Annotated in this window: 54 protein-coding genes (2 of these 54 cut by a window edge); 26 read left to right on the top strand and 28 right to left on the bottom strand. The window is 62.2% G+C overall.

All coding sequences use genetic code 11. From position 1 onward, the window contains the following. Positions 1 to 126: the 3' end of a single-stranded DNA-binding protein gene (locus ACK6BI_RS05860; RefSeq protein WP_065259516.1), read on the top strand. The gene continues 387 nt to the left of window position 1, outside the view; the window shows 126 of its 513 coding nt (coding positions 388-513); the start codon falls outside the window, past its left edge; the stop codon is at positions 124 to 126. Positions 127 to 201: 75 nt separating this feature from the next. Here ACK6BI_RS05860 and ACK6BI_RS05855 read toward each other — a convergent pair whose 3' ends face one another. The 7 genes from ACK6BI_RS05855 to ACK6BI_RS05825 form a co-directional block, all read right to left on the bottom strand. After that, complete coding sequence (locus ACK6BI_RS05855; protein WP_409316335.1) at positions 202 to 1,359, bottom strand: glutathionylspermidine synthase family protein; 1,158 nt, start codon at positions 1,357 to 1,359, stop codon at positions 202 to 204. After that, the gene (locus tag ACK6BI_RS05850) at positions 1,359 to 2,039 is read right to left on the bottom strand and encodes a DUF1190 domain-containing protein (RefSeq protein WP_409316334.1); all 681 of its coding nucleotides are present in this window, start codon (positions 2,037 to 2,039) and stop codon (positions 1,359 to 1,361) included. The genes ACK6BI_RS05855 and ACK6BI_RS05850 overlap by 1 nt, the downstream gene beginning before the upstream one ends. A 17-nt stretch (positions 2,040 to 2,056) precedes the next feature. Beyond that, on the bottom strand, positions 2,057 to 2,482 hold the full coding sequence (locus ACK6BI_RS05845) for a DUF350 domain-containing protein (RefSeq protein ID WP_409316333.1): 426 nt from the start codon (positions 2,480 to 2,482) through the stop codon (positions 2,057 to 2,059). A 13-nt stretch (positions 2,483 to 2,495) separates the two neighbouring features. Beyond that, a complete protein-coding gene (locus tag ACK6BI_RS05840) occupies positions 2,496 to 3,134 on the bottom strand; it encodes a DUF2491 family protein (RefSeq protein WP_409316332.1) in 639 nt (212 codons plus the stop codon). Positions 3,135 to 3,256: 122 nt separating this feature from the next. Next, positions 3,257 to 3,955, bottom strand: coding sequence for a PspA/IM30 family protein (locus tag ACK6BI_RS05835; protein WP_409316331.1), 699 nt, complete (start codon positions 3,953 to 3,955; stop codon positions 3,257 to 3,259). Between the two features lie 17 nt (positions 3,956 to 3,972). Beyond that, a complete protein-coding gene (locus ACK6BI_RS05830) occupies positions 3,973 to 4,641 on the bottom strand; it encodes a YjfI family protein (protein ID WP_409316330.1) in 669 nt (222 codons plus the stop codon). Between the two features lie 143 nt (positions 4,642 to 4,784). Next, positions 4,785 to 5,348, bottom strand: coding sequence for a cysteine hydrolase family protein (locus tag ACK6BI_RS05825; RefSeq protein ID WP_409316329.1), 564 nt, complete (start codon positions 5,346 to 5,348; stop codon positions 4,785 to 4,787). A 100-nt stretch (positions 5,349 to 5,448) separates the two neighbouring features. Between ACK6BI_RS05825 and ACK6BI_RS05820 the strand changes: the two genes are divergently transcribed. The 3 genes from ACK6BI_RS05820 to ACK6BI_RS05810 all read left to right on the top strand — a co-directional run bounded on the left by ACK6BI_RS05820 (position 5,449) and on the right by ACK6BI_RS05810 (position 8,477). Continuing rightward, the gene (locus ACK6BI_RS05820) at positions 5,449 to 6,444 is read left to right on the top strand and encodes a GlxA family transcriptional regulator (protein ID WP_409316328.1); all 996 of its coding nucleotides are present in this window, start codon (positions 5,449 to 5,451) and stop codon (positions 6,442 to 6,444) included. Between the two features lie 178 nt (positions 6,445 to 6,622). Next, positions 6,623 to 7,732 (top strand): DUF3182 family protein, encoded by a 1,110-nt coding sequence (locus tag ACK6BI_RS05815; protein ID WP_409316327.1) that lies wholly within the window; start codon positions 6,623 to 6,625, stop codon positions 7,730 to 7,732. After that, positions 7,722 to 8,477 (top strand): alpha/beta hydrolase family protein, encoded by a 756-nt coding sequence (locus tag ACK6BI_RS05810; RefSeq protein ID WP_409316326.1) that lies wholly within the window; start codon positions 7,722 to 7,724, stop codon positions 8,475 to 8,477. Before ACK6BI_RS05815 ends, ACK6BI_RS05810 begins: the two co-directional genes overlap by 11 nt. A 72-nt stretch (positions 8,478 to 8,549) precedes the next feature. Here ACK6BI_RS05810 and ACK6BI_RS05805 read toward each other — a convergent pair whose 3' ends face one another. From ACK6BI_RS05805 to ACK6BI_RS05785, 5 genes are all read right to left on the bottom strand, one after another. After that, the gene (locus tag ACK6BI_RS05805; RefSeq protein WP_409316325.1) at positions 8,550 to 9,536 is read right to left on the bottom strand and encodes a lysylphosphatidylglycerol synthase domain-containing protein; all 987 of its coding nucleotides are present in this window, start codon (positions 9,534 to 9,536) and stop codon (positions 8,550 to 8,552) included. Beyond that, positions 9,533 to 10,819 (bottom strand): cardiolipin synthase ClsB, encoded by a 1,287-nt coding sequence (gene clsB / locus ACK6BI_RS05800; protein ID WP_409316324.1) that lies wholly within the window; start codon positions 10,817 to 10,819, stop codon positions 9,533 to 9,535. The genes ACK6BI_RS05805 and clsB overlap by 4 nt, the downstream gene beginning before the upstream one ends. Continuing rightward, a complete protein-coding gene (locus tag ACK6BI_RS05795; RefSeq protein WP_409316323.1) occupies positions 10,816 to 11,613 on the bottom strand; it encodes an endonuclease/exonuclease/phosphatase family protein in 798 nt (265 codons plus the stop codon). Before ACK6BI_RS05795 ends, clsB begins: the two co-directional genes overlap by 4 nt. Next, positions 11,610 to 12,536, bottom strand: coding sequence for a DUF72 domain-containing protein (locus ACK6BI_RS05790; protein ID WP_409316322.1), 927 nt, complete (start codon positions 12,534 to 12,536; stop codon positions 11,610 to 11,612). Before ACK6BI_RS05790 ends, ACK6BI_RS05795 begins: the two co-directional genes overlap by 4 nt. A gap of 111 nt (positions 12,537 to 12,647) precedes the next feature. Continuing rightward, positions 12,648 to 13,859, bottom strand: coding sequence for an MFS transporter (locus ACK6BI_RS05785; protein ID WP_409316321.1), 1,212 nt, complete (start codon positions 13,857 to 13,859; stop codon positions 12,648 to 12,650). 190 nt (positions 13,860 to 14,049) lie between these two features. Between ACK6BI_RS05785 and ACK6BI_RS05780 the strand changes: the two genes are divergently transcribed. Continuing rightward, the gene (locus ACK6BI_RS05780; protein ID WP_409316320.1) at positions 14,050 to 16,152 is read left to right on the top strand and encodes a mechanosensitive ion channel domain-containing protein; all 2,103 of its coding nucleotides are present in this window, start codon (positions 14,050 to 14,052) and stop codon (positions 16,150 to 16,152) included. Here the strand turns inward: ACK6BI_RS05780 and ACK6BI_RS05775 are convergent. After that, positions 16,146 to 20,441 carry a DEAD/DEAH box helicase gene (locus ACK6BI_RS05775; protein ID WP_409316319.1) on the bottom strand — a complete coding sequence of 1,432 codons (4,296 nt, stop codon included), beginning with the start codon at positions 20,439 to 20,441 and terminating at the stop codon, positions 16,146 to 16,148. The two genes, ACK6BI_RS05780 and ACK6BI_RS05775, sit on opposite strands and share 7 nt — an antisense overlap. Positions 20,442 to 20,619: 178 nt before the next feature. On the opposite strand from ACK6BI_RS05775, the gene ACK6BI_RS05770 reads away from it, so the two are divergent. Both ACK6BI_RS05770 and ACK6BI_RS05765 read left to right on the top strand, forming a co-directional pair. Then, the gene (locus ACK6BI_RS05770) at positions 20,620 to 21,504 is read left to right on the top strand and encodes a sugar nucleotide-binding protein (protein ID WP_409316318.1); all 885 of its coding nucleotides are present in this window, start codon (positions 20,620 to 20,622) and stop codon (positions 21,502 to 21,504) included. Beyond that, the gene (locus tag ACK6BI_RS05765) at positions 21,497 to 22,426 is read left to right on the top strand and encodes an NAD-dependent epimerase/dehydratase family protein (RefSeq protein ID WP_409316317.1); all 930 of its coding nucleotides are present in this window, start codon (positions 21,497 to 21,499) and stop codon (positions 22,424 to 22,426) included. The genes ACK6BI_RS05770 and ACK6BI_RS05765 overlap by 8 nt, the downstream gene beginning before the upstream one ends. 183 nt (positions 22,427 to 22,609) lie before the next feature. Here the strand turns inward: ACK6BI_RS05765 and ACK6BI_RS05760 are convergent, their stop codons facing one another. The 8 genes from ACK6BI_RS05760 to ACK6BI_RS05725 all read right to left on the bottom strand — a co-directional run bounded on the left by ACK6BI_RS05760 (position 22,610) and on the right by ACK6BI_RS05725 (position 28,828). Next, the gene (locus ACK6BI_RS05760) at positions 22,610 to 23,308 is read right to left on the bottom strand and encodes an OmpW family protein (protein WP_065259536.1); all 699 of its coding nucleotides are present in this window, start codon (positions 23,306 to 23,308) and stop codon (positions 22,610 to 22,612) included. A gap of 158 nt (positions 23,309 to 23,466) precedes the next feature. Beyond that, positions 23,467 to 23,985 (bottom strand): DUF3299 domain-containing protein, encoded by a 519-nt coding sequence (locus ACK6BI_RS05755; protein ID WP_065259623.1) that lies wholly within the window; start codon positions 23,983 to 23,985, stop codon positions 23,467 to 23,469. 11 nt (positions 23,986 to 23,996) lie between these two features. Further along, positions 23,997 to 25,262: an ABC transporter permease gene (locus ACK6BI_RS05750; protein ID WP_409316316.1), complete on the bottom strand. Its 1,266-nt coding sequence runs from the start codon at positions 25,260 to 25,262 to the stop codon at positions 23,997 to 23,999. 1 nt (position 25,263) lies between these two features. Continuing rightward, a complete protein-coding gene (locus tag ACK6BI_RS05745; RefSeq protein WP_409316315.1) occupies positions 25,264 to 25,974 on the bottom strand; it encodes an ABC transporter ATP-binding protein in 711 nt (236 codons plus the stop codon). A 14-nt stretch (positions 25,975 to 25,988) separates the two neighbouring features. Continuing rightward, positions 25,989 to 26,582, bottom strand: coding sequence for a DUF2796 domain-containing protein (locus ACK6BI_RS05740; RefSeq protein WP_409316314.1), 594 nt, complete (start codon positions 26,580 to 26,582; stop codon positions 25,989 to 25,991). A 157-nt stretch (positions 26,583 to 26,739) separates the two neighbouring features. Next, positions 26,740 to 27,303: a hypothetical protein gene (locus tag ACK6BI_RS05735; RefSeq protein WP_409316313.1), complete on the bottom strand. Its 564-nt coding sequence runs from the start codon at positions 27,301 to 27,303 to the stop codon at positions 26,740 to 26,742. Continuing rightward, the gene (locus ACK6BI_RS05730; protein WP_409316312.1) at positions 27,300 to 28,250 is read right to left on the bottom strand and encodes a CHAP domain-containing protein; all 951 of its coding nucleotides are present in this window, start codon (positions 28,248 to 28,250) and stop codon (positions 27,300 to 27,302) included. The genes ACK6BI_RS05735 and ACK6BI_RS05730 overlap by 4 nt, the downstream gene beginning before the upstream one ends. Continuing rightward, positions 28,247 to 28,828: a PAAR domain-containing protein gene (locus ACK6BI_RS05725; RefSeq protein ID WP_409316311.1), complete on the bottom strand. Its 582-nt coding sequence runs from the start codon at positions 28,826 to 28,828 to the stop codon at positions 28,247 to 28,249. The genes ACK6BI_RS05730 and ACK6BI_RS05725 overlap by 4 nt, the downstream gene beginning before the upstream one ends. 125 nt (positions 28,829 to 28,953) lie before the next feature. Here ACK6BI_RS05725 and ACK6BI_RS05720 point away from each other — a divergent pair, with 125 nt between their 5' ends. Next, a complete protein-coding gene (locus ACK6BI_RS05720; protein WP_409316310.1) occupies positions 28,954 to 29,310 on the top strand; it encodes a hypothetical protein in 357 nt (118 codons plus the stop codon). Positions 29,311 to 29,314: 4 nt separating this feature from the next. On the opposite strand, the gene trxA is transcribed toward ACK6BI_RS05720, so the two are convergent. The 3 genes from trxA to ACK6BI_RS05705 are packed head-to-tail and all read right to left on the bottom strand — an operon-like array spanning position 29,315 to position 31,344. Then, positions 29,315 to 30,187, bottom strand: a complete 873-nt coding sequence (gene trxA / locus ACK6BI_RS05715; protein WP_065259542.1) for a thioredoxin — start codon at positions 30,185 to 30,187, stop codon at positions 29,315 to 29,317. 39 nt (positions 30,188 to 30,226) lie between these two features. Further along, complete coding sequence (locus ACK6BI_RS05710) at positions 30,227 to 30,883, bottom strand: methyltransferase (protein WP_085732990.1); 657 nt, start codon at positions 30,881 to 30,883, stop codon at positions 30,227 to 30,229. Further along, complete coding sequence (locus ACK6BI_RS05705; RefSeq protein ID WP_409316309.1) at positions 30,880 to 31,344, bottom strand: YbaY family lipoprotein; 465 nt, start codon at positions 31,342 to 31,344, stop codon at positions 30,880 to 30,882. The genes ACK6BI_RS05710 and ACK6BI_RS05705 overlap by 4 nt, the downstream gene beginning before the upstream one ends. Positions 31,345 to 31,472: 128 nt before the next feature. On the opposite strand from ACK6BI_RS05705, the gene nrdR reads away from it, so the two are divergent. The 12 genes from nrdR (at position 31,473) to ACK6BI_RS05645 (ending at position 40,165) form a co-directional block, all read left to right on the top strand. Continuing rightward, positions 31,473 to 31,937 (top strand): transcriptional regulator NrdR, encoded by a 465-nt coding sequence (gene nrdR / locus ACK6BI_RS05700; RefSeq protein ID WP_003228656.1) that lies wholly within the window; start codon positions 31,473 to 31,475, stop codon positions 31,935 to 31,937. Further along, complete coding sequence (gene ribD / locus ACK6BI_RS05695; RefSeq protein ID WP_409316308.1) at positions 31,934 to 33,067, top strand: bifunctional diaminohydroxyphosphoribosylaminopyrimidine deaminase/5-amino-6-(5-phosphoribosylamino)uracil reductase RibD; 1,134 nt, start codon at positions 31,934 to 31,936, stop codon at positions 33,065 to 33,067. Before nrdR ends, ribD begins: the two co-directional genes overlap by 4 nt. 47 nt (positions 33,068 to 33,114) lie before the next feature. Then, positions 33,115 to 33,780 (top strand): riboflavin synthase, encoded by a 666-nt coding sequence (locus tag ACK6BI_RS05690; protein WP_085633561.1) that lies wholly within the window; start codon positions 33,115 to 33,117, stop codon positions 33,778 to 33,780. 16 nt (positions 33,781 to 33,796) lie between these two features. Then, complete coding sequence (gene ribBA, locus ACK6BI_RS05685) at positions 33,797 to 34,888, top strand: bifunctional 3,4-dihydroxy-2-butanone-4-phosphate synthase/GTP cyclohydrolase II (protein ID WP_065259547.1); 1,092 nt, start codon at positions 33,797 to 33,799, stop codon at positions 34,886 to 34,888. Between the two features lie 91 nt (positions 34,889 to 34,979). Continuing rightward, on the top strand, positions 34,980 to 35,456 hold the full coding sequence (gene ribE, locus ACK6BI_RS05680; protein ID WP_003228649.1) for a 6,7-dimethyl-8-ribityllumazine synthase: 477 nt from the start codon (positions 34,980 to 34,982) through the stop codon (positions 35,454 to 35,456). Continuing rightward, positions 35,453 to 35,953 (top strand): transcription antitermination factor NusB, encoded by a 501-nt coding sequence (nusB, locus tag ACK6BI_RS05675; RefSeq protein ID WP_065259548.1) that lies wholly within the window; start codon positions 35,453 to 35,455, stop codon positions 35,951 to 35,953. The genes ribE and nusB overlap by 4 nt, the downstream gene beginning before the upstream one ends. 27 nt (positions 35,954 to 35,980) lie before the next feature. Next, entirely contained in the window at positions 35,981 to 36,946 is a 966-nt protein-coding gene (gene thiL, locus ACK6BI_RS05670) for a thiamine-phosphate kinase (RefSeq protein WP_409316307.1), read from the top strand. Further along, positions 36,943 to 37,446: a phosphatidylglycerophosphatase A gene (locus tag ACK6BI_RS05665; RefSeq protein ID WP_065259550.1), complete on the top strand. Its 504-nt coding sequence runs from the start codon at positions 36,943 to 36,945 to the stop codon at positions 37,444 to 37,446. Before thiL ends, ACK6BI_RS05665 begins: the two co-directional genes overlap by 4 nt. A 27-nt stretch (positions 37,447 to 37,473) precedes the next feature. Then, positions 37,474 to 38,208 (top strand): substrate-binding periplasmic protein, encoded by a 735-nt coding sequence (locus ACK6BI_RS05660; RefSeq protein ID WP_409316306.1) that lies wholly within the window; start codon positions 37,474 to 37,476, stop codon positions 38,206 to 38,208. A 123-nt stretch (positions 38,209 to 38,331) separates the two neighbouring features. Continuing rightward, on the top strand, positions 38,332 to 38,949 hold the full coding sequence (ribA, locus tag ACK6BI_RS05655; RefSeq protein ID WP_007968177.1) for a GTP cyclohydrolase II: 618 nt from the start codon (positions 38,332 to 38,334) through the stop codon (positions 38,947 to 38,949). After that, positions 38,946 to 39,365, top strand: coding sequence for an MFS transporter (locus tag ACK6BI_RS05650; protein ID WP_409316305.1), 420 nt, complete (start codon positions 38,946 to 38,948; stop codon positions 39,363 to 39,365). Before ribA ends, ACK6BI_RS05650 begins: the two co-directional genes overlap by 4 nt. Then, complete coding sequence (locus ACK6BI_RS05645) at positions 39,365 to 40,165, top strand: cobalamin-binding protein (RefSeq protein ID WP_409316304.1); 801 nt, start codon at positions 39,365 to 39,367, stop codon at positions 40,163 to 40,165. Before ACK6BI_RS05650 ends, ACK6BI_RS05645 begins: the two co-directional genes overlap by 1 nt. Positions 40,166 to 40,168: 3 nt before the next feature. Here the strand turns inward: ACK6BI_RS05645 and ACK6BI_RS05640 are convergent, their stop codons facing one another. From ACK6BI_RS05640 to ACK6BI_RS05625, 4 genes are all read right to left on the bottom strand, one after another. Beyond that, positions 40,169 to 42,052, bottom strand: a complete 1,884-nt coding sequence (locus ACK6BI_RS05640; RefSeq protein WP_409316303.1) for a TonB-dependent receptor domain-containing protein — start codon at positions 42,050 to 42,052, stop codon at positions 40,169 to 40,171. A gap of 139 nt (positions 42,053 to 42,191) precedes the next feature. Further along, entirely contained in the window at positions 42,192 to 44,090 is a 1,899-nt protein-coding gene (gene dxs / locus ACK6BI_RS05635) for a 1-deoxy-D-xylulose-5-phosphate synthase (RefSeq protein ID WP_409316302.1), read from the bottom strand. A gap of 91 nt (positions 44,091 to 44,181) precedes the next feature. Next, positions 44,182 to 45,069 (bottom strand): (2E,6E)-farnesyl diphosphate synthase, encoded by an 888-nt coding sequence (ispA, locus tag ACK6BI_RS05630; RefSeq protein ID WP_409316301.1) that lies wholly within the window; start codon positions 45,067 to 45,069, stop codon positions 44,182 to 44,184. Beyond that, the gene (locus ACK6BI_RS05625; RefSeq protein WP_065259558.1) at positions 45,066 to 45,308 is read right to left on the bottom strand and encodes an exodeoxyribonuclease VII small subunit; all 243 of its coding nucleotides are present in this window, start codon (positions 45,306 to 45,308) and stop codon (positions 45,066 to 45,068) included. The genes ispA and ACK6BI_RS05625 overlap by 4 nt, the downstream gene beginning before the upstream one ends. 364 nt (positions 45,309 to 45,672) lie before the next feature. Between ACK6BI_RS05625 and ACK6BI_RS05620 the strand changes: the two genes are divergently transcribed. The 6 genes in view from ACK6BI_RS05620 to ACK6BI_RS05595 are tightly spaced (at most 52 nt apart) and all read left to right on the top strand, a layout consistent with a single transcriptional unit that may run on beyond the window. After that, positions 45,673 to 46,464, top strand: coding sequence for a YfaP family protein (locus tag ACK6BI_RS05620; RefSeq protein ID WP_409316300.1), 792 nt, complete (start codon positions 45,673 to 45,675; stop codon positions 46,462 to 46,464). Between the two features lie 52 nt (positions 46,465 to 46,516). Continuing rightward, positions 46,517 to 48,229: a DUF2138 domain-containing protein gene (locus ACK6BI_RS05615; RefSeq protein ID WP_409316299.1), complete on the top strand. Its 1,713-nt coding sequence runs from the start codon at positions 46,517 to 46,519 to the stop codon at positions 48,227 to 48,229. After that, entirely contained in the window at positions 48,199 to 48,864 is a 666-nt protein-coding gene (locus ACK6BI_RS05610) for a DUF1175 domain-containing protein (RefSeq protein WP_065259561.1), read from the top strand. Before ACK6BI_RS05615 ends, ACK6BI_RS05610 begins: the two co-directional genes overlap by 31 nt. Continuing rightward, positions 48,861 to 53,426: an alpha-2-macroglobulin family protein gene (locus ACK6BI_RS05605; RefSeq protein ID WP_409316298.1), complete on the top strand. Its 4,566-nt coding sequence runs from the start codon at positions 48,861 to 48,863 to the stop codon at positions 53,424 to 53,426. The genes ACK6BI_RS05610 and ACK6BI_RS05605 overlap by 4 nt, the downstream gene beginning before the upstream one ends. 1 nt (position 53,427) lies before the next feature. Beyond that, complete coding sequence (locus tag ACK6BI_RS05600) at positions 53,428 to 55,047, top strand: DUF2300 domain-containing protein (RefSeq protein ID WP_409316297.1); 1,620 nt, start codon at positions 53,428 to 53,430, stop codon at positions 55,045 to 55,047. Positions 55,048 to 55,050: 3 nt separating this feature from the next. Continuing rightward, positions 55,051 to 55,339: the 5' portion of a YfaP family protein gene (locus tag ACK6BI_RS05595; protein WP_409316296.1), read on the top strand. Its footprint extends 524 nt past the window's final position; only the first 289 of its 813 coding nucleotides appear in the window; its start codon is at positions 55,051 to 55,053; its stop codon lies beyond the right edge, outside the window.

The following is a 55,339-nucleotide window of genomic DNA, read 5'->3' as shown; positions in this document are numbered from 1 at the left end:
CAGGCGCCACGCCAGCAGGCCCCGCGTCCGCAGCAGTCGGCACCGCAACAGCGTCCGGCTCCTCAGCAGGCCGCACCGCAACCGGCTCCGGATTTCGACAGCTTCGATGACGACATTCCGTTCTGATTCGCTGCTGCATCCGCTTTGAACAAAAAGGCCCGTCGCTGAACACGACGGGCCTTTTTCATGGGCGCAGGTTTTTCAGTCAAGAATCAGATGCGGCAGGAACCGGCTCGAATCCTTGGTGATCAGGCTGTTGTCCTCGCGCACGCCAATTCCCGCCGCTTGATCGCCGATGACCCATGACCCGATCAGTGTGTAGCTGTCATCGAACTTCGGCAGCGGCGCAAATTCCTGCAGGATGAAGGGCGCATCCGTGTAGGGACCATCCTCTTTGACGATCAGACCGTCGGCAGTTTGCAGCTCGATGTTGGCACCTTCCCGGGAGAAGTAGGGTTTGCGCACCCAGCCTCTGGGCACCGCGCTGGTCGGATTCGGATCGAGATGCGCCGCCAGCAGATTCGGATGCCCCTTGTGCAACTCCCAGAGCAGGGGCAGGGCGCCCTTGTTCGAGAGAATGGCTTTCCACGCCGGTTCGAAAAACTGCGTATCGCAGTCGGCAATGGCGGCACCGAACGGCTCGTGGAAGATGAATTCCCACGCGTGCAGCTTGAACAGGTGCGGGATCCAGCGATCCTCGAGGTCGACGAAACGCCCTTCACTCGTCAGGCCGATGTCTTCGATATCGATGTGCCGGGATTCGATGCCGACCTTCTCCGCGATCAGTCGCAGGTAGTCCGTGGTGCCCTTGTCTTCGACGGAGCCTTTCATCGAGGCAAAGTAGAAAGGACGCTTGAGCTTCAACGCGGCAAAGGCTTCATGCAATCGTGTGTCGATGCTGTTGAACTGGTCGGCATGGCGCGGCAGCATCCCGCGCTCGATGCATTGCTCCAGCCAGCCCCACTGGAATGCCGAGGCCTCGTAAAGACTGGTGGGCGTGTCGTAGTTGAGTTCCAGCAGTTTCGCCGGGCCGTTGCCGCTGTAGGAGAAGTCCATGCGCCCGTACAGATGCGGATGACCTTCCAGCCAGGACGTTCGGATCATGTCGTAGTACGGCGCGGGGATGCTCAGGCGATCGAGCAGTTCTTCGCTGTGCACGACCCGACCCACCAGATCCATGCACATCTCATGCAGTTCGGCAGTCGGATCCTCGAGATCGTTTTCGATCTGTGCGAGCGTGAACTGGTAGTACGCGCGCTCGTCCCAGTAGGGCTCGTCGTTGATGGTGTGGAACAGGAAGCCGAGGCTTTCGGCCGTCTGTTTCCAGTCGTGGCGCTCGGCGCAATGGATCTTCTTCATCAGCTGCTCGAACTGCCCCAGCCGCCCCAACCGCTGCGGGCGCTGGACTGGCTGCCGAAACCGCCACGGGACGTCGAAGACGCCACGTTGACCGGTTTGCTCCGGGAGCTGGTGTAGTCCGAACTGCTGCTGGTGCGCGTCGATTCGATACGCCGGTTCAGCGTCGAAGTGTCGTACGTCTGACGGGCAGGGCGGTCGCGATACACCGTCCGCGTGTTGTTGCTCATGGCATTGCCGATCAACCATCCGGTGAGCCAGCCGTTACTCGACCCGCCACCGCTGGAGACGTGCGTCGTACTCTGGGTCTGGACAGGTTCGGCATCGCCCGCCGGCATCTGCGCATTGGCAATCGCATCGAGGTTCTGTGCCGGTTCAGGATTTGGCGAAACCTTGAATCCACCGAGCTTCGGTACAAAACGCCCATCGGAATTTTTCTGACACCAACCGGCGGCAAAGTCCGCATCACACTTGCTTTTGTCGTCGTACGCCGGGGCGATGCGCCGGTGTTCGGCCAGCGCTGCGATGTAGGCATTCGAGCAGGCATCGGCTGCCACTTCGGCGTCGACGCACTGTTCCACGCTCTGGAAGGTGCGCTGTTGTGCCTCGGCGGCCGCTTCACCGGAAATCGCCAGGGCCACCGAGGCGGCCAGTGACAGTTGGACGTACTTGCTTCGTTTCATCTCAGGCTTCCTGCCGATCAGTAGGACGGGGTCATGCATGCGGCGTTGAGCATGCCGACGCTGATTGCCACCGCCGCCACGTAGATGCCGGCGGCGACTTCACCGTTGGCGATGCGTTGGGATGTGCCCTTGAGCACCAGCCCGGTGGCCAGGAAGGCCAGCAGTTGCACCACGGCAGCGATCACGGCCCAGAGAACGAAATCGAGGACGTTGATCGAGTGAGCGATGATGTTGCTCGCCGGAATCGCGAAACCGATGATCGCACCCGACAGGGCAATGGCCGCCGCGTTGTTGCCGGCGCGAATCAGTTCGAACTCCTTGTGCGGCGTGATGCGCGTGTAGACGAACTGAAACAGCATGAACAGCAGTACGGCGCCGATCAGATAGGCGGCGAAGCCCACCAGCGCGGCCTTGTTCAGGGAAACGGACAGCACTTCCAGCATGAGGAACTTCCTTTTAAATGGTGCTCAGATCGGTGGTGTACAGCGAGATGCCCAGCGATGTGCTCAGGCTGACGGTACCTTCTTCGTCCTGTTCGACGGAGAACAGCAGCAGTTCGCGACGGTCGGTCAGTCCGGTTTCCCGGGCGTACAGCATCGAATGGTGTTCGATGGTGTAGGACTCGTCGGGATTGACCACTTGCTCGGTGAGCGGGACCAGTTCGGTCTGGCCACGTTCGGTACCCCATTCGCGGGTAAAGGTAATGCCCTCATGGGTATAGGCCGGCAGACCGATCAGGCTGTTCGGGCCCGCCAGGCGCTGCAGCTCGGCATCACTGTTGACCGTGACGTAGCTGAGGTAATTGAACAACGTCACTGATTCGACCTGATCGTCGCCGGTGACGTGAACCTGCAGCCAGAAATCTTCGTTGTCCAGGTAGTAACGATGCAGCTTGTTCGACTGACCGAGGTCGATCCAGCCGGCGCTCCAGATGGCCTGGGCATCGGGAACCCTTACCGAGGTGCTGCCGTCGAGCAGCAGGCCGAGCGTCGAATCGAAGCGGATCGCCTTGCCCTGCGCCAGCCCCAGCGGGCCGCCGGCCGTGTCGCGTACGGGGGCCGAGCCGGCGCCGAGCAAGTTCTTTAACCATCCCATGGGTACATTCCTTGAAGCGGGTGGAGGTGTTCGTTGGCAAAACGCCGCTAGTGTACCGGCCTCGCGACGAACGAGCAGGCAAAAAAGAAGGGCACCGGGTGCCCTTCTTTTACCTGTCGCCCTTACTGGGCCGACTTCTGCTTCAGGCGCTCGAGAATCGCGTTGGCGCTGCCTTCGTTCGGCGTGATGCCGGCTTCGCGCAGCTTGCGTTCCAGGTCGTTGCCGGTCGTGGCATCGGCCAGTTCGTCCTGAGCGTTCAGCTCGGCGGCGCGTTGTTTTTGCTTTTCCTGCAAACGGTTCAGGGTGCCGACCGCGGTTTCCAGTTTGCCATTGGCGCCGCCGCTGGCGATGGATGCGCTGACCTGGGCCTTCTGCACGCTTTCACGGGCCTTGGCCATGTCCACTTGCTGGCGCAGGCTCTTGATCCGCGCTTCGGCCTTGTTGATGTCCTTGCGCATGTTGTCGGCGTAGGTGCCGAACTCGTCGCTCTGGGCTTTCTCGGTGTTCAGGTCGTTGGTCAGAGTCGAAATCGCTTCGGCCACTTCCATGGCCAGGTCTTCACGGCCGGCGTTCAGCGCGGAAACGGCCTTGGCTTCCAGATCCTTGATCTTGGCGTCGTACTCGCTCACGCGGTCGGCGGAGAGTTTGTGCTTGGCCATGATGGTGACCAGTTCGCGACGGGCATTGGACAGGGCGCTGTCGGCGTCACGAATTTCCTGATCGAGGATGCGCAGGGCCTGTTGATCGACGATCGCTTCGCCGACTTCACTGGCGCCGCCGCGCAGAGCGGTGAACAACTTGCTCCAGATGGACTGAGTCATTGGATTTTCCCTGTTGATTACTTGAAGAAGTGTTCGAAGGCTTCGCTGGCGCGCTGCACGTTATCGACCAGGGTTTTCACCTCGGTGACCACGTTGGTCAGGCTCGAATCCGCGCTCAGTGCGCCGAACATGTTGTAGACGGTCTGCCCGTTGGGCATGGTCTCGATGCCGATCGACGACAGCGGGAACATTTCCCGGCTGCGCAACACGGCGTCGTTGAAGGCGCGCACGTCGGTGATCGAATCGATGTCCACCAGCACGGTGTCGACGATGATTTGCTGGCCGGCGATGGCGATGTGAATCGGCAGGCCGCCGAATTCGTTCATTTCCAGTTTGAGGCTGGGTTCGGCGCTCTGGATCAGGGACAGCGTGATCTCGTGCGAAGCCACCTCGTCCAGCGCCTTGAAAGCGTTGTAGAGGCTATCGATGTTCCAGTTGTTGCCTGCGCTCATGTAATTCTCCGACATGAATGAGCCAGCCAGAATCGGTTGGCGTAGCTGTTGCTCCATTTGCTTGAGCAAGCTTCGGTTTTCGGGAAGCACCCAAGTTTCGTGTTTCACATAACCGGCGGCAGCCAGGCCCGCGCGCATCTGCTTCATGTAGAAGCTCGACGGTTTTTTCGCGGACGGTGTCGAGCTCACTCCCTTCGGGCTTTCCGATTTTGTTGCAGGGGAGGTGCTTTTCATGGCGATGACTCCGTTATGAACATCTCACGCGTGAGCCACACTACAGCCAATCCAAAGTGCCATCAATGGCTCACGCGTGAGATTTTTTCAGCGCACGAAAAAAGGCCCGCAACATGGCGGGCCCGTATTTTTATGAAGCTTCGTTACGAGGATTGGCGGCTGGCCGCGAGGAATTCGTCTGCCGAGACCACACTGGCGTAGGCAAATGCCAGCGAAGACATGAACGCCGCATGCACCTGGGCCGCCGGCACGGTCAGGCCATTGAATTCCAGATCGCGGGTGGCGCAGGCATCGTGGATCACCGTGACGGTGTAGCCCAGATCCGCCGCCGCACGGGCGACCCCATCGATGCACATATGGCTCATGCTGCCCACCACTACCAGCTCCTTGATCTCCTGTTCATCGAGGATCGATTGCAGTTCGGTTTCGCGGAATGCGTTGACGAAGTGTTTGAGCACCACCGGTTCGTCGGCGCGGTTGAGCACCTTGGGGTGAAGCTTTGCGCCCTCGGAGCCCGGAGCAAAAAACGCTGCGTCTGCAGAGGCGAACTCGTGACGGATATGTATCACCGCTTTACCCGCTTCACGGAAAGCGGCGATCAGCCGGGCCGCGTTGTCGGCGGCGGCCTCGACGCCTGACAGCGGCCACTTGCCCTGGGGGAAGTAGTCGTTCTGGATATCGACTACGATGAGTGCTTGCCTGGCCATGGGGGTGTCCTCGAAGTGTTGTTGAGAGTGGATTCAGTATTGGCGCGGAGCTCGGTTTCGAGGATTGGCCGCACCGACAATAAGCAGGGGAAAACTGACAATGGGTGTTGAACGGGCCGTTGCCGAGCTGGGCGTGCTGATTTATCCCGGTGCGCAGATGGCGGCGGTGCACGGTTTGACCGACCTGTTCGGCGTGGCCGAGCGGATCGCTGCCGAGCATCGGGCCGAGCAATTGCCGCGCCTGCGGGTGAGTCACTGGCAGGTCGAGAACGAGCAGGCACCGGTCAGGGTTTACGACAGTCATCCTGCTACCGAAACGGGGTTGCTGGCGGTGCTGATCCCACCTTCGATCGCCGGGTTCAGCGCAGAGCAGGCATCGCCGCAATTGCTGCAATGGCTGCGCGACCAACATGCTCGCGGTGCGACACTGGGCGGCGTCTGCGTGGGCTCGTGGTTGCTGGCCGAAAGCGGTCTGCTCAACGGTCGCAGCGCCACCACTCACTGGACCTCGGCCAAGGCATTTGCCGAGCGTTATCCGCAGATCAGGCTCAAGGCTGACACACCGATTGTCGACGACGGCGACCTGATCACTACGGCAGGGCTGATGGCTTGGTCGGAGCTGGGACTGCGACTGGTTGATCGTTTGTTGGGCCCAAGCATCGCCAGCGCCACCGCGCGGTTTCTGGTGATGGAACACAGCGACAGCGCCAGTGCCTGCGGCAGTAATTTCGCGCCGATCCTCGGCCATGGCGATGCAGCGATTCTCAAGGTCCAGCACTGGCTGCAAAGCACCGGCGCGACGGACGTTTCGCTGGCCTCGATGGCCGAGCGATCAGGACTGGAGGAGCGCACATTCCTGCGTCGTTTCCGGGCCGCCACCGGCCTGAAACCCACCGAATACTGTCAGCACCTGCGGGTTGGCAAGGCCCGGGAAATGCTCGAGTTCAGCAACGGCACCATCGATCACATTGCGTGGACGGTGGGGTATCAGGATCCGGGAGCCTTTCGCGCCATCTTCAAGAAAATCACCGGGCTGGCGCCGAGTGACTACCGCAATCGGTTCGGCGTTACCCCACCGACCGCGCTGGCGAGATAGCACCGCGCGGTCGTGCAAAATGCCGTGGCCGTGGCGGGCATCGTGCAGATTGAAACGGGCGCAACGCCAGTACGAAAAGGCTAATCGACTGATCCGCAAAGGTTTTGGCGTCGTCATCATTTGGCCTGATCTCTGCACCCTCTGACCTACATTCACCGAGCCGCTGGAAGGGGGACGCATGACCCCGACACCTCGCAAAAAATTAGTCGTCGCCCACTCCGTACGTCCCGACGCGCCGCAACACGAAGTGCAGACCAACAGGGCTCTGGCCCGTTGGCTGGCGCAGATTCTCGGACTGAAATTCGGTGGCAGCTACGACGCGCAACAACACCGTGGTCGCGATTTATATCTGCTGCCGACCCAAACCATCGTCGGCGCCGCCAGCGCCCATGAACTGGGCATAAAGGGCTCCGATGATCTGTGGGGTGGCTTCGTCGAGCACGATTTCATCTGCACCAAAGCCATCAGTCATGGTTTGCGCAGCCATCTGGCCCATGCGCCGCAAGGCTGGTCGCCGCTGTTTTCCGAACGCACGCGCAATGTCGTGCTCGACGGGCTCAGTGTGTTTGCGCTGGAAGATGCACGGCCCGCGGCTGAACATCTTTTGTACAGCGGCCCGATCCGTCTCAAACCGGTTCACGCCTGTGCCGGGCGCGGGCAGGAAGTGATCGAAAGTCTCGATGCTTTCGACGAAATCCTCGTCCGCCCTGATGCCGCAAAGCTCTTCGCTGAAGGCGTGGTGCTCGAACAGGACCTGAGCCGGGTCGTCACCCACAGCGTCGGCCAGTCGTTCATCGGCGACCGGGTGCTCAGTTACTGCGGTGATCAATACTTGACCGAAGATGCCCACGGTGCAGAGGTTTACGGCGGCTCGAACCTGCTGGTGGTGCAGGGCGGTTATGACGATTTGCTGAAACTGGATCTGCCGGACGATGTGCGGTTGGCGATTGAACAGGCGCAGGTGTTCGACAGTGCGGCGAATGAGGCCTATCCACGTTTCTACGCTTCGCGGCGCAACTACGACATCGCTCAGGGCCTGGACAGCAATGGCCGATCGCGCAGCGGCGTGCTCGAACAATCCTGGCGCATGGGTGGCGCCAGCAGTGCCGAAGTGGCGGCGTTGCAGAGTTTCGTCAACGACCCTGCGATGCGCGGGATCCGCGTCTCGTCAGTGGAAACCTATATTGACCGGGCACTGCCGGCGGATGCCATCGAGGTCTATCGCGGCCCGGCCGAGAACAGCGACTTTCTCCTCAAATACGTAACGGTCCAATCCTATGACGGCTAGAAGCGAAAGCATTCAGATCGACATTGATGGCGAACAGATGAGCGGGACCTTCCTCAGTCCCAGATCGAAAGTCCCCGGCGTGTTGTTCGTGCACGGTTGGGGCGGCAGCCAGGAGCGGGATCTGGAGCGGGCCAGAGGCATCGCCGGTCTGGGTTGCGTGTGCCTGACGTTCGACCTGCGCGGGCACACCGGCGGCACCGGCATCCCGTTGAGCCGGGTAACCCGTGAAGACAACCTGCGTGACTTGCTGGCGGCCTACGACCGGCTGCTCGCGCACCCGGCGCTGGACACTTCGGCTATCGCGGTGGTCGGCACCAGCTACGGCGGCTATCTCGCCTCGATCCTCACCTCGTTGCGCCCGGTGCGCTGGCTGGCGCTGCGGGTGCCGGCGCTGTATCGCGACGAACAATGGCACACGCCCAAGCGCGATCTGGACAAGGCCGACCTGCGCGATTATCGCGGTACCCTGGTGCGGGCCGACAGTAACCGGGCGCTGCACGCCTGCTCGCAATTCACCGGGGATGTGCTGCTGGTGCAATCGGAAACCGACGACTATGTACCTCACGCGACGATCATGAGCTATCGCGCCGCGTGCCAGCAGACCCACTCGCTGACTCACCGCATCATCGACGGCGCCGACCATGCCCTGAGCGATCCGACGTCGCAGCAGGCGTACACCTCGATCCTCGTCGACTGGATCACCGAGATGGTGGTGGGCGAACGATTGAGCATCATTCAGTCTTGATGATCTTGCCGATGGAATGCGTTCTCCTGGGCACGAGCCCGCTCGCGAAGGCGTTCTGTCAGGCGGCAAGGCTCATTTGGGTTTCTTCTCGATCCGCAACGCCTTGGCCTTGGCTTCCACCACCAGGTACATCACCACGGTGATCAACAGCGGCAGCAGAAAATAGATCGCCCGATAGGCCAGCAAACCGGCCACCAGGCTGCCGCGTGAAGCCTCGTGTTGCAGCAGGGCGACGAACACGGCTTCGAGCACCCCGAGCCCCGCCGGAATGTGGGTGATGACGCCGGCAATCGCGCTGATCAGCAGCACGCCGAGCACCAGCGGGTAGTCGAGTTTGCCCGGCAGCAAAGTGAAAATCACCGCTGCCATCAGCGACCAGTTCAGTGCGCCGAGCAGCAGTTGCAGAACGGCCATGCGCAGCGACGGCAGGTTGATTTCCACCCCGCGGATCGACCATTCGCGCCGTCGGGAAAACCGGCACGCAACCAGATAACCGGCACTCAGCAACAGCAACAGCACGCCGATGCCCTGTAACGCATCGCTGCTGACTTTCCAGCCCGGCGGCATGCTGACCAGTCCGCTGCTGAACACCGCACCGGCAATGGTCATGTAGCCGAACCAGTTGGTAGCCAGGCTCAACCCGAGGATCTTGGCGATGTTGCCTTTGCTCACCCCGAGCCGCGAATACAGGCGATAGCGCATGGCGATTCCACCGACCCACGCGCTCAGATTGAGGTTGAACGCATAACTGATGATGCCCACCGGCAGGATCTGTTTCCAGGTCAGGTCCTGGCGGATGTAGGTGCGGCCGATCAGGTCGAAACTGGCGTACACCAGAAAGCTCAGCAGCGTCAGGCTGGCGGCGATGAGCAGCGTGCGCACCTTGAAGTCGGCGAGGGTTTGCAGCACTTCAGCCCATTCGATGCGGGTGGCGAACAGCGTCAACAAGACGATCAGTGCAAGAAAAAACAGCAGCGTCAGCGGACGCTTCCAGCGGCTCCAGCGAGAGCTGGCCACGGTCGGCGAGTGCGTCGCGGCGTGTGCATCGGAACGGCTCATGATGGATCGCTCCCGCGCTTGCCAATGAAGGGTTTCAACCGGGGTTTATGCGCGGGCAGCCAACCGGCCATGGCCGGGAAATGGCGCAGGAAGTGAAACACCAGAAAACCCACGGTCATGTGCCAGATGCGTCCACGCGGAGCCTTGTCCGGGTCCATGGCCTTGCAGTGGTTCTGGCTGAGGTCTTCGAGACGCTCGAACAGCGCCTGATTGAAGGCCCGGTCGCGGATCAGCACGTTGGCCTCGAGGTTCAGCGACAGGCTCAGCGGATCAAGATTGCTCGAGCCGACGGTGCTCCATTCCTCATCCACCAAAGCGACTTTGCCGTGCAGCGGTCGCTGGCAATATTCGTGAATCTGCACCCCGGCCTTCAGCAGATAGTCGTAAGTCATGCGCGCAGCGAGCTTGGCCACCAGCATGTCCGGCTGGCCCTGCAGGATCAGTCGCACATCGACACCGCGCCGCGCCGCGTTACGCATCTCGCGCAGCAAGCGATAACCGGGAAAGAAATAGGCATTGGCGATCACCACCCGGCGTTTCGCCCGACGCAGCACCTGCAAGTAAACGTCTTCGATATCGGTGTGATGTTGGTCGTTGTCGCGAAACACCAGGCGCACCTGACCGTCATGCTCGGTGAACGCCATTTCCGCCCGTCGCTGGCGCCGGCGCTGCCACCAGAAGCGCGCCCGGCCGGGGCGACCGCTTTGCAGCAGGGCGAAATGGTGAATATCGGTCACCGCCGGGCCCTGGATTTCCACCGCGTAATCCTGCTTCGCCTCGGGGCCGAAATCGGCCAGGTGATCACCGGAAAAATTGATCCCGCCGATGAACGCGATCAGCCCGTCGACCACCACGATCTTGCGGTGCAGGCGACGGAACCAGTTGGTGCGAAAACCAAGGTGTTTCGGTGCCGGGTCGAAGATCTGCAAATGCACGCCAGCATCGCTCAGCGCCTCCAGATAACCGGTGCTCAGTTCACCGCAGCCGAAGCCGTCGAGACTGACCGTGGTGCGCACGCCACGTCGGGCGGCATCGATCAGGATCTGCTGCAGTTCCTTGCCGACCTTGTCTTCGAAAACGATGAAGGTTTCCAGCAGGATTTCGCTCTTTGCCGCACGCATCGCGTCGAAGACTCGCGGGAAGTATTGCTCACCGTTTTCCAGCAGTTCGACACGGTTGCTGCCCTGCCAGCCATAGTCGACCTCGACATGGCCTGGTTCTCGTATCGGCGGGTTGAGGGTGATCGTTTCGGCGGCGGTTTTTTCCAGCGGCGCGCTGCTCATAGTTCGATCTCCACGGACAGCGGCACATGATCGGACAGGTGTGACCAGGGCCGGTTGGCAAGGACCTTGGGCTGGCGGGCTTTGAGGTTGCGCACGTAGATGCGGTCCAGCCGCAGCGCCGGCCAGCGCGCCGGAAAACTGCGCGCCGGTTTGCCCTGATGTTCGGCAAACACTTCACGCAGACCGCAAGGCGCTAGCAGCGCATCGGCGCGCTGGCGCCAGTCGTTGAAGTCGCCGGCGACAATGACCGGCACGTCGTCGGGTAGCTCGGCCAGGCGTTTGCCCAGCAGCCTCAGCTGGGCGTTGCGATGGCTTTCCCGCAGGCCCAGGTGCACGCAGATCGCATGCAGTTCGCGATCGTCTCCCGGCAGACGCAAGACGCAGTGCAACAGGCCCCGGTTTTCGTGGCCGCTGATCGAGACGTCGAGGTTGTCGTGGCGCACGATCTGGAATTTCGACAACAGCGCATTGCCGTGATCGCCATCGGGGTACACCGCGTTGCGCCCATAGGCGAACTGTGGCCACAGGCTGTCGGCGAGGAACTCGTACTGCGGCATGGCCGGCCAGTTGTCATAGCGCTTGGGATGGTGTTCGTGGGTGCCGTGCACTTCCTGCAAAAACACCACGTCGGCGGACACGCTGCGTACAGCCTCGCGCAACTCCGGAAGAATGAAACGCCGGTTCAGTGCGGTGAAGCCTTTGTGGGTGTTGACCGTCAGCACCGTGAAGCGACGTACCGTGGTGATGACGGTGGCCTGTTCATCGGTGACGCCGACCGGCTCGGGAATGCTCATGCCAGCACTCCTTCGGCAACCGGTTCGCCGGGAGCCGTGACAAGGTCTTTGTCGAGGTCGAATCGATGCAGCAGGCTGCGCGCATCGAAAGGTGCGCGGACTTTGACGTCGTTGTCGAAGTAGCAGAAGACTTCCCGTGATTTGCGCGCCCGGGGCTTGAGGCGTGGGGCGATCAAGTGGGCGTCACGGGGTTGCCGGCCGTGCTGCCAGGCGTCGATGCGTTCGGCCCAGCGTTTGATGGCCGTCTCGGTGTAGCCGCTGGCATAGAGTTCTTCGGCACCGTGCAGGCGCAGGTAGACGAAATCGCTGGTGAGATCCTCGCGATACGGCCACTTGCCGGCGGTGTCGGCAATCACCAGCGCCGTGTTGTAGCGCTTGAGCAAGCGGACGAAGTCCGGATCGATGAAGCTGTCGTTACGGATTTCCACGGCGTGCCGCAGAGGTTTCTTGCCGTAGGCCTTCAGGCTGGCATGGCCGTGCAGATGAGCGTCGTGCTGGCGGGCGAGTGCAGCGGCCGCCTGGGTGTCGTGAGGGAGTTGCGTGAGGAAGTGTTCGAAAAGAGCCGGATCGAATTTGAAGCTGGGCGGAAACTGCCAGAGTATCGGCCCGAGCTTTTCCTTCAGTTCGAGCACCCCGGAAGCGAAGAAATTCGCCAAGGGCTTTTCGATATCGCGCAAGCGGCGGATGTGGGTAATGAAGCGCGGCGCCTTGACGCTGAACACAAAGTCGTCAGGCGTCTCGGCGTACCACTGGGCGTAGCGTTCCGGCCGTTGCAGGGCGTAGAACGATCCGTTGATTTCGATGCTGTTGACCGCCCGGGAGGCGAACTGCAGTTCGCGCTTCTGCGCCAGCCCCCGTGGGTAGAAGTCGCCACGCCAAGGGGCATAGCGCCAGCCCGAAATCCCGATATGAATCGCCGTCATGCCGTCCTCCCGTCGAAAGTCCTCGTGCAGCCTCTGTCTGGTGATGACTGTGGGCGGTTCGGGAAAGTTTCGACGGGACTACGGACGGTATCTTCTGGCGCAAGCGTCGGATCAGTGGCCGGCAACGATGCGTGTGGGGCCTGTGGCGGACTCGGCATGGACCGGGCCCAGACGATCGAGGCGACCGCTCAACGCTGTCAGCGCCCATGCCACCAGTACTACCAGCCCGCCGATCCACGCGGTATGGATCAGTCCGATATGCGCGACAATCAGCCCGCCACCCCAGGCACCACCGGCAATGCCGAGATTGAACGCGGCAATGTTCAGCCCCGAAGCCACATCCACCGCCTGCGGAGTGTGATGTTCAGCCTGACGCACCACGTAAACCTGCAAGCCCGGCACATTGCCGAAGGCGACGGCGCCCCAGACCAGCACGGTCGCCAGCGCCAGCCACGGATTGGCGGCGGTGAAGGTGAGGATGAACAGCACGGCGGCGAGCAGGGCGAAGATGATTTTCAGAGCGCTGATCGGCCCGCGTTTGTCCGCCAGTTTGCCGCCCCAGATATTGCCGACGGCCACCGACACGCCATACACCAGCAGCACCAGGCTGACCGCGCCGGCACTGAAGCCTGAGAGGTCCTGAAGAATCGGCGCCAGGAAAGTGAAGGCAATGAACGACCCGCCGTAACCGATAGCGGTCATGGCGTACACCAGCAGCAGGCGTGGCTGTTTGAGCACTTGCAGCTGTTGCAGCAACGACGCCGGTTTGCTGTGGGCGATGTTTTTCGGCACGTACAGCAAGCTGCCGATAAACGCGATGACACCCAGCGCCGACACGGCAAGGAAGGTTTCACGCCAGCCGAAATGCTGGCCGATGAAGGTGCCCAGCGGAACCCCGGTGACCAGCGCCACGGTCAGGCCGGTGAACATGATCGCAATCGCACTGGCGGCTTTTTCCTTGGGCACCAGGCTGGTGGCGATGGTCGAGCCGATGGAGAAGAACACGCCGTGGGCCAGACCGGTGACGATCCGCGCCAGTACCAGCGATTCATAACTCGGCGCCAGCCAGGCCAGCAGGTTGCCGAGGGTAAACAGCACCATCAGCGACAGCAGCAACAGTTTGCGCGGGACTTTGCCGGTGAGCGCGGTCAGCACCGGCGCACCGATGGCCACGCCGAGGGCGTAGAGGCTGACCAGCAGGCCGGCGGACGGCAGACTGACGCCGAGATCGGCGCCGATGGTGGGAAGCAGGCCAACGATGACGAACTCGGTCGTTCCGATGGCGAATGCGCTGAGGGTCAGCGCGAGCAAGGCAATGGGCATGACGGCACTCCGGTAGGGGGATTGAATGGAGCGCAGTGTCAGGGTTTGGCAGGGGGCGAAAAATACAGGGACGGGCATTTGATATTTGACCTCGGCGCAAAGATCAAAAGCCGCCGGCAACGCGTTCTTGAACTTTGCCGAGCAAAAAACGCTCAGTTCCTTACAGGTTCAACCAAGGGAGCTTTGCGTTTTGACCAGGTTCAGGATCGCGATTCTATTGGGGGCATTGCTGTTGTCCGGTGGCCATGCGGTGCAAGCCGCCAGTCTGCCGGGCGTCCCGGCAGCCACCGCAAAAACCGCCGAACCCGAGCCGTTGGTGCAGGGCGGACTGCTCGGCGCCATCAGTTCCAGCATTGATGATGTGCAGGACAAACTCGACCTCAACGAGCATCTGGTCGACGCGTGGCGCCTGCGTGCCGACCGGGCGGCGGATGAAGTCGACAGACTGGTCAATCAGCCGTCGGATCGCTCCGGGTGGAGCGTGGCCGGGGATTTCATGATGCTGTCCGGCGTGTGGCTCGGCACCTTCGCCGTGCTGACGGTGCTGGGCAGTGTCTTGGCCAGGCGGATGCGTGAGGGGCGCTGGTTGCGCACTCGCCAGCGCAGTCAGGATCTGATCGGTTATTGGTTGCCCTACACGCTGCCAGCACTGATCTGTCTGCCGTTGACCCTGTACGTCAGCCACTTCCTGTCGGCCTCGGTTGGCCGGGCGCTGGCGCTGTGTTTTGCCTATGCCACCAGCAGCGGCATTTTTTCCACCTCGATGCTGTTGTGTGTGGTGGTGATGTTCAACATCGGCCACAAGCGACGCGCGGTGCAGATCATCCGCGACTACTGCCCGAAACCGCTGTTCCTGATCGGCTTCCTTGCAGCGCTCAGCGATGCGTTGACCAGCCCGCAGATCGCCCGGCAGCTGGGCGGTAACATCACCAGCAGTGTCGCGGTGTTCACCGGGCTGCTGGCTTCCATCATCTTTGGCTTGCTGGTGATTCGCCTGCGTCGGCCGGTGGCGCACTTGATCCGCAACCGATCGCTGGCGCAGCGTCTGAAACAGCCGTCGTTGCAGGAGTCACTGCGTATTTTCTCTGGGCTCTGGTACTGGCCGATCGTGTTGATGGTGCTGGTTTCGGCGGTCAATCTGATCGGCATCGGCGAGGACAACCAGAAAGCCCTGCGCTGCGCGCTGTTCACCACAGTGCTGCTGATCGGTACGGTGTTTCTCAGCACGGTGCTGCAGCACCTGTTCAAGTCGCGCCGGGCCGAGGCGATCCAGCGCAGCAGTGCCTACAAGGAGCGGTTCCTCAGTCTTTTGCATGCGCTGCTGCGGATCGTCATCGCGATTGCATTCATCGATATTCTCGGGCGGATCTGGGGTGTTTCGCTGATCGACTTCGCGCAAAGCAGCACCGTCGGCCGGGCGATCAGCAATGCCTTGAGCAGCATCGGCCTGATTTTCCTCGTGACGTGGCTGCTGTGGGTGGTACTCGACACGGCGATTCAGGAAGCGCTGAAGCCACCGGTCAGCAAACGCTCGGCGCGCCAGCCCAGCACCCGGGTGAAAACCATCCTGCCGCTGCTGCGCAACGCGATCAAAATCATCCTGGTGGTGATCTGCGCGATCACCACCATGGCCAATCTCGGGATCAACGTCGCGCCACTGCTGGCCGGCGCCGGGGTGGTCGGTCTGGCTATCGGTTTCGGCTCGCAGCAACTGGTGCAGGACGTCATCACCGGGTTGTTCATCATCATCGAAGACACCCTGTCGATCGGCGATTGGGTGGTGCTCGATTCCGGGCACGCCGGCACGGTCGAAGGCCTGACCATTCGCACCCTGCGCCTGCGCGACGGCAAGGGCTTCGTGCATTCGGTGCCGTTCGGTCAGATCAAGGCGGTGACCAATCAATCGCGGCAGTTCGCGTTCGCGTTTTTCTCGGTGCAGTTCACCTACGACACGGATGTCGACAAGGCCATCGAGCTGATCCGCGAGGCGGGGGATTCGATCCGCGAAGACCCGTTCCTCAAGTACAACCTGCAAGGGCCGCTGGACGTATTCGGCGTGGACAAAATGGACCTGAACGGCGTGGTGCTGACGGCGCAGTTTCGTACCGTGTCCGGCGGGCAATACGCGGTGAGCCGGGCCTTCAACCAGCGTTTGAAAAAGCTTGTGGATAACAGCCCGTGGGTGCATTTCGCGCAGACTTATCCACAGCAGGTTCTGTTGCCCACGCGCCAGGAAAACGAGGGGGTGGCGCATTCGTCGGTGGTGCTGCCGGAGCAGGCGCGTACTCAGTGACGGGTCAGCCTGTCGCGGATTTCGCTCATGACGGATTGATCCAGCTCCACCCAGAACTGCTGCTTGCCGGCGACTTCGGCTGCCACCGGCAAGCCGTCGCGATACACCAGCCGATTGCTCGCCAGCGCCGGGACTTTCGCGCCGGGCAACAAGGTGCCGGCGAGGTTCAGCGGATCGACCCCGCATACGGCTATCAGGCTGCCGTCCTGGGGCCGGCGGCGCACTTCGCGCAGCAGCGGAATCGCTTCGGGCAGGGCGAATTGTTCGCCGGCCAGGCCACTGACAAATCGTCCGCCGCGAATCTCACCCCGGGCCTCCAGTCGATGGAACGTGCGCAAGAGTTCGCGCCAGCTCGGCAGCCAGTCGGCCTCGCGCTCCAGCAGGCGCCAGAACACCACGCCGTAACGACGCAACAAGGTCATGGCGATGTGTTCAAGGGTTTCGGGCGACGCGGTTTGACGGCTATCCACAACTGGCCCACGACGTAACAGCGCCCAGCGCCCGGCATCGTCCATGCCACCCACGAACGCCCCGCGCCCGCGTCGACTGCTGCGTTGCTGGCGCTTGCTCGCCGGCGTGATCAGCGCACGCAATCCGGCAAAGCTGTCGGCATTCACCAGACCGGCACCCACCAGTTCCTGCAAGGCGATTTCCAGTTCGCTGCGCAGCAGGTGCGCTTCGTGAATCAGTTCATCGAAAAACAGCGCCCCGTGCTGACTGAGGGCCTCGAAGACTTTCTGCGTCTTGGGCGACAGTTCGCTGACCGGCGTCTGTTCGGCCAGCGAACTCCACAAACCGACCTGACTGCGCGGCAGTAACACCACCGGCGTGTTGCGCAGCGCCGCGCCGCCGGTTTTCTGCCTGGCGCTGAGCCGCGTCCACACCAGTTTTCCGCTGCGGCAAAGATCATCCAGCCAACTCGGCGAATAGTCCTTGAGCCGCGCCGCAAGGAGGTCGCTGTCCCAGGCCGAGGCGGCTGCCGGAAAGCCTTCGAACTGAGCGACAATCGCCGGCAACATGGCGCTGCCCTGACCCCGGGTGGACGGGGACAGGTGCTGCCAGTCGAACAGGAATCGCATGAAGTCCTGCAACGCCACCGGTTCGATTTCCCGGCGCAGACGCTTGACGGTGTAGCGGTGGATTCGCGCCAGCAGATGCCGCTCGCACCATTCTTCAATCGTCAGCCCCGGCGTGAAGCGACCACGCAGCACATAACCTTCGCGCTCCAGTCGGGCCAGGGCTTGATGAACGTCTGCCGGTGGCAATGACAAGGGCTCGGCGATGGCCTCCAGACTCAGTGGGCCGAACGCGCTCAGTCGTGCGCGGATGACTTCCACCAGAGCATCGTCGGCAGTCCAGGCCTCATCGAAACCGGGCAACGCCGACAGTGTCGAGTGCGCCTGTGGATAAAGCGCTTGCAGACAGGTCAGGCGTTCCCGTGCCAGCCACAGCGGGTGATCGCGATCGATCTGCAATCGACAGGCTCGACCGGTGTCGGCCAGGACATTCAGCCAGTCGCGCCATGGCGGGTTGGCCTCGACTTCGCGGTCAGTGATGCACGCCAGAGTCATCAACGCTTCGTGCATTTCATCGGCATTGTTCGGCGTCGGCCACGCCACTTCGCGCACGGCTTCTATCGCATCGGCATCCAGCGCGCCCAGATCATCGGTGGATTGCGGATCGCTCCAGCGGCGGTTCAGCACCGCCTGGGTACGACGCTCTTCCAACGGCGCATCGTCGAGAAAGGTGTAGGGCCGGGCACTGAGGATTTCCGCGGCCAGCGGCGAGGGCGCCGGAAGGTCGCGGGCGATCAGCCGCACTTCACCACGCTCCATGCGCCGCAGGAGTTCGAGCCAGCCCTCGCTGTCCATCGCTTCGTGCAGGCAATCGTCGAGGGTCTGTTCCACCAGCGGATGCTCGGGGATCTCCCGTTCCCCGGCGAGGTTTTCCAGGCAGGCGATCTGATCGGGAAACACACTGGCTATCAGGTCTTCGCTTTTCATTCGCTGCAACTGCGGCGCGACTTTGCGCCCGCCCGTGTAGCGCGGCAGGGCCAGCGCCACCCCGGCGTTCCAGCGCCAGCGCACACCGAACAGCGGCGCATCCAGCACCGCCTGAATCAGGATGTGCTCGGCACTGTTGCTGTGCAGATAACGCCAGACGTCGTCGAGTTCGAAACTGTGGCTGGTGGACAGCGACAGGACGATGGCGTCTTCGCTCGCGGCAGCCTGCAATTCGAAGTTGAAGGTGCGACAGAAACGCTTGCGCAGCGCCAGACCCCAGGCCCGATTGATTCGACTGCCGAACGGCGAATGAATGATCAGTTGGGTGCCGCCGGACTCGTCGAAAAACCGTTCCATCAGCAACGTATCCCAGGACGGCAGGGCGCCGAGGGCGAGGCGGGCGCGGGCCAGATAATCCACAAGTTGCTCGGCGCTGGCCGGATCCAGGGCGAGGGTTGCAGTCAGCCAGTCGAGGGCTGGTTGCAGATTACCGGGGCTGGCGCTCAGCAATTCGTCGAGCTGTGCCTGCAGGCGTGCCACGGCCATCGACAATTCGGCGCTGCGACCGGGGGCCTCGCCGAGCCAGAACGGGATCGTCGGCGGCTGGCCCTGGGCATCCTCGACCCGCACCTTGCCGGTTTCCACCCGCAGGATCCGGTAGGAGGTATTGCCGAGCTGGAACACATCGCCGGCAATGCTTTCGACGGCAAAGTCTTCGTTGACGCTGCCGATGTTCAGGCTTTGGGGTTCCAGCAGCACGCTGTAGTCGGCGTTGTCGGGGATGGTGCCGCCGCTGGTGACGGCGGTCAGCCTTGCGCCGCGCCGCCCGCGCAGGGTCCGGCTCACCGCGTCGCGATGCAGATAGGCACTGCGAATGCCCTGGCGACCGGTGTAACCCTCGGCGAGCATGGTCAGCAGCGCCTGATAGTGTTTTTCATCGAGACGGGCGTAGGGTTCGGCGCGACGGAACAGTGCGAGCAAGTCGTCTTCGGCCCACTCCTGACAACTGACTTCGGCGATGATCTGTTGCGCCAGCACGTCCAGCGGTGCTTCGGGGATGTGCAGGGTGTCGAGTTCGCCTCGGCGCACGCAGTCGAGCAGCGCGGCGCATTCGATCAGGTCATCGCGGGTAGTGGCGAACAGCCGTCCCTTGGGCGTGCCACCGACCTGGTGTCCGGAACGGCCGACCCGTTGCAGAAAACCGGCAATCGAACGCGGCGAGGCAATCTGACACACGAGGTCGACTTCGCCGATGTCGATCCCCAGTTCCAGCGATGCGGTGGCAATCAGCACTTGCAGTTCGCCACGCTTGAGCCGCTGCTCGGCGTCGAGGCGAAACTCCTTGGCCAGACTGCCGTGGTGCGCCGCTACGGCGTGTTTGCCGAGGCGTTCGCTCAGGTGTCGGCTCAAGCGTTCGGCCAGGCGTCGGGTGTTGACGAAAATCAGCGTGGTGCGGTGTTCCCGGGCCAGTGTGGCGAGGCGGTCGTAGACCAGTTCCCAGACGTCATTGGCCATCACTGCCGATAACGGCACCGGGGGCACTTCGATGCCCAGATCCCGTGGGCGGGCGTGGCCGATGTCGATGATTTCACAGGGGCGCTCATGGCCCACCAGAAACCGCGCGACCGCATCGATCGGTTTTTGCGTGGCCGACAGACCGATGCGGGTCAGCGGTTCGGTACACAACGCCTGCAAGCGTTCGAGGCTCAGGGCCAGGTGGCTGCCGCGTTTGCCGGCGGCGATGGCATGGATTTCATCGACGATCACCGTGCGCGTGGTGCCGAGCATTTTGCGCCCGGATTCCGAGCCCAGCAGTACATAGAGCGATTCCGGGGTGGTCACCAGAATGTGCGGCGCGCTCTTGCGCATGGCGGCGCGGTCTTTCTGCGGGGTGTCGCCGGTGCGTACGGCGGTGGTGATTTCCAGTGGCGGCAGATCCATCTGACGTAACTGTTCGGTGATTCCCTCAAGTGGATTCTGCAGGTTGATACGGATGTCGTTGGACAGCGCCTTGAGCGGCGAGACGTAGACAACCAGGGTTTCGTCGGGCAGACCGCCCGGGGTTTCCAGGCCACGATGGACCAGTTCGTCGAGCACCGCCAGGAACGCGGTGAGGGTCTTGCCGGAACCGGTGGGCGCGGCGATCAGGGTCGAGCGACGCTGACGGATCAGCGGCCATGCGCGGGCCTGGGCGGCGGTGACCGTCGCGAAAGTGCGGTTGAACCAGGCGCTGACGGCGGGGTGAAAGCCTGCCAGGGCCGCGTCCTTGGGGAGGGGCAGATTCATGTCTGCAGTTATGCGGGTGGACGGGGGAAGTTGCAAGTACCGCCGGGGATCTACACTTTACGGGTGACGGTTGCGCACTAAACCCGCAAAATGCAACGATTCCGGCAATTATCGACGACGGTGCCCCCCGCATTGTCGCCAAAGCCATCGTTTCAATCAGACTGGGCCTGCTGACTCTATGCGAATGCGCCTTATGTTACTGGGCGGCGGAAATGCCCTTGGGCAGGCGCTGATTCGCCTCGGTGCAGAAGAAGACATCGGTTTTCTTGCTCCCCGCCCGCCCGAAGACGGCTGGGATGCCGCGAGCCTGACACAACTGCTCGACGACACCCGTCCCGATGCACTGATCAACCTTGCCTACTATTTCGACTGGTTCCAGGCGGAAACTGTCAGCGAAAGCCGTCTGTCGGGCCAGGAGCGCGCCATCGAACGGCTGGCCGAGCTGTGCCAGCATCACAATATCGTGCTGGTGCAGCCGTCCAGCTACCGGGTATTCGATGGCTCCCGTGCCACTGCCTACAGCGAAAAGGACGAGCCGGTGCCATTGGGCCTGCGGGGGCAAGCCCTGTGGCGAATCGAACAGAGCGTGCGAGCCACCTGTCCGCAACACGTATTGCTGCGCTTCGGCTGGCTGCTCGACGACAGCCCGGACGGCATCCTCGGGCGCTTTCTCGCCCGTGCCGAGCAACCGGACGAGTTGCTGCTGGCCGACGACCGTCGGGGCAATCCGACCCCGGTCGACGATGCAGCGCGGGTGATCATTTCGGTACTCAAGCAACTCGACTGCGCCGCGCCGCTGTGGGGCACTTATCACTACGCCGGCCATGAAGCGACCACGCCGCTGGCACTGGGGCAGGCGATTCTCACCGAGGCCCGCAGCCTGCATCCGCTGGCGATCGAAGAGCCGACCGCCCAGGCCCACGCCGCGCGCGAGGATGCCGCCGAAGAGCCACAACACGCGGTGCTGGCCTGCAAGAAAATTCTGCACACTTTCGGGATCAAGCCGCGCGCCTGGCGTGCCGCGCTCCCGGGCTTACTGGATAGGTTTTATCGTCATGGCTGAAGGCCCTGTTTTAATCACTGGCGGCGCCGGTTTCATCGGTTCGCACCTGACTGACGCGCTGCTCGCCAACGGCCATTCGGTACGGATCCTCGATGACCTGTCGACCGGCAAACGCAGCAACCTGCCGCTGGACAATCCCAGGGTCGAACTGATCGTCGGCGACGTCGCCGATGCCGCACTGGTCGCTCAAGCGATGCAAGGTTGCAGCGCCGTAGCACACCTGGCCGCCGTGGCCTCGGTGCAGGCGTCGGTGGACGATCCGGTGAAGACTCACCAGAGCAATTTCATCGGCACGCTCAATGTCTGCGAAGCCATGCGTCAGGCGGGCGTCAAGCGTGTGCTGTTTGCCTCCAGCGCAGCGGTCTATGGCAACAATGGCGAAGGCCAGTCGATCGACGAAGACACGCCCAAGGCACCACTGACACCGTACGCCTCGGACAAACTGGCGGGCGAACACTACTTCGATTTTTACCGTCGTCAGCACGGTCTGGAACCGGCGATCTTCCGTTTCTTCAACATTTTCGGCCCGCGCCAGGATCCGTCCTCGCCGTACTCCGGCGTGATCAGCATCTTCAGCGAGCGCGCACAGAAAGGTTTGCCGATCACCGTGTTCGGCGACGGCGAGCAGACCCGGGATTTCATGTACGTCGAAGACCTGGTCGATGTGCTGGTGCAGGCCCTGGAACAACCTGAAGTGCAATTCGGTGCGGTGAACGTCGGCTGGAATCAGGCGACCAACCTCAAGCAGATGCTGACCGCACTGGAGGCCGTTGTCGGAGAGCTGCCGCCGGTCAGCTACGGCCCGGCGCGCTCCGGCGATATTCGTCATTCGCGGGCGAACAACAGTCGCTTGCTCGAGCGCTTCAAGTGCCCGGCGCAAACGCCGATGAGCGTCGGCCTGGCGCGTCTGCTCGGCCGCTGAGCTTCTCGCAGACGTGAAAAAGGCGCCTTTTGACAGGCGCCTTTTTCACGGCCGGAATTCAACACATTTCCTGTAGCGAGGGAGCTTTGCTCCCCGGTCGATGGCGTAACATCGCCGTCAGTTCTGAGCCTGCCCGCCACCAAGCCTCATTCACCACCACGTGAACGTTCTTTGAGTGCTTGCTTAGAACTTGTAGCCCAGACCGACCATGTACACAAATGGATCGACGTCCACATTCACTTTTGCGCGGGTACCCGGGGCCACAGCGTTGTTCTCGACGGTGGCGCGGGTGTCGATGTCGATATAACGCACCTGGGCGTTGAGCATGATGTTGTCGGTGAGCATGTAGTCGGCACCGACCTGCCAGGCCAGGCCCCAGGAATTTTTCGCCTTGAAGTTGCTGAAGCCGTTGGACTGGGCTTCGCTGCCCACGTGCTCGTCGTAGATCCAGGTGTAGTTGATGCCGCCGCCGATGTACGGCTGGAACGCCGACTTCGAATCCAGCGGGTAGTAGACGACGCTCAGGGTCGGCGGCAGGTGTTTCAGGGTGCCGAGTTTGCCGTTGGCCGCCGGCAGGGCAGTGCCCTTGAGCTTCACATCATGTTCGAACGGCGTGGCGGCCAACAGCTCGATACCGATGTTGTTGGTCAGCATGTAAGCGAAGTTCAGGCCCAGTTGGGTGTCGCTGCTCATGGTCGCCTTGCCGCCCAGGTTGGTGCCGCTCAGCGGACCCTGATCGACCTTGACGCTGGAGCTGTCAGCCTTCGGGTTGACGGTGATCGCACCGGCACGAACGATGATGTCGCCGGCTTCGTGGGCGTGGGCGAGCGGGGCTGCGAGCGCGAGGGCAAACAGCGAAGCGCTGAGCAAGGACTTGTTCATGGAAGCTCCCAAAGGACGTTAAAAATGTTTGATGTCCTATGGTACGAATCCGTCTGATACGGTCTTTTGACTCAGCTCAATGAAACAGTGATGGACGGTTTTTTTGTGGAACCTTTGCTCGCGAAGCCGATTTGGCGGGCTATAACTGATTGCCGGAATTACTCCGGCAGCTCATAGACGTAAATCTTGTCCGCCTCCATCTGATACCCGGCATCGGCCAGTTCGCTGGTGGACGGTTTGACCTGCAACGGTCCTTCGACCCAGTACGGCTGATACAGCTCGTCGAGCTTCACGCCGACGGCGCTTTTCACATGCACGATCTGGTTCGAGGGTGGCGGTGGCACATGGATGCACGCGCCGAAATACGGCACCAGCAGGAAGTCCGTGGTGCGACCTTCCTCGCTGACTTCCAGCGGCACGATATAGCCCGGCAGGCGAATGTTCTGGCCGTCGAGGCTTTGCACCACCGGGGCGTTGGGCATGTCCTGTTTTGCGGCGGGCGCCGATTCGGCGGACAACGCGTCGCCCATCTTCGACAGGTCGTGCAGCGGTGTCATGTTCGGCACCTCGGGCGCCGCGTCCGGCGGGATCATCTCCGACCAGGTCAGGTCTTTCGGTGCCGCCGCCCACACGGGCAGGGCGACCAGCAACAGCAGCGCAAGCACGGCGCGGGGCATGGTGAACATCCTCATAAACGGATCGACAGGCCATCGGCCAGGGATTGGCGATACGCGCGCCAGGCCGGCACGCTGCCCATCAGCAGCGCGGCAGCCAGAATGCCACCGAGCAGCGTCCATTCATACTCGCTCGGCCAGGCCAGCGGCAGATACAACCCGTAATTGGCCTGCACATAACCCTGAGCTGCGGCAATGCCGATGTACAGCAACGCGAGCCCGGCGACCACCCCGGTCAACGCCAGGGCAAAGGCTTCCAGCACCAGCAGACTCGCGATGTGCCACGGTCGCGCACCCACCGAGCGCAGGATCGCCATTTCGCGGCGACGCTCGTTGAGGCTGGTGAGGATCGCCGTGAGCATGCCGATCAACCCGGTCAGCACCACAAACAGCGAGACCACGAACAGCGCTTTTTCGGCGGTGCTCATCAGGCTCCACAACTCTTGCAAGGCCACCCCCGGCAGGATTGCCAGCATCGGCTCGCCCCGGAATTCGTTGATTTCCCGTTGCAGGGCGAAGGTGGAAATCTTGCTGTTGAGACCGAGCATGAATGCGGTAATCGCTTGGGGCGTCAGGTCCATGTTGCGCGCCTGCTCGGCGCTGATGCGCCCGTTGCCACGGGCCGGCACACCGTTGTGCCAGTCGATGTGGATCGCCTCCATGCCGCCGAGGCTGATGTGCAACGTGCGATCCACCGGCGTGCCGGTGCGCTTGAGAATGCCGACCACGGTGAACGGTTTGTCGTCGTGCTTGACCAGACTGATCGCCGCCACGCCGTGGGCCAGCACCAGTTTGTCGCCGAGTTTGTAATGCAGCGCCTCGGCCACTTCGGCTCCGAGCACCACTTCGAACGGATCGTTCGCAAAGGCGCGGCCGTCAGCCAGTTCCAGATGTTGCTGGCGACCGTACTGGTAATGCTCGAAATAGGCTTCGGTGGTGCCCATCACCCGGTAGCCGCGATGGGAATCGCCGAGGGACATCGGGATCGCCCACTTCACCTTCGGGTCACTGGCGAAGTGTTCGTAGCTGTCCCAGCGAATGTTGTTGGTGGCGTTGCCGATGCGGAACACCGAATACAGCAACAGGTTCACCGAGCCGGAACGGGCGCCGACGATCAGATCGGTGCCGCTGATGGTGCTGGCGAAACTGGCCTTGGCTTCGGTGCGCACCCGTTCCACCGCCAGCAGCAGGCACACGGAGAGGGCAATGGCGAACGCGGTAAGCAGGGCGGTGAAGCGGCGGTTGGCGAGGCTGGCCATGGCCAGACGGAACAGATACATCTCAGACCTCGGCAGACGTGGCGGCGCGATTGAGTTCGGCCAGGGACAGGTGACGGTCAAACAGCGGTGCCAGGCTCTGGTCGTGGCTGACGAACAACAGGCTCGAACCCGCCTCACGGCACTCGGCGAACAACAGGCGAATGAAGTTCTCCCGGGCGTCGTAATCCAGCGCCGAGGTCGGCTCGTCGGCGATCACCAGTTCCGGTTGACCGATCAATGCTCTCGCGGCAGCGACCCGTTGCTGCTGACCGATCGACAGCGAGTCGGCGCGTCGGCCAAGGATGCTTTCATCCTTCAGACCCAAGTGGGCGAGCAGGGTCGCGGCCGCCTGATCGACACTGCCGTGGCGCTGTTTCGCGCGTTCTGCACGCAGCTTCGAAAAGTGGCACGGCAGCTCGACGTTCTCGCGCACCGAGAGAAACGGCAGCAGGTTGAACTGCTGGAAAATGTAGCCGGTGTGATCGACGCGAAAGCGGTCGCGGGCGCCGGCACCCAGTTCGGTCAGTTCCTGGCCGAGCAGGCGAATGCTGCCGCGACCAGGTTTCTGTACCCCGCCGAGCAGACCGAGCAGGGTGGTCTTGCCACTGCCGCTGGGCCCCTTGAGAAACAGGGTTTCACCCCGCTCCAGACGAAACGCCGGGATGTCCAGCAGCGGCGGGTGACCGGGCCAGTTGAAGCCCAGGTCGGACAGTTCGATGAGTGCTTGGGTCATGGCGCCGTTCGTGATCAGAATTTCAGGGCGGCGGCTTTGGCCGTCACTTCCGTGCCTTGCTGGCCGCTCGGGCCGATCAGTTGTACCTGGATTTTCTGGGTGGCCGGGAAGGTATTGAAAATGTTTGCCAGATCCAGGGTGTTCAAGGCGCCAGGCGCGGCGCAACTGAGCTGGTAGTGAGCGTGGATCTCGCTGTGGTTGTGATGGTGTTCGTGACCCTTTTTGGCAGGTTCGTCGTGATCGGGCTCATCGGCTTGCGGCTCGTCGCCGAACAGCGGACTTTCCAGCTCCATGTTTGAAATTTTGCAGCCGGCAGCGGCAGGAAGACTGAACAGCACGACCGGTTTCTCCAGTTGCGCACGAGCGGCGGCCACCTTGGCTTTGTCCGCGTCGCTGGTGGCGGCGTGTTCGAAACCGACCAGATTCATCGCCGGGCTTTCGAGCTCCAGCTCCAGGGTCTGGCCATCGAGCGCGGCGTTCAGGCGACCCACGCCATGTTCGTGGGTACCGAGGCTGCCATGCTCGTGGTCATGATCGTGTTCGTCGGCAGCCTGGGCGATGGCCAGCGGCAACAGGGCAAACGGCAAAGCGAGCAGCAGACGACGCATGGCGGACTCCGGGAAGTAAAGTGAAGAGTTTGTTATGTAATCTTGTAACAAAAGTCCGCAGAGTTTGCCCGCCTGAAACGCTTTGCGCAAGGCATGACTGAGCACCGTCCGGGATGTTCCCGGAGCGGTACGTAGATTGAACGTCTCGATTTTTGAATCAGAATCCGGCGCCGGGATAGTCGAACCAGTAGCCTCCTGTCAGCACATGGCGGATCAGACTTTCGTCGAGCAGATCCGGAGCATCGCGAGCGAAGCGCTGGCGCCAGGCTGGAAGCCACCAGTAGTTGATCGCCGTGCCGCGCGGAAGTACCACCACCTTCATGACCTCCGCACCTATTCTGTGCTCTGAGTAGAGTTGATGGCTGCGATCCATGAAGCCCATGTACTGGCTGATAGGCAACTGGAACATCAATGCCGTAGTGAAGATTTTTTCACTTTCACTGAACGCGGGATTTTGCAGTATCTGTAACGCTTCACAGGCGTACGGCTTTGGTTGGCCGGCAACTTTTTGGCCTTCGGGAGTAGAAAGTATGTCGAAGCGGTCATCCATATCCCGCCATCCGATACGTCTATTACTTTCAAAGTAATTGTGAACGATGGCGGTCAACGGCCCTGGCGCTGCGCCCTCGGAGGTGCAGGCTGAAAGGTCGGCAGGTGACCAAAAGCGCCATGCCACAACCAGCAGGAGTGAGGCAGCCAGGATTATCCAGAGTCGTTTCATTGTGGTTTGCTGTACTTGTAACGTCGGAAGATGGTGAAGTCGTGGTCACCGCGAGCAGCATTACCCGATGCGTTTCGAAAGCCTACGTCGTTGACTTCGATTTTGTCCCAGCTTGCTGAAATGCAGACACCCTGAGTCAGAACAAATCCGACGTGACCGCTGGCATCTAAGTAATTGACAGCATACGCACCAACGTCTCCGGGCAGGGGTGATTTTTCTGCGCTCCAACTATTGAGCAGCCGATTCTCATCTGCCCATTCCCCTGCGGTTGGCGGGCTCACTTTGGAATAGCCCGGGATGTATTTCGAAGAGCCATGTTCAATCATTGCCACGTTGACACCGATGGCAGTCAATACGTCATAGACGAACACATTACACTTGTTTGTTTCCGCCCTGAACTCCACGCTTTTCTTAAGCGTTGGATGCGGTAAAGAATGTTTGACTTTGTTGCCGGCCCATTCAGTCGAGCCTCGGTGTGATAGCGCCTCCATCAGTATGCGGCGCGGCATGTCTTGGATGATCACCTTTACGGTGCGGGTTTCATTCCTCCGTTTGACGCCATACTCGACCTCGTAGAATGTGTCATTAGAGACTTTGCCGCTGGTGGACAGGGGCACTTTTACCCAAGGTGATACAGCAACTATCGACAGCGATTTACCTGAATTCAGCGTGGCTGTATGCATTGCCTTTTTTGCGCCGGAGCTACCAACAATTTGAACGGTGACTTCGTAGCTGTCTCGGCTTTTTATCGAAGGTAATTTCTGGGCGTCCGAGCGAGTAATAGTGGTTTGAGTCTTGTCCGAAACAAGCGAGTAGATGCGGGGTTTGTCATCGTTTTGAACGATGTTGTCATCAATGACAAGTCCGTCGATCAACAACTGAAACTTCACGCCTTTTGGCGGCTGCATCAGAAAGTCTTTAAAGACGAGTTTGATTTCCGACTTCATGGCACGTCCTGATTCAGGGGTTCTTCATATGCGTAAAACGCCCACTCGGACTCTTCACCGACCAACAGAGTGTCGTAATCCGAGTGGCTTTCTACAGGGTGTTCGCAGCCTTCGCCTGTTGCATTACAGGTGATGTCTTGCAGGACGGCAGTTTTTTTCTTGTCTTTGAGTCTGTAGGCCAGCCCTGGTTTCTGGGTGTCGTCCAGGCGTTCGATGATCACTTGCAGATAACGAGGTGAAGCCAGGGCCGCAATCGGCGGGCCCATATCGATGGGAGCGGGCCGGCCGATCCCGGCGAACCCGCTGTGTTGCTGGGTCAGCAGTTTGTTGGACATCGGCGGGCAGCCGCAGGCGACATAGTCACCTTCCAGTGCCGCCGGACCGGCAGGCAACATCAACGTTCGTTCGCCAACCGCCACGATCGGGCCCTTGCCAGGTCCGCAGGCAGGGCAACTGGCAAGCTGGCCGATGGATGCGATGATCTTTCCTTCGATCCGGAGGTTTTCGTTGCCTTCGAGAATCACGCCACCCGTTGAGGTCGGGCCTCCCTTCGACGCCAGTTTTCGTCCTGAAGACATGGGCATCCTTTCCCTGAGAAAAAAGAAAAATGTAGTAGACGATCCGTGATCCGTGCGCCGTGGACACTTGGTGTTACACAAGACTCATGGGAGCATGCGGATCAGAAATGTGCGGGAGCGAAGTCATGTTGCGAATACGCGGAACCGTCGGCGACTTGCCGGTGGATTTGACCCTGGAACTGGATGAAAGCGACTGGGCCCGGCTCGGTTCGCAGTTTGGCGTGCAGGTGCAAACGGCCCAGCCGCAGGCTGCAACGGTGCCTGTAGCGAAACCGGTCAATCAGGATGACGCGTTGTGGCAGGTCGCCAGGGATTTGTTGCGCAAGGCCGGGCAACTGAGTGGGCCGGAGTTGCTGGATCAGCTCGAAGGACTGACCGGCAGCGCGGCGGCGGGCAAGCGCCTGCTGGTGCGTCTGCGGCATTCGTCGGACGTGAAAGTGGCGAGCGGCGGGGATACGCCGCTCTACAGCTGGATCGAGTAAGCGCTTAGTACAGCGCGGCGAACACCTTGCGCCGGTAGGCGGTCACCAGCGGGTGATCGTTGCCCAGCAGTTCGAACACTTGCAGCAAGGTCTTGTGCGGCAGGCCTTCGCCGTAGCTGCGGTTGCGGATGAACAGCTTGAGCAAGGCATCCAGCGCTGCTTCGTATTGCTGACGGGCCAGTTGCTGGATCGCCAGTTGATACACCGCTTCATCGTCCTGCGGGTTCTGCGCCAGACGGCTTTTCAGGTCGGCGGCATCCGGCAGGTCGCGGGCCAGGCCGAGGAACTTGATCTGCGCCTTGGCTCCGGCCAGCGCAGCCTTGTGTTCATCGCTCTTGACCGCGTCGAGCACGGTTTGCGCTTCGCCCAGTTCTCCGCGCTCGGTCAGGCAGCGGGCATACAGGATCAGCGCTTTGGCGTTGGTGTTGTCTTCGTTGAGCATCACCACCAGGGCCGCCTCGGCATCGGCGTAACGACCGTCATCGAACAGCGCCTGGGCTTGTTCGAACGGATCGGCGGCGGCCGGCGGTGGCATTTTTACGTGAGGCTCGAGCAAGGCGCGCACGGCGGACTCCGGCTGGGCTCCGGCAAAACCGTCCACCGGTTGACCGTCCTTGAACAGCACCACGGTCGGCAGGCTGCGAATGCCGAAGCGGGCGACGATGTCCTGCTCGATGTCGCAGTTGACCTTGGCCAGCAGCAACTCGCCCTGATAACTCTCGGCGATGCCTTGCAGCATCGGCATCAGCGCCTTGCACGGCGCACACCATTCGGCCCAGAAATCCACCAGCACCGGTTTTTGGAAGGAAGCCTCGATCACCGACTGGTCGAAGTCGGCTGTCGTGGCGTCGAAGATGTACGGCGTTTGCTGACTCATGGGGTCTCTCGTGAAAGCGTGAATGGGGCAACTATACGGTCAGGCGCGGGCCGCGTGGTAGAGGCTGACATGGCGGAACTCTTCGGGTTCGGCCAGATCCGGCAGGGTCATGGCTTCGAGCATTTCGATCCGCCGGTACAGCGGATGGCGGAAATCCCTGACCCGTGAATCCGCCACCAGCGCTTCGCGGCCGCGGCTGAGAAAAGCATCGAGCAGCGGCAGATTCTCGCGGTCGTACAGGACGTCCGCCACCAGAATCAGATCGAAGCGATCCGCCTCGGCGAAGAAGTCCGTGGAGTAGCTCATCTGCACGTCATTGAGTTCGGCGTTGGCCCGGCACGCGGCAATCGCCAGCGGGTCGAGGTCGCAGGCCACCACTTCCAGCGCACCGGCCTTCACGGCGGCAATGCCGGCGATCCCGGAACCGGCACCGAAATCCAGTACGCGTTTGCCACGCACCCATTCGGGAAATTCCGCCAGATAACGCGCCACCGCCAGACCACTGGCCCAGCAGAAACTCCAGTACGGCGGTTCGTGCAGGATCCGCCGGGTTTCCTCCGGGCTGAATTCCCGGGCCATGTTGTCGCCGTCGATCAGCCACAGTTTCAGGTCAGTGTCCGGCAGCGGGCAGGCCACCAGTCGGGCGTCGCCGAGCAGCTCGCCCAGCGCCTGTTGCAGGTCAAGCGGTGCATTCATGGGGCTTTGACAAATTGCAGCTGGCCCAGGGCCTGGGTGGTCGGCTGGCTGATGGTCTGCGACGGCAGGTGCAGGATCAACTGGCCGGACTGTGTGGCGCGGCCACGCAGTTCAACCCGCGCGCCGGCGGGGAAGGCATCAGGATTGAAGCGCAGGCGGAACGGCAGGACCTGGTTGTTGCCGATCAGGCTGGAGCTGGCGAGCAACTGTTGCGGGCGACTTTTCTCGTCGATCACCAGCAGCGCCAGTTCGACTTCGGCGCCTGCCGGTACGCCCTGCAACGTACCGCTCAATTCCCGTTGATACGCGGGCAGCGGACCAAGGTCGGCGGCTTCTTTAGCCTTTTTCTGCGCCTGTTGCGGTGCCGGGCCCGGCGTTGGCGGCTGCGGCTTGGGCGCGTCGCTGCCACAGGCCACCAGCAGGCTGAAAACACTGAGCAAAACGAGCGGTCGTAGCGACATGGGTGGCTCCGTCAAAATGAAATCCATGGATCAAACGATCATGGCAGTCTGTATACCGCAAAGCCTATGGCTTGTCTTGCCACCGGGATGCGCTACCATGGCCCTCCCTTTTTTTGTTGCCAGCCACCATGCACTGTCCCTTCTGCGGTGCCAACGACACCAAGGTCATCGACTCGCGTCTGGTCGCCGAGGGCGAACAGGTGCGCCGCCGGCGTGAATGCCTGGCCTGCGGCGAACGTTTCACGACGTTCGAGACGGCCGAACTGGTGTTGCCGCGCCTGATCAAAACCGACGGCAGCCGCCAGCCGTTCGACGAAGAAAAACTCCGCGCCGGCATGCAGCGCGCCCTGGAGAAACGTCCGGTGAGCGTCGAGCGTCTCGAGTCCTCGCTGGTTCATATCAAACACAAGCTGCGTGCCACCGGCGAGCGCGAGGTCAAATCCCTCGTGGTCGGCGAACTGGTGATGGCCGAGCTGCAAAAGCTCGATGAAGTCGCCTACATCCGTTTCGCGTCGGTGTACCGCCGCTTCCAGGACCTCAACGAGTTCCGCGAAGAGATCGACCGTCTCGCCCGTGAACCGGTGAAAGAATGACCACCGCCGCCGAGCAGGCCATCCTCGACGCCCGCTTCATGGCTCGGGCCCTGGAGCTGGCGCGCAAAGGGCATTACACGACTCATCCCAACCCACGGGTCGGCTGCGTGATCGTGCGCGACGGGCAGATTGTCGGCGAAGGCTGGCATGAACGCGCCGGCGAGCCCCACGCCGAAGTCCACGCCCTGCGCGCTGCGGGCGAACTGGCCCGGGGCGCCACCGCTTATGTCACCCTCGAACCCTGCAGCCATCACGGCCGCACGCCGCCCTGCGCCGATGCGCTGGTGAATGCCGGGGTCGGTCGGGTGGTCGCGGCGATGCGCGATCCGAATCCGCAAGTTGCCGGGCGCGGTCTGCAGCGTCTGGCCGATGCCGGCATCACCACTGAAAGCGGTGTGCTGGAAAGCGAAGCCCGCCAGCTCAACCAAGGTTTTCTCAAACGCATGGAACACGGCTTGCCGTTCGTGCGGGTCAAGTTGGCCATGAGCCTCGACGGGCGCACGGCGATGGAGAGCGGCGAAAGTCAGTGGATTACCGGCCCGGCGGCACGTTCTGCGGTGCAGCGCTTGCGCGCCCAGGCCAGCGTGGTGCTGACCGGCGCCGACACGGTGCTGGCCGATGGCGCACGCTTGACCGTGCGTGGGGATGAACTGGGGCTGGATGCCGGGCAGACCGCGCTGGCCCTGAGCCGTCCGCCATTGCGGGTGCTGATCGACGGACGTCTGCGGGTGCCCCTGGAGGCGCCGTTCTTCAAGGCCGGCCCGGCGCTGGTCGCCACATGTGTGGCCATCGAAGAACAGTATGCCCACGGCCCGGAGTGCCTGATCGTGCCGGGTGACGACGGTCAGGTCGATCTCCATCGACTGCTGATCGAACTGGCCAATCGCGGCGTCAACGAAGTGCTGGTCGAGGCCGGCCCGCGACTGGCCGGCGCATTTGCCCGGCTCGGTCTGGTCGATGAGTTCGTGATCTTCATCGCCGGCAAATTCCTCGGCTCCACGGCGCGTCCGTTGCTGGACTGGCCGCTGGCCTTTATGAAGGATGCGCCGGAGCTGAAAATCACTGAAATTCGCGCGGTTGGCGATGACTGGCGAGTCACTGCAATCCCTGTCCCGTCGGCGAGCGTATAATTCCCGGCCATCGTTTTAGCGCTGGCTTCGTTCTCAAGGAGAACCCCATGTTTACCGGCATCATCGAATCCATCGGCAGTATCCGCGCACTGACCCCAAAGGGCGGTGATGTGCGGGTGCATGTCGAAACCGGCAAGCTCGACCTGAGCGACGTCAAACTCGGCGACAGCATTGCGGTCAACGGCGTGTGCCTGACCGCCGTGGAACTGCCGGGCAACGGCTTTGCCGCCGACGTCAGTCGCGAAACCCTCGACTGCACGGCCATGAATGACCTGAAAAGCGGCAGCCCGGTCAACCTGGAAAAAGCCCTGACCCCGACCACCCGTCTCGGCGGGCATCTGGTCAGCGGTCACGTCGATGGTGTCGGCGAAGTGGTCTCGCGCAGCGACAATGCCCGCGCCGTGGAATTTCGCATCCGCGCGCCGAAAGAGCTGGCCAAATACATCGCCCACAAAGGCTCGATCACCGTCGACGGCACCAGCCTGACCGTGAACGCCGTCGATGGCGCCGAATTCCTGCTGACGATCATTCCGCACACCCTGAGCGAAACCATCATGGCGTCCTACAAGCCGGGTCGCCGGGTGAACCTGGAAGTCGACCTGCTGGCGCGTTATCTCGAACGCCTGCTGTTGGGCGACAAGGCTGCAGAGCCGAGCGCCGGCGGTACGATCACCGAAAGCTTTCTGGCCGCCAACGGCTACCTCAAATCCTGACTGAAGGGGGTGCCTTGTGGCGCTCAATAGCATCGAAGAACTGGTTGAAGACATCCGCCAAGGCAAGATGGTCATCCTCATGGATGACGAAGACCGCGAGAACGAAGGCGACCTGATCATGGCCGCCGAATGCTGCAAGGCCGAGCACATCAACTTCATGGCCAAGCACGCCCGTGGCCTGATCTGCATGCCGATGAGCCGTGAGCGCTGCGAAACCCTGAAGCTGCCGCTGATGGCGCCGCGCAACGGTTCCGGTTTCGGTACCAAATTCACCGTTTCGATCGAGGCGGCCGAAGGCGTGACCACCGGCATTTCTGCCGCTGACCGTGCGCGCACCGTGCAGGCGGCCGCGGCGAAAGACGCGAAAGCCGAAGACATCGTCAGCCCTGGCCACATCTTCCCGCTGATGGCCCAGGCCGGCGGCACCCTGGCCCGCGCCGGTCACACCGAAGCCGCCTGCGACCTGGCGCGCATGGCCGGCTTCGAGCCGAGCGGGGTGATCTGCGAAGTGATGAACGACGACGGCACCATGTCCCGTCGCGCCGAACTGGAAGCTTTTGCCGCGGAGCACAACATCAAGATCGGCACCATCGCCGACCTGATCCACTATCGGATGATCCACGAACGTACCGTTCAGCGGATTGCCGAGCAGCCGCTGGACAGCGAGCTGGGCCAATTCAACCTGGTGACCTATCGTGATTCCGTGGAAGGCGACGTGCACATGGCACTGACCCTGGGCACCGTTTGCGCCGAAGAGCCGACCCTGGTTCGCGTGCACAACATGGACCCGCTGCGCGACCTGCTGATGGTCAAGCAGCCGGGCCGCTGGAGCCTGCGCGCCGCCATGGCCGCTGTTGCCGAGGCCGGCAGCGGTGTGGTGCTGCTGCTCGGTCACCCGCTCGATGGCGACGTGCTGCTGGCGCACATCCGCGAAACCGGCGATCAGGCGGCGGTGAAAAAGCCGACCACCTACAGCATCGTCGGTGCCGGTTCGCAGATCCTGCGTGACCTCGGCGTGCGCAAAATGCGCCTGATGTCTGCGCCAATGAAATTTAATGCGATATCCGGTTTCGATCTGGAAGTTGTAGAATACGTGCCCTCCGAATAATGCCCGGTTGTTTCCGGACCCGAATTCGCGGCAAATAAATCACTGAGGGACGCCAAACAGACGCGTCCCGGCTCTTTAAGAGATCTGACGAATGACCCTGAAGACCATCGAAGGTACCTTCATCGCCCCTAAAGGCCGCTACGCTCTGGTAGTGGGCCGTTTCAACAGCTTCGTGGTTGAAAGCCTGGTCAGCGGTGCAGTCGATGCCCTGGTTCGCCACGGCGTGAGCGAAAGCGACATCACCATCATCCGCGCGCCTGGCGCCTTCGAAATCCCGCTGGTTGCGCAAAAAGTCGCCCAGAAAGGCGAGTTCGCAGCAATCATCGCCCTGGGCGCGGTCATTCGTGGCGGCACTCCGCACTTTGAATACGTGGCGGGCGAATGCACCAAGGGCCTGGCCCAGGTGTCCATGGAGTTCGGCGTACCGGTCGCTTTCGGCGTCCTGACCGTCGATTCCATCGAGCAAGCCATCGAACGTTCCGGCACCAAGGCCGGCAACAAAGGTGCTGAAGCTGCCCTGTCCGCTCTGGAAATGGTCAGCCTGCTGGCGCAGTTGGAGGCCAAGTGATTAGCGACGAAAGCGATCGTTTCAACCCGCGCGATCCGAAACCTGCGGATGCCGGCAAGCCATCGAAAAGCGCCAAGCGCCGCGAAGCCCGTCAGCTCGCGACTCAGGCCCTGTATCAGTGGCACATGGCTCGGCAGTCGTTGAACGAGATCGAAGCGCAGTTCCGGGTCGACAACGATTTCACCGATGTCGATGGCGCGTATTTCCGCGAGATCCTGCACGGGGTTCCGGCCAATCGTACCGAAATCGACAACGCGCTCACCCCTTGCCTGGATCTGGCGATCGAAGAGCTGGATCCGGTCGAACTGGCGGTTCTGCGCCTGTCCACCTGGGAGCTGCTCAAGCGCGTCGACGTGCCGTACCGCGTTGTGATCAACGAAGGTATCGAGCTGGCCAAAGTGTTCGGTTCCACCGACGGCCACAAGTTCGTCAACGGCGTGCTCGACAAGCTGGCTCCGCGCCTGCGTGAAGCTGAAGTGAAGGCGTTCAAGCGCTGATCCGCGCTTGAACACTTTTTCTCGGCCATGGGCGAGTTTGAGCTGATCCGCAATTTCTTCGCCGCCGCGCCCTGTGCGCAGGGCGGTGAGGGCGTTGCACTGGGGATCGGTGACGACTGCGCCTTGCTGGCGGTTCCTTGCGGGGAACAGCTGGCGATTTCCACCGATACGCTGGTGGCCGGCGTGCATTTCGCCGATCCCTGCGATCCGTTTCTGCTCGGTCAGCGTTCGCTGGCCGTGGCGGTCAGCGACCTCGCCGCCATGGGCGCCACGCCTGTTGCCTTTACCCTTGCCCTGACCTTGCCGACGGTGACTGCCGATTGGCTGCAAGCCTACGCCCGTGGTTTGAACCGCATGGCGCAAAGCTGTGGCGTGGCGTTGGTCGGCGGCGACACCACTCGTGGGCCGTTGAGCCTCACCGTCACGGTGTTCGGTCGCGTCCCGACCGGCCAGGCCCTGACCCGCAGTGGCGCGCAGCCTGGCGATCTGCTGTGCGTCGGCGGTGAGCTGGGCAATGCCGCCGGCGCCTTGCCGCTGGTGTTGGGGCAGCGTGAGGCCGACCCGCATATCGCCCGGCCGCTGCTCGATCATTACTGGTCGCCGCAACCGCAACTCGCCCTCGGGCAGGCCCTGCGGGGCAAGGCCACTTCGGCGCTGGATATCTCCGATGGCCTGCTCGCCGATTGCGGCCATATCGCCCAGGCCTCGAGAGTTCGCCTCGAAATCGAGCGCGAGCGCGTGCCGCTGTCGGATGCGCTGGTGGCTTTTCTCGGCCAGGGTGGCGCCGAACGGGCGGCCTTGAGCGGTGGCGATGATTACGTGCTGGCCTTCACGCTGCCATCCATCGAGTTGCCGGCGCTGCTCGCCGATGGTTGGCCGATCCATGTGATCGGACGTGTGGCCGAAGGGCAGGGCGTCGTGTTGCTGGACCGCGAAGGACACGACATCACTCCGCAAATCCGGGGTTATCAACATTTTCAGGAGTCACCGTGACAGATCACCCGAAACAGGTTCCCGGCGAATTCGTTCCGCCGTCGGTCTGGCGCAATCCCTGGCATTTCATTGCGTTCGGCTTCGGCTCGGGCACCTTGCCCAAGGCACCGGGCACCTGGGGTTCGCTGGTTGCGCTACCCTTTATACCGTTGTGGCAGATGTTGCCCGACTGGGGCTACTGGCTGATGCTCGGTATCACCATGCTGTTCGGCTTCTGGCTGTGCGGCAAGGTCGCCGACGATCTGCGGGTACACGACCACGAAGGCATCGTCTGGGACGAGATGGTCGGGATGTGGATCACCCTGTGGCTGGTGCCGGAAGGCTGGTACTGGTTGCTCGCCGGGTTCCTGATGTTCCGCTTTTTCGACATTCTCAAGCCGTGGCCGATCCGCTGGATCGACCGGCATGTGCATGGCGGCGTCGGCATCATGCTCGATGACGTGCTGGCGGGGGTGTTCGCCTGGCTGGCCATGCAGGGTCTGGTGTGGATTTTCGCCTGATTTCAAGGCGTGGATGAGGACACAGGGATGGCTCGACGCGGGTTGGCGATACTGTTTTTTATCCTGCTGGGTGCTGTTGCCCAGGCACAGGATGCACCGCCGTCGGTCATTCACCTGGCCAGCGAAGAGTGGGAAGACTACACCGCCGCCGACGGTCATGGTCTGGGCTGGGACGTATTGCGCAAGGTGTTCGAACCCGCCGGCGTGACCCTGGATATCCGCACCGTGCCGTACACCCGTTCGGTGGGTCTGGTGCAATTGAAGGAAGTCGATGCCCTGGTCGGTTCCTATCGGGGCGAGGCGGATCAGGTGCTGTACCCGAAGTGGAATTTCGATTCCGATCACATCTACGCGCTGGGCCTTGCCAGCAACCCGGCCCCGACCGAAGCCACTCTCGGCAAATACCGGTTGGCCTGGGTGCGCGGTTATCGTTATGAGACCTACCTGCCGAACATCAAGCGCTACAACCAGATCGAACGCCGCACCGGGATCCTGTCGATGCTCAAGCAGGGGCGGGCGGATTACTACATCGACGCGCTGACGGAAATCGAGGCGGTGCTGAGAAATACCGCCGATGCTTCGCAATTTCGCTATACGCACCTCGCGGAGTTGCCCCTGTACCTCGGTTTTGCCGATACCCCGCAGGCTCGCGCACTGATGTCGATCTATGACCAGCGCATGGAGCATCTGGTGAAAAGCGGCGAGTTGAAGCCGATCTTCGAACGCTGGAAGCAACCGTATCCGTTCGACCGAGGGCAATGAAGGCAGGCCGGTCATCAAACTTTTTGATCGTTATGGCCGATAATTCAGCCTAAGCGTCTGCAGGAACCTGCTGTTACAATGCCGCCCAGCGAATCTCGGACTTTTTAGATCAGGAGCACACCGGTGCCTGTCGTTTTTGTCGCCGCTTCCAAGCTGCCAACGCCTTTTGCGCAATTCACCATGCACGGTTTTCTCGATGAAGCCACCGGCCGCGAACACGTCGTGCTGAGCCTGGGTGAGATTGACGACGGTGCCCCGGTACTCGGCCGGTTGCACTCCGAGTGCCTGACCGGCGACGCCTTGTTCAGTCAGCGTTGCGACTGCGGCTCGCAACTGGAGGCCGCGCTCAAGGCGATTGCCCGTGAAGGTCGTGGCGTGTTGCTGTACCTGCGTCAGGAAGGTCGTGGCATCGGCCTGCTGAACAAGATCCGTGCCTACGAATTGCAGGACGGCGGCGCCGACACCGTTGAAGCCAACGAGCGTCTGGGCTTTGCCGCCGACCAGCGTGACTATGCCATGTGCCTGCCGATGCTGGAGCACCTGGGCGTGAAATCCCTGCGCCTGATGACCAACAACCCGCGCAAGGTCAAAGCCCTGACCGACATGAACATCGTCGTCGCCGAGCGCGTGCCGCTGCACACCGGCCACAACCCGCACAACAAACTCTATCTGGCGACCAAGGCCAGCAAGCTCGACCACATGATGGGCAACGAACATCAGGGCGAGGTAGACCGGGCGTGACCCGCGGTCAGGTGCGCCGCCGCCTGTCGGTCGCCTGGTGGAAATACCTGGCGCTGGCACTGGTGCCGCTGTTCGTGCTCAACGCCGTGTTCGGCGAGAGCGAAGCGATCATGCCGGTGCTGGCGATGCCGTTGTTCATCGCCGGCGTGGCCTCGATGTTTGTCAGCCTGAAGTTTTTCGGTCGCTACAAACACGCATTGATCGCCACACAAAAAGCCCTCGATACCCCTGAAGAACCGGCCGCCTGGATCGCCCTCGCGGCTCGTCGTCGCACGGCGTTTCTGGCGGCGGGATTGCCGGCTTGGATCGGTGCACTGGCGGTGTTCGTCGGCTTGGAAGCAGTGCCGCTGATGCTGCTGGCGATGTCCACGGCGGTGCTGTTCTACCTCTACCGTATCCCGCGTCAGCTCGGTTGATGCGTCGTATGTGGCTGGCGGTTCTGCTGCTGGCCGTCAGCAGCGAAACCCTGGCCGCTCTGCGGGTGGTCAGTCTCGCGCCATCTTTGTCTGAAATCGTCGTTGAACTGGATTCGGCCGATCTGCTGGTGGGCGCTCTGGACGCCGGTGACCGGCCATCGGCGATCAAGGATGTGCCTTCGGTAGGCCGTTATGGTCAGCTCGACCTGGAGCGGCTGCTCAGCCTCAAACCTGACTTGTTGCTGTTGTGGCCCGGCAGTGTCGGCCCGGCTCAGCGCGATCAGCTCAAGCGTCTGAATATCCCGACCTTTGTTGCCGAACCCCACGATTTCGAGCAGTTGATCCTGCAGATCGAAGCCATCGCTGCGCAGCTCGGTCGTCCTGAGCGCGGTGTCGAGCTGGCGACCGGATTGCGGCACAAGCTCGACGAGCTGCGCCAGCGCTATCGACGGGAAACACCGCTGCGGGTGTTCTATCAAGTCTGGGACAAGCCGCTGTACACCATCGGCGGCGGGCAGATCATCAGTGATGCGCTTGAAGTGTGCGGCGCACGCAACGTGTTCGCCGACCTGATGCTGCCGGCGCCGCAGGTGAGCATCGAGGCCGTTTTACAGCGTGATCCCGAAGTGATTCTGGCCGGCGATCAGCCGCAACTGGAAGTGTGGAATGCCTGGCCGCAGCTGGCGGCGGTCAAGCACCGGCAGTTGCTGCTGGTCATCGACAAAGGCCTGGAGCGTCCGAGCGGGCAAATGGTCGAGGCGACTGCCAGGCTCTGCCAACAGATTGCGCCAGATCGCTGACCGCTAGAGCTGCGGCGTCCAGGTCACCCCGAACATGAACGCCCGGCCTTCCTCGCGATAGCCATACTGACCGCCATCATGGCTGTACAGCGTCCGGCTGTAACCCTTGTCCAGCAGGTTATCCACCTTGAAATCCAGCTTGATCTCGCGGTCCAGCGCCCAGCTGCTGCGCAGTCCGAGCAGCGCATAACCGCCAAGCTGCTGCTGATTTTTCAGGTCGTCATAACTGCTGCTGACGGCCTGCCAACTGGCGCCGAGGCCGAGGCGGTCGAATTGTCGATCCAGATCCCAGCTCCAGGTGCGACGGGCGCGCCGCGCCAGGGTGTGCCCGGTGTCGCGGTCCCGGGGATCGATGATTGCCACGCCGAGGTTGCTTTGCCAGCCGAGCAGTTCCTGTTTCAGCGCCGCTTCAAAGCCGTTGATCCGCGCCGAGGCGACGTTCTGCGGGCGTGAGTTGCTGCCGAAGATGATCGCGTCTTGCAGATCGGTCCGATATAGCGATGCTTCCAGGCGACTGCTGTCGCTCAACTGGCTGCGCCATTGCAGCTCGTAGCTTTTCGAGGTTTCCGGTTTCAGGTTCGGGTTGCTGAAGTCCGGGTAGTACAGGTCGTTGAAGGTCGGTGCGCGGAAGCCTTCGCTGTAGCTGAGCAACAGATCGTTGTCCGGGTATACCGGCAATGTCAGCGTGCCGCTCCAGCTGTTCTGGCCGCCGAACTGCTGGTTGTCGTCACGGCGCAGGCCCAGCTCGGTGGAAAAACTGTCGGCCTGGAAGTGATGCTGGATGAACGCGGCACGGTTCCAGCGGCTGTCCTCGTCGAACGCGGTGCTGCTGTTGACTCGATCTTCGTACCAGTCGCCGCCGAGGATCAGGCTGTTGCGTGCATCCAGAGTCAAATCATTCTGCCAGGTCACCGAGTCGCGATAGGTGTTGAACACTGTGCGCTCGTCGCTGAGCTTGTCGAGGGACCTGTCGCGGTTTTCGCTGTGGCCGAGTTCCAGACGGGTTTTCCAGCGTTCATTGATCCGCGCGTCGATGTAGCTGCTGAAACTGCTGACGGCGAAATCGCTGTAAGGCTGTTGCTGGACGGAGTCGAAGGTGACCGGGTCAAAGCGCCCGAACGGGTTGTCGAACTCGCTTTTGCCACGGTTATCCAGCAGGTTGGCGCCGACTTCGATGTCATCGGTCAGCGCATGGCTGAGGCTCAGGCTGATGGATTTGTTGCGGTAGGCGTCGTGATCGCTGTCGCTGGGATACGACTCGTGGGTGCGGTCGATCCCGGCGGTTTCATCGAGGCTGGCGCCGAGGTTGAAGCGGGTTTTCTCGTCGCCACCGGACAGGCCGACACTGCGCTCCCAAGTCTGGTTGCTGCCGAAGCCGACATGCATCCGTGGCTGCAAGCCTTGCTCGGCGCCGCGACGGGTGAAGATCTGAATTACCCCGCCAATCGCATCGCTGCCATAGATCACCGAGCGCGAACCGCGCAGCACTTCGACGCGTTCGATCTGCTCGATGTTCAGGTGTTGCAGGTTGCTGTCGCCGGAGGTGGCGTTGCCGATGCGCTGGCCGTCGACCAGCACCAGGCTCTGCGCCGACTGCGTGCCGCGAATATAGATCCCCGGCAGACTGCCGCGCCCGCCGGTTTGTGCCACTTGCACGCCGGGCACCCGTTGCAGCAGATCGGTGACGCTGCGCGGTTGCAGACGTTCGATGTCTTCGCGGGTGAATACGGTGTTGGCGGCGCTGCTGTCGTTGCGGGCCTCAACCTGGCGGTTGGCGCTGATCAGCACGTCCGGCAATTTCAGGGCCTGATCACGTTCGAAGGTGTCGGCGAGGGCGTTGGTGGTTGGCAGCAGGAGGAGGGGCAGGGCCAGGCGCGAGAGGTTCATCGGTATTCCGTTGGTATTTCCGGTGTGCGCAAATCAATGTGGGAGCGAGCCTGCTCGCGATTGCGGCGTATCAGTCGGCATTGAAGTGACTGACAGTGCGCTATCGCGAGCAGGCCCGCTCCCACAGGGGCATTGCGTATTACTTGTTAAGCAGCTCCAGACGCTCACGCACCGCCGCTTCGATCCCGGCCTCGTCCAGTCCGCACTCGGCCAGCATCTGCGCCGGTTTGGCGTGTTCGACGTAAATGTCCGGCAAGCCCAGGTGCAGCACCGACTTGAGGATATTCTCGCGAGCGAGGAATTCGCTGACCGCGCCACCGGCGCCGCCCATGATCGCGTTCTCTTCGATCGTCACCAGCAGGTCGTGGCTGTTGGCGATTTCACGTACCAGTGCTTCGTCCATCGGTTTGACGAAGCGCATGTCGACCACGGTGGCGTCCAGGGTTTCGGCGACGTTCAGCGCTTCGGCCAGTTGCACGCCGAACACCAGCAGGGCGACCTTGCTGCCCTGACGACGAATCACGCCCTTGCCGATCTCGATCGGCTCGAGGTTCTTCTCGATGGTCGCGTTCGGGCCGGTGCCGCGTGGGTAACGCACCGCTGCCGGGCCGTTGTACAGGTGGCCGGTGGTGAGCATCTTGCGCAGTTCGTTTTCATCGCTCGGGGTCATGATGACCATGCCCGGGATGCAACGCAGGTAGGACAGATCGAAACTGCCGGCGTGGGTCGGGCCGTCTTCGCCCACCAGACCGGCGCGGTCGATGGCGAACAGCACGTCGAGGTTCTGTACCGCGACGTCATGCACCAGCTGGTCGTAACCGCGCTGCAGGAACGTCGAGTAAATCGCCACCACCGGTTTGGCGCCTTCGCAGGCCATGCCGGCCGCGAGGGTCACGGCGTGCTGTTCGGCAATCGCCACGTCGAAATAGCGCAGCGGGAAGCGTTCGCTGAACGCCACCAGATCCGAGCCTTCCTTCATCGCCGGAGTGATGCCCACCAGGCGCGGGTCGGCAGCGGCCATGTCGCACAGCCACTCACCGAATACGCCGGAGTATTTCGGCCCGCCGGCCTTTTTCGGCGCAGCGGCCGGGGCGTCCAGCGGTTCGAGTTTGGTGATGGCGTGGTAACCGATCGGGTCGACTTCCGCCGGGGCGAAGCCCTTGCCTTTCTTGGTCACGACGTGCAGGAACTGTGGCCCCTTGAGATCGCGCATGTTGCGCAGGGTAGCGATCAGGGTCGGCAGGTCGTGGCCGTCGATCGGGCCGATGTAGTTCCAGCCCAGTTCCTCGAACAGGGTGCCGGGCACCAGCATGCCTTTGGCATATTCTTCGGTGCGGCGAGCGATTTCCCAGGCGCCGGGCAAGCGCGACAGCACTTTCTTGCTGCCTTCGCGCATGCTGGCGTAGGTGCGGCTGGAAAGGATTTTCGCCAGATAGTTCGACAGGCCGCCGACGTTGCGCGAGATCGACATGTCGTTGTCGTTGAGGATCACCAGCATGTTGGCGTCGACTTCCGGCGCGTGGTTCAGCGCTTCGAAGGCCATGCCGGCGGTCAGTGCGCCGTCGCCGATCACTGCAATCGCCTTGCGATCACTGTTCTGCAGGCGGGCGGCAATGGCCATGCCCAGCGCGGCACTGATCGAGGTGCTGGAGTGGCCGACGCCGAAGGTGTCGTACTCGCTCTCGGAGCGACGCGGGAAGGCGGCGATGCCGTCCTTCTGGCGCAGGGTTTTCATGCGCTCGCGACGACCGGTGAGGATCTTGTGCGGATAGGCCTGATGACCGACGTCCCACACCAGCCGGTCGTCCGGGGTGTCGAAGACGTAATGCAACGCGATGGTCAGCTCGATGACACCCAGGCCGGCACCGAAATGCCCACCGGTCTGGCCGACCGTGTAGAGCAATTCCAGGCGCAACTCATCAGCCAGGGTTTCCAGCTCGGCTTCGCCTAACCGGCGCAGGCCGTCCGGCGTGTTCGCGCGGTCGAGCAGGGGCGTGGTCGGGCGCTTGCGGGGAATCTCATGGAACGTCGTGGGCATCAGGCGAATCGTTATAGGTATAAAAGATGCGGCAGTTTACCTGATGCATCGTCCCCTGCCCACGCGTTGGTCTTTTTTGGCTGATCAGCCTTCAGTTGCGCCGGTCGACGATATACCGGGCCAGATCGCGCAATGGCTCGGCGGCCGCGTCAAACGGTCGCAGCGCATGCAGGGCCTGATCGCGCAGTTCCAGGGCGTAGGCTTTGGCGGCGTCGAGGCCAAGCAGGGCCGGGTAGGTCGGCTTGTCGCGGGCAATGTCCGCGCCCTGGCGTTTGCCGAGAGTTTCGGTATCGCTTTCGACGTCGAGGATGTCGTCCTGCACCTGGAAGGCCAGGCCGATGCCCTGTGCATAACTTTGCAGGGCCTTGAGTTCATCCTTTTCGGCACGGCCACTGGAAAGGGCACCGAGTTTGACGCTGACTTCGATCAGCGCGCCGGTCTTGTGCCGGTGCATCTGTTCCAGAGCTTTCTGATCGAGTTTGAGGCCGACCGAGCCGAGGTCGATGGCCTGGCCGCCGACCATGCCGGCCGGGCCCGCCGCGTGGGCCAGCGCCGTGACCTGTTGCAGACGGATATCCGCACTCAGGTCACTCAGGCGCGGGTCGAGCAGCGCGCTGAACGCCAGACTCTGCAAGCCGTCACCGGCAAGGATCGCGCAGGCTTCATCGAATTTTTTGTGGGTAGTTGGCTGGCCGCGACGCAGATCGTCGTCGTCCATCGCCGGCAAATCGTCGTGTACAAGGGAATAGGCGTGGATCAGCTCAACTGCGCAGGCCGCACCGTTGGCCTGTTCGGCCTTGCCGCCGAGGGCCTCGCAGGCAGCGTAGGCCAGCAGCGGACGCACGCGTTTGCCGCCGTTCATCACGCTGTAACGCATGGCTTCGTACAGCCGCGCCAGCTCCGGCAGCGGTGCGTTGAACAGGGTTTCCAGTGCCGCATTGACCCGCGCCTGGCTGGTCGCCGAATACGCCGCGATCATTCCGGCTGGTCCGCGTCGAAGGGTTCCTCGGCGAGTTCGCCATCGCGCTCCAGCAACACCTGGACCTTCTGCTCGGCCTGGGCCAGCGCTGCCTGGCAGTCACGGGTCAGACCGATGCCCTGCTCGAAAGCGGTCAGCGAGTCTTCCAGCGACAATTCACCATTCTCCAGACGCTCGACCAGCACTTGCAGGTCGGCGAGGGACTGTTCGAAATCCAGTGCAGCTTTTTTGCGGGCCATGGCGGCTAATTCCGGTTGACGTTAAACCGGCGCGACACTAGCAGATAGGGGGTTTATGGGCAAATGAGCGGAGGTTTTATGGGCATCCCGGGCGGATGCGAAACAGGTTTTGAATGTGATGGAAATTATTCGGCTCATTTTGTGCGCCGAATAATTCCGCTATTCGGCTCACGCCTCGTAAATCTGCGTGATTCCTGCCGCATTTCAAGATGTATCCGATTGTTAAAAAACTCCCGAATCGCTAACCTTCGCGCCTTCTACGACCCGACAGTCACGGGTCTCTCAGACGAAACGCAGTTTTCACCGCTGTGAAGTACCGAGGATCGGGTGCAAGGTTTCGTTCAGGCATGGCAGGAGGCATTACATGCGTTCAATTCTTTTGCTGCTGATCGGGCTGGCCGTTGCGCCGGCTCTGTGGGCTGCGCCGACTGCCGAGATGACGGAACCAGTGGGCGGCTGGCGCTACAACGGCTTGCTCGACCGCAGTGAAAACCCGCAAGTCGCCTATCCCACGCCGCCGATCGATCGCGGCATCCAGCGCAATCGCACGATGATCCAGGGCCAGCTCAAGGCCATCGGCAACCAGCGCGGACCGCACACGTTGGCGGTCAACGGCAATCCGCTGAATCTGTACACCGATGATGACGGGCGCTTCGCCCGGCCTTATGCGTTCGGCGCGGGCTCCAACAGTGTCGAAGTGCGCAGCGCCGAAGGCCAGTCACTCAAACGCGTGCAGTTCTACGAAGCGAACAATCTGCGCACACCGGCGCGTATTCGCGTGGTGCTGGGCTGGGACGATCCGAAGGCCGAACTCGACCTGCACATCATCACGCCGGACGGCCAGCATGCGTTTTTCGCCCACACGGCGTTGACCAACGGCGGCGGTCTGGACCCGGACGGCGTCGACGGCCCCGGCCCGGAAATGTTCACCATGACCGCGCCGCTGCATGGCACCTATCTGGTTTACGTCAACTATTGGGGCAACTTCGGCGACGGCGGCTATAACTTCGAGGAGGCCAGCAACCAGAACGAGGTCATCACCTCGCAGATCACGCTGGTGCTCAACGAAAACACCGTCGACGAAAAACGCGAAACGTTCATCGTGCCCCTGCGGGCCATCGGTGATCTGCTGCTGGTCAAGACTTTCAATTATTAAGCATCCCGCAACCACGGATGAACAGCCGAGCTTTGGGAACATGAGCGAGAAGATGAGCGAAAACACTGAGACCCCGGCGACCGCCGCACCCACCGCCAAACCCTCCCGGCGCTGGCCGTTGCTGGTGGCCGGCCTGTGCCTGGTGGCCGGCGTGGCGGGTGGGCTCGGCTGGCTGATGCACAAACCCAGGCTGCCGGCGGCGGCACTGGCCAGCGACAAGCTCGGCCTGAGTCGCCCGGACGCGCTGCTGGAAACCCGCTCCCTGAGCCAGTTGCCCAAGGACCTGCTGACGGTGCCGTTCCTCAAGGCCACGCTCACCGAGGATTTCGTCTTCTATTACGAGACCCACGCCGACCGTCTCGGCCTGATCGGCAGTCTGCGGCGGATCATCTACGAGCATGACCTGAAGCTGCAGGACAGCCTGATCGAGCAACTCTTCGATCAACCGGCGGACGTCGCGCTGTGGCGTGGCGCCGATGGTCGCCTGAAGGACTTCCTGCTGGTGATGGATCGCGGCGGGCTGGCCAGGCTGCTGGAACCGCTGGCAAAGGTCGCGCTGGATGACTCGCAACTGAGCGTGTTCAGCACCCTGAAAGTCGGCGGCGATGATGTGCCGCTGTATCAACTGACCTACAACGCCAGCAAATCCCTGCTGTTCGCTTCCCGTGGCGACAAGCTGGTGGTGTTGTCGAACCCGGCCAAGTTCTACGATCCGGAAAACGGCGCTTCCGAAGAGTCCGGCCATGTTTCTGCGCAAGCGCTGGCGGCGCTGCTCAACGGCGAAAAACTGTTCCCCGAAGCCTTCGGGCTACCGGTCAAGGCACCGGAAATCAAACAGCGTCTATCGGTCAACTCCAGCGTCCTGGCCATGGGTTACCAGCGTTTTATCCCGAACTTCGCCGGTCTGCGTTTCGACATGGACGACAAGGGCTGGCACAGCTTCCTGGCCATGGATGAACTGGACAATCAGCCGGACTTCGATTTCAAACCGGTCTGGCAGGCCATGCCCCTGGGCGCCAGTGCCTGTGTGACCTTGCCGGTGGCGGCCGAACCGCAGAAACCATTGCTGGTGAAGCTCGGTGCCGAAGAAGCGGTGGCGCAGAAACTCACCGAACACGTGGCCGGCGCGGCGGGCCTGTGCTGGTACGCCGATTCGCGGCTGTACACGCCGTTGCTGGTGGCCAGTCTGAAGGACGAAGACAGCGGCAAGCTCGACGCTGATATCGGCACGTTGTTCGATTCGATGGTCGGCGCCTACGAAAGCAAGGTCGACGACCACGCATTCCCGGTGGTCGAGAAGCAGGAAGGCCAGAGCCATCTCTGGCAGCGTCAGGTCAGCTCCAATTTTGGCCCGTATGCAGCGAAGGATGCCGAAAACCCGGATGCGATCACCGGCCGTGCCTTCATGAAGGTCAGCCTCGCGCGCCACGGTTCGACGCTATTGTTTTCCCTCGACGACAAGCTGGTCGACAAGGCCCTCGGCACCCTCGACAAGCGCTTCCCGCCGATGGCCGACGTGCTGCCGAAAGATGTGCTGATGCCGATCTACTTCGGCCCGGACTCCATGGCGCAACTGATGCAGCAGGAAACCCTCGACAGCCTGCCCCAAGACATGGAGCCGGTGTTCTACAACGCCGCGCAAACCTACCTGATCCCGAAACTGCGCACCCTCGGCGGCTACGGCAAATATGCCCTGACCCTGCCTGAAGGCAGTGAGCCCGACGGTCACTGGCAATGGCTGCCGCTGGAGTGGAAAGCGCTGTGACAGCACTTATCCGCAGCCTCGGCTTGTTCGCACTGTTACTGAGCGCGGGCGCCCGAGCGGTCGAAACGCCGGCGCTCGATCCTGCGCAATCTCAGGTCTTTCGCGCCTGGTTCGTGCGCATCGCTCAGGAGCAGTTGAGCAAAGGCCCGAGCCCGCGCTGGTATCAGCAGGACTGCGCCGGGCTGGTGCGGTTTGCCGCCAACGAAGCGCTGAAAGTCCATGACGACAAATGGCTGCGCAGCAATGGCGTGTCCAATCGCTACCTGCCGCCGGAGCTGGACCTGAGCGCCGACCAGCGCAAGCTCGCCCAGCAATGGCAGCAGGGCGGCGGCAAGGTCGGACCCTACGTCAACGCAATCAAACTGATTCAGTTCAACAGCCATCTGATCGGCCGCGACGTGTCCCAGGCACGGCCCGGCGATCTGATGTTTTTCGATCAGGGCGACGACCAGCACCTGATGATCTGGATGGGCCGCTACATCGCCTATCACACCGGCACGACCACCCCAACCGACAACGGCATGCGTTCGGCAAGCCTGCAGCAACTCATGACATGGAAGGACACCCGATGGATACCCGACGCAGCCAACCCCAACTTCATCGGCGTCTATCGACTGAACTTTCTCTCCCAATGACCGGTGCCCGCATGTTGCGTTTACTGCCTTTTCTGTTGTTGTTAGCCCTGCCGTTTTCAACGGTAAATGCCGATGACTCTGTCGAGCCAAGCGGCTACGCACCGGTCTCCGGTGAAAGCTTTTTCCTGCTGGCCGACAGCAGTTTTGCCAGCGACGAGCAGGCGGTGGTCCGCCTCGAAGCGCCGGGCCGTGACTACCGTCGTTTCCGCATGGAACCGTATGGCGGGGCCGACATCCGCGTGTACAGGATCGACAAGCCGCTGGACTTCCTCAAGCGCCAGAAGAACCTGCACCGCGTGGTCAGCGACGGCCAGTTCAAGGGCGAAGGCCTGTCCAACACCCTCGCATATCTGTGGGACAACTGGTACCGCAAATCCCGCCGGGTAATGCAGCGTGCGTTCTCCTACGAGTCGCGTCAGCAAGTCACCGAGCAAGTGCCGGAACTGAAGATGGGCAACGCCATCGCCGCGCCGACGCCGTACGACGCGCAACCGCAATTCGCCCTGATTCCGGGCCTGCCGGTGGTCAGCCAGTTCCGTTATCCGCTGTGGCAGGCCAAGCCGATCCAGCCGCCGGCCGGGGTCAATCTGGCCGGGTCCTCCAGCGAGTTCGTCAGCGTTGCCCCGGGTAACGTCTACATCCCGCTGGGCAATCTGAAACCGGGGCTGTATCTGGTCGAAGCGCTGATCGGCAAGTACCGTGCAACCACGATGGTGTTCGTTTCCAACACCGTTGCCGTGAGCAAGATTGCCGGCGATGAACTGCTGGTCTGGGCTGCCCGCAAGCACGAAGGCAGCTCTGTGCCGAAGGTCAATGTGTTGTGGACTGACGGCCTCGGCGTGATGAGCAGCGGTGCCACCGACACCGACGGTCTGCTGCGCTTGAAACACGTCAGCCCGGAGCGTTCGTTCGTCATTGGCGAGGACGAAGAGGGCGGCGTATTTGTCTCGGAAAACTTCTATTACGACAGCGAAATCTACGACACCAAACTCTATGCCTTCACCGACCGGCCGCTGTATCGCCCGGGTGATTGGGTGTCGCTGAAAATCGTCGGTCGCGACTTCAAGAACGCACGGGACTCGGTACTGCCGGGCGCGGCGGACGTTGATGTCAGCGTGCTCGATGCCACCGGCACCGAGTTGCAGCGTCTCGATCTGAAGCTTGATGCCAAGGCCGGTACCCAAGGCCGTTTCCAGTTGCCGGACAACGCGGTGGCCGGTGGTTACGAGATTCGCTTCAACTACAAGGATCAGGCTTACAGCAGCGCGTTCCGGGTGGCGGAGTACATCAAGCCGCACTTTGAAATCTCGCTGAATCTGGCCAAGCAGGATTACCGCACCGGCGAAGCGGTGAAGGGCAGCCTGGTGCTGCTGTACCCGGACGGCAAACCGGTGGCCAACGCCAAACTGTCTCTGAGCCTGCGCGCCCAGCAACTGTCGATGGTCGACAATGAGCTGCAATACCTCGGGCAATTCCCGGTGGAACTGACCAGCACCGAACTGACCACAGACAGCAAGGGCAGCGCGACCCTCGACCTGCCGGCCACGGACAAACCAAGCCGTTACATGCTCACGGTGTTTGCCAGCGATGGTGCAGCGTATCGGGTCAAGACCACCAAGGAAATCCTCATCGACCGGGGCGCCGCCAGCTTCCGCCTGAGCGCACCTCAGCGCTTCAGCGCAGTCGGTGACAAGGTCGCATTCAGCTACGCCAATGAGGGGGGCAGCGAACAGGCCCGGGCCGTTGTGCCGAGCAGCTACAGTTGGGTGCGTCTGGAAGACCAGACCACCGGCGAAGGTAAACTGGCAGCGAAAGACAAAGGCTTCAGTGTGACGTTCGATCGTCCGGGGACCTACAACCTGTCGCTGAAGGATCAGTTTGGCCGGGTGCTCGGTGGCACCGGTCATTCGGTCACCGGCGATGGCGTCAAGGCTGTGCCGGGCACCGTGGAAATCGTCCTCGACAAACCCGAGTACAAGGCCGGTGACGAAGCACTGGCGCTGATCACCTTCCCGGAGCCAGTCAGCGATGCACTGCTGTCGCTGGAGCGCGACAAGGTCGAGGCTACCGCGCTGCTGGCCAAGGGCGGCGACTGGCTGAAGCTGGAAAAACTCAGTGACACCCAATACCGCGCCCGCATCCCGGTGAAGGATAACTTCGCGCCGAACCTGACGTTCTCCGTGCTGTACACCAAGGGCGGTCAGTACAGCTTCCAGAACGCCGGGATCAAGGTCGTCGCGCCGCAGATCGACGTGGCGATCAAGACTGACAAAGAGACGTATCAGCCGGGCGATACCGTGACGGTCGACCTGACCACCCGGTTCGCCGGCAAGGCCGTGCCGGCGCACTTGACGGTCAGTGTGGTCGACGAAATGGTCTACGCGCTGCAACCGGAAGTCGCGCCGACCATCGACCAGTTCTTCTACCACCCGCGCCGCAACAACGTGCGCACCAGCGCCAGCCTGTCGTTCATCAGTTACGACGTGGCATTGCCGGGCAGCCCGGGGGCGCCGGGCAAAGCCAATCGCAGCGAACGCGGGGTGAAAGTGCTGGAACGGCCGCGCCGCGAAGACGTCGACACCGCCGCGTGGCAACCGGAGCTGCTGACCGATGCCGACGGCAAGACTCGCTTCACCTTCAAGATGCCGGACTCGCTGACCCGCTGGCGCATCACCGCGCGGGCGATTGCCGATGATGGTCAGGTCGGGCAGAAGAAGCAGTTCGTGCGCTCGGAAAAACCGCTGTACCTGAAGTGGAGCGGGCCGAGCAAATTCCGCAAGGGCGATCAGCCGCAACTCGGCGTGTTCGCCTTCAACCAGGCCGAAAAACCGGTCAAGGCTGAACTGGTGACCCACTACGCCGGCACCGAACAGCGTCTGCCGGTGACCCTCAACAACGGCATCAACTACCTGCCGTTGCCGGCGTTCGCCCTGGCTTCCGGCGAGTGGACCGCCGAGCTGGTGCAGGACGGCAAAACCGCCGATGCTCTCGCAGTGCGCCTGACCGCCACCGGTGAAAGCTGGCAAGTGACGCAGACCCAGAGTCTGGACGTGGCCAGCGGCGATACACCGTTGAGCCTGCCGGCAGACGCCACTGACATCCGCCTGCGTCTGGATGACAGCCCGCAAGCGTTGTTCCGTTCGGCCCTCGACGATCTGCTCGGCTATCCGTACGGCGGCGTCGAACAGACCGCCAGCCGCTTGCTGCCGCTGAGCATCGCCTATCCGTCGCTGGCGTCTAGCCCGCAGCTCCGCGATCGCCTGCGCCTGATCATGCAAAACAGCCGTCTGCGTCTGGTGCAAATGGCCGGGCCGTCGGCGAGCTTCACTTGGTGGGGCTTCGACGGCGAGCCGGATGCGTTTCTCACCGCTTATGCCTATTACGCCGACTGGAACGCCAGCCGGGTGCTGGAGCTGACCCTGCCGCCGGAGCACTGGCAGCGGGTGCTTGAGGTCTACGCCAAGCAGGCGCCGAACACACCATTGCTGCAACGGGCGCTGATCCTGTCGTTCGCCAAACAGATGCATCTGCCGGTCAACACATTGCTCAGCGGCTTGATGGACGATCTGTCCAGGGCTGGTGAAGGCAATACCGAAACCCTGATGGACGACGGTGAAGACAGTCTGGTGATGAGCGATCCGGAATCGGCGCTCGGTCTGGCGGCGGCGCGGGTCTTGACCGCCTCGCTCGCTACCCAGTCCAAAGTCGCGTTGCCGGATGCGTTCAATCGTCAGCTGAGCGCTGCACAACAGCGTTTGGCCGTCAGCTCTCAACCGTTTGTCGAAGCGCTGAACCTGTCGCTGCAACCGTTCGATCAGGCCCGTGCGACAGCGCTGCTGCAACGCCTGCTGCCACAGCAATCGACCCTCGAACGTGCGCTGGCGCTGACCTGGCTGCAACGCAGCATCGCTCAGGCCTCGCCGACCATCGCGCTGGCACCGGGCGAAGGCTGGAAGAAAAACTACGGCGCAACCGGCGAGATGTACTGGACGTGGCAAGGTGCGACGCCGGTGCCGAGCGTGTTGACGGTGTCCGGCACTCAGGAGCGTCCGTTGCGTGCCGCGCTGAGTTTCCAGACTCAACAACCGGCGGTTGATCCGATGGCCGTGACCATCACTCGTCGCCTGTCGCGCCTGGTGCCGGGTGACGAAGCGTTCACCTTCAAACTGGAGCCGGTCGGCAGCAAGCCGTTGTCGAGCGACAGTCTGTATCTGGACGAAGTGATCCTCACCAGCAAGGCACCGAAACCGCTGCGCTACGGCATGCTCGAAGTGCCGTTGCCGCCGGGCGCCGATGTCGAGCGCACCACGTGGGGCATCAAGTTGCAGAGCAAGGACGGCACTGAGCCGACCGCGCTGGAAAAAGCACGGTTCGAACCGGGCCAACTGGCCTACGCCGTGCCGGTGGATGCGCTGAGCGGTGAATTGCGCCTGCGGCATCTGGTGCGCTTCTCGCAGAAGGGCCAGTTCAACCTGCCGCCGGTGCGTTTCACTCAGGTCTACGCGCCGCAGCATCAGGCCCAGGAGGCGAAAGCCGCCCTCGGTCAGGTCACGGTCAACTGACATGACCCGGCCGCTGCTGTGGCTGCTGCTGTGTCTGATCCCTGCGCTGGCGACAGCGCAGGATGAGCCGTTGCGCGTGGCCTACAAGGGCGAACTGTTGTCGCTGAACACTACGCAACTGACCGCTCGCGAGCCGTTGCCGTCGTCGCTGGAGACGCCGCTGGGCAGTCTGTGGAAGGTGTTCGTTTACGCGTGGCTGGTGGAAACCGGCGCACGGGAACCTGCGTATGAATGCCGCGGGCAGTCGAAGGAAGAAGTCTATTGCTGCGCCGCGGGCGGCAAGATCGAGCGTGATCAGGCGCTGGTAAAATCCTGCGGGCTGTATTTCGAGCCGGCGCGGCTGGGCATAACCGCTGGCGATTGGAAAACCTATTGGCAAGCGCGACAGGCGCCGTCGTGGTTGCTGGATTTGCCATCGGTGCAGCCGGCTACTCGGGTGTCCGTGGCTGACTTGCTGAAGGTTTTGTCTTGGTTGCCGGCTCAGGATCAGATGCATCGTGTGCTGCTCGACGTGGTGCTGAACGCGGCGGATGGCAATGTCGTCGGTGAACTCGGCGGCCGCTTGCGGGTGAAGACCTGGAGCTGGCTCGGCGATCAGGACCCGCAATCACGTCAGGGCGGATTCGCCGGCTGGACGGCAGATGGCTCGCCGATCTGGGCCGGTGGCCGGGGGACCAGTCAGATGGTGTTGCGGCATTACGGTTCGGCCTTGGCAACCGTGTTGCCCGCATCATGGCCGGCGGACGCGGGGCGATGTGTCGAAGTCGGTCTGTTTTCGCGTTATCCCGTTACCCGGGTCATGACCGGTGATCGGGTGGTGACTTCAGGCCCGTTGCAGGGCGATTACCGCGTCGAATTCGCCAACGGCAATGCGCTGGATATCCACAGCGACGGCGAACTGTTTCTGCTCAACGACAAGCTTGTGGCGCGGCTGGATCGCGAAGAATACGTCGCTCGGGTGTTGGAACGCGAAGCCAAACCGGCACCTGCCGAAGCGGCTAAAGCGTTGGCCGTGGCGATCCGCACTTATCTGCTGCAGAACGCCACACGCAACGGCGAATGTCTGAGCATCGATGACAGCAGCACCCGTCAGCGTGTCGCTCCGCGTCCGGCGTCCGCCGAATCGCGCAACATCGCGGCATGGACGGCGGATCTGGTGTTGGCCGGGAGCAACGTCACCTATCACTCCGATCAACCCGGCCCCGACAAGCTGGCTTGGCAACAGGCCGTCGAGCAAGCCGGTGCCGGTCAGCGTTACGACGCAATTCTGCTGCACGCCTATCCCCGCGCCAGCCTCAGCCGCTGGGACAACCCGGTGGCGTCCTGCGAAGCACTGCCCGCCGCACAGGACTGGCTGCAGAAGCAGCGGCGTGGCTGGCGTCCGAAGCTGGAAAGTGAAACCGGCTACAGCGAAGTCAGCACTTTCGCCGTCTGCAAACTCGCGTTCGGACGCCCCTTCGTCGACCGCGAACGCCAGCGCATCTACGTGCGCGGCGTGCTGTCGTTGCAGGATCGCCTCGATTTGACTCACGAATACCTGCACCTGGCCTTTGAAGCACACCCCAATGGCCAGGATGAAACCTATATCGAAGGGCTTGCCCGTCACCTTTTGCTGGAATAGACCATGACACTCCGTTTTCCACAGGCCCTGCTGTTGCTCTGCGCATTCAATGCATTGCCGATGGCGATGGCCGCCGACAGCGTCAAACTCGACACCCCGGTCGGTGGCTGGCGCACCGGCGCGCCCGAAGGCGAGGGAGAAAACTTCCGCCAGACCGTCAACTACCCGGCCTCCTCGGTGAACACCCCGCTCGGCCAGGCCAACACCGCACGCATCAGCGGCGAAATCAAAGCCACTCCGAAAAGCAAAGAGCCCGGGCGGCTGATCGTCAACGGCGTCAGCATGCCGCTGA

The sequence above is a fragment of the Pseudomonas sp. KCJK9016 genome (assembly GCF_046231795.1).
GTDB classification, from domain to species: domain Bacteria; phylum Pseudomonadota; class Gammaproteobacteria; order Pseudomonadales; family Pseudomonadaceae; genus Aquipseudomonas; species Aquipseudomonas bananamidigenes.
This window is presented reverse-complemented; position numbering and strand designations above follow the sequence as displayed.

What these genes read in the sequence shown, in the direction of transcription:
- ACK6BI_RS05735 (WP_409316313.1), bottom strand. Translation starts at nt 27,303, where the DNA reads ATGAAACGACTCTGGATAATCCTGGCTGCCTCACTCCTGCTGGTTGTG.
- ACK6BI_RS05720 (WP_409316310.1), top strand. Translation starts at nt 28,954, where the DNA reads ATGTTGCGAATACGCGGAACCGTCGGCGACTTGCCGGTGGATTTGACC.
- thiL (WP_409316307.1), top strand. Translation starts at nt 35,981, where the DNA reads ATGGGCGAGTTTGAGCTGATCCGCAATTTCTTCGCCGCCGCGCCCTGT.
- ACK6BI_RS05810 (WP_409316326.1), top strand. Translation starts at nt 7,722, where the DNA reads ATGACGGCTAGAAGCGAAAGCATTCAGATCGACATTGATGGCGAACAG.
- ACK6BI_RS05790 (WP_409316322.1), bottom strand. Translation starts at nt 12,536, where the DNA reads ATGACGGCGATTCATATCGGGATTTCGGGCTGGCGCTATGCCCCTTGG.
- ACK6BI_RS05835 (WP_409316331.1), bottom strand. Translation starts at nt 3,955, where the DNA reads ATGACTCAGTCCATCTGGAGCAAGTTGTTCACCGCTCTGCGCGGCGGC.
- ACK6BI_RS05770 (WP_409316318.1), top strand. Translation starts at nt 20,620, where the DNA reads ATGCGAATGCGCCTTATGTTACTGGGCGGCGGAAATGCCCTTGGGCAG.
- ACK6BI_RS05795 (WP_409316323.1), bottom strand. Translation starts at nt 11,613, where the DNA reads ATGAGCATTCCCGAGCCGGTCGGCGTCACCGATGAACAGGCCACCGTC.
- ACK6BI_RS05830 (WP_409316330.1), bottom strand. Translation starts at nt 4,641, where the DNA reads ATGAAAAGCACCTCCCCTGCAACAAAATCGGAAAGCCCGAAGGGAGTG.
- ACK6BI_RS05660 (WP_409316306.1), top strand. Translation starts at nt 37,474, where the DNA reads ATGGCTCGACGCGGGTTGGCGATACTGTTTTTTATCCTGCTGGGTGCT.
- trxA (WP_065259542.1), bottom strand. Translation starts at nt 30,187, where the DNA reads ATGAGTCAGCAAACGCCGTACATCTTCGACGCCACGACAGCCGACTTC.
- ACK6BI_RS05845 (WP_409316333.1), bottom strand. Translation starts at nt 2,482, where the DNA reads ATGCTGGAAGTGCTGTCCGTTTCCCTGAACAAGGCCGCGCTGGTGGGC.
- ACK6BI_RS05645 (WP_409316304.1), top strand. Translation starts at nt 39,365, where the DNA reads ATGCGTCGTATGTGGCTGGCGGTTCTGCTGCTGGCCGTCAGCAGCGAA.
- ACK6BI_RS05705 (WP_409316309.1), bottom strand. Translation starts at nt 31,344, where the DNA reads ATGTCGCTACGACCGCTCGTTTTGCTCAGTGTTTTCAGCCTGCTGGTG.
- ACK6BI_RS05805 (WP_409316325.1), bottom strand. Translation starts at nt 9,536, where the DNA reads ATGAGCCGTTCCGATGCACACGCCGCGACGCACTCGCCGACCGTGGCC.
- ribE (WP_003228649.1), top strand. Translation starts at nt 34,980, where the DNA reads ATGACCCTGAAGACCATCGAAGGTACCTTCATCGCCCCTAAAGGCCGC.
- ACK6BI_RS05740 (WP_409316314.1), bottom strand. Translation starts at nt 26,582, where the DNA reads ATGCGTCGTCTGCTGCTCGCTTTGCCGTTTGCCCTGTTGCCGCTGGCC.
- clsB (WP_409316324.1), bottom strand. Translation starts at nt 10,819, where the DNA reads ATGAGCAGCGCGCCGCTGGAAAAAACCGCCGCCGAAACGATCACCCTC.
- ACK6BI_RS05750 (WP_409316316.1), bottom strand. Translation starts at nt 25,262, where the DNA reads ATGTATCTGTTCCGTCTGGCCATGGCCAGCCTCGCCAACCGCCGCTTC.
- ACK6BI_RS05850 (WP_409316334.1), bottom strand. Translation starts at nt 2,039, where the DNA reads ATGAAACGAAGCAAGTACGTCCAACTGTCACTGGCCGCCTCGGTGGCC.
- ACK6BI_RS05855 (WP_409316335.1), bottom strand. Translation starts at nt 1,359, where the DNA reads ATGAAGAAGATCCATTGCGCCGAGCGCCACGACTGGAAACAGACGGCC.
- dxs (WP_409316302.1), bottom strand. Translation starts at nt 44,090, where the DNA reads ATGCCCACGACGTTCCATGAGATTCCCCGCAAGCGCCCGACCACGCCC.
- ACK6BI_RS05730 (WP_409316312.1), bottom strand. Translation starts at nt 28,250, where the DNA reads ATGAAGTCGGAAATCAAACTCGTCTTTAAAGACTTTCTGATGCAGCCG.
- ACK6BI_RS05760 (WP_065259536.1), bottom strand. Translation starts at nt 23,308, where the DNA reads ATGAACAAGTCCTTGCTCAGCGCTTCGCTGTTTGCCCTCGCGCTCGCA.
- ACK6BI_RS05610 (WP_065259561.1), top strand. Translation starts at nt 48,199, where the DNA reads ATGGCTGCCGCTGGAGTGGAAAGCGCTGTGACAGCACTTATCCGCAGC.
- nrdR (WP_003228656.1), top strand. Translation starts at nt 31,473, where the DNA reads ATGCACTGTCCCTTCTGCGGTGCCAACGACACCAAGGTCATCGACTCG.
- ACK6BI_RS05710 (WP_085732990.1), bottom strand. Translation starts at nt 30,883, where the DNA reads ATGAATGCACCGCTTGACCTGCAACAGGCGCTGGGCGAGCTGCTCGGC.
- ACK6BI_RS05775 (WP_409316319.1), bottom strand. Translation starts at nt 20,441, where the DNA reads ATGAATCTGCCCCTCCCCAAGGACGCGGCCCTGGCAGGCTTTCACCCC.
- ACK6BI_RS05640 (WP_409316303.1), bottom strand. Translation starts at nt 42,052, where the DNA reads ATGAACCTCTCGCGCCTGGCCCTGCCCCTCCTCCTGCTGCCAACCACC.
- ACK6BI_RS05600 (WP_409316297.1), top strand. Translation starts at nt 53,428, where the DNA reads ATGACCCGGCCGCTGCTGTGGCTGCTGCTGTGTCTGATCCCTGCGCTG.
- ispA (WP_409316301.1), bottom strand. Translation starts at nt 45,069, where the DNA reads ATGATCGCGGCGTATTCGGCGACCAGCCAGGCGCGGGTCAATGCGGCA.
- ACK6BI_RS05625 (WP_065259558.1), bottom strand. Translation starts at nt 45,308, where the DNA reads ATGGCCCGCAAAAAAGCTGCACTGGATTTCGAACAGTCCCTCGCCGAC.
- ACK6BI_RS05620 (WP_409316300.1), top strand. Translation starts at nt 45,673, where the DNA reads ATGCGTTCAATTCTTTTGCTGCTGATCGGGCTGGCCGTTGCGCCGGCT.
- ribD (WP_409316308.1), top strand. Translation starts at nt 31,934, where the DNA reads ATGACCACCGCCGCCGAGCAGGCCATCCTCGACGCCCGCTTCATGGCT.
- ACK6BI_RS05615 (WP_409316299.1), top strand. Translation starts at nt 46,517, where the DNA reads ATGAGCGAAAACACTGAGACCCCGGCGACCGCCGCACCCACCGCCAAA.
- ACK6BI_RS05820 (WP_409316328.1), top strand. Translation starts at nt 5,449, where the DNA reads ATGGGTGTTGAACGGGCCGTTGCCGAGCTGGGCGTGCTGATTTATCCC.
- ACK6BI_RS05725 (WP_409316311.1), bottom strand. Translation starts at nt 28,828, where the DNA reads ATGTCTTCAGGACGAAAACTGGCGTCGAAGGGAGGCCCGACCTCAACG.
- ACK6BI_RS05605 (WP_409316298.1), top strand. Translation starts at nt 48,861, where the DNA reads ATGACCGGTGCCCGCATGTTGCGTTTACTGCCTTTTCTGTTGTTGTTA.
- ACK6BI_RS05755 (WP_065259623.1), bottom strand. Translation starts at nt 23,985, where the DNA reads ATGCCCCGCGCCGTGCTTGCGCTGCTGTTGCTGGTCGCCCTGCCCGTG.
- ACK6BI_RS05840 (WP_409316332.1), bottom strand. Translation starts at nt 3,134, where the DNA reads ATGGGATGGTTAAAGAACTTGCTCGGCGCCGGCTCGGCCCCCGTACGC.
- ACK6BI_RS05690 (WP_085633561.1), top strand. Translation starts at nt 33,115, where the DNA reads ATGTTTACCGGCATCATCGAATCCATCGGCAGTATCCGCGCACTGACC.
- ACK6BI_RS05745 (WP_409316315.1), bottom strand. Translation starts at nt 25,974, where the DNA reads ATGACCCAAGCACTCATCGAACTGTCCGACCTGGGCTTCAACTGGCCC.
- ACK6BI_RS05815 (WP_409316327.1), top strand. Translation starts at nt 6,623, where the DNA reads ATGACCCCGACACCTCGCAAAAAATTAGTCGTCGCCCACTCCGTACGT.
- ACK6BI_RS05825 (WP_409316329.1), bottom strand. Translation starts at nt 5,348, where the DNA reads ATGGCCAGGCAAGCACTCATCGTAGTCGATATCCAGAACGACTACTTC.
- ACK6BI_RS05785 (WP_409316321.1), bottom strand. Translation starts at nt 13,859, where the DNA reads ATGCCCATTGCCTTGCTCGCGCTGACCCTCAGCGCATTCGCCATCGGA.
- ACK6BI_RS05765 (WP_409316317.1), top strand. Translation starts at nt 21,497, where the DNA reads ATGGCTGAAGGCCCTGTTTTAATCACTGGCGGCGCCGGTTTCATCGGT.